General features: G+C 72.3%; 51 protein-coding genes and 1 riboswitch (2 of these 52 running past the window's edge). Of the genes, 13 read left to right on the top strand and 38 right to left on the bottom strand.

Features of this window, described 5'->3' with window-relative positions:
• From ACWCPF_RS13535 to ACWCPF_RS13510, 6 genes are all read right to left on the bottom strand, one after another.
• A protein-coding gene (locus ACWCPF_RS13535; protein WP_451045145.1) for a GAF domain-containing protein crosses the window boundary here: on the bottom strand, positions 1-252 show its 5' portion. Its footprint begins 318 nt before the window's first position; 252 of the gene's 570 nt are visible here — the first part of the coding sequence; it begins with the start codon at positions 250-252; the stop codon falls past the left edge of the window.
• A 62-nt stretch (positions 253-314) separates the two neighbouring features.
• Positions 315-989 (bottom strand): GTP-binding protein, encoded by a 675-nt coding sequence (locus tag ACWCPF_RS13530; RefSeq protein ID WP_451045144.1) that lies wholly within the window; start codon positions 987-989, stop codon positions 315-317.
• The gene (locus ACWCPF_RS13525; protein ID WP_363166511.1) at positions 967-1,338 is read right to left on the bottom strand and encodes a DUF742 domain-containing protein; all 372 of its coding nucleotides are present in this window, start codon (positions 1,336-1,338) and stop codon (positions 967-969) included. Before ACWCPF_RS13525 ends, ACWCPF_RS13530 begins: the two co-directional genes overlap by 23 nt.
• Before the next feature lie 2 nt (positions 1,339-1,340).
• Complete coding sequence (locus tag ACWCPF_RS13520) at positions 1,341-1,775, bottom strand: roadblock/LC7 domain-containing protein (RefSeq protein WP_451045143.1); 435 nt, start codon at positions 1,773-1,775, stop codon at positions 1,341-1,343.
• An 83-nt stretch (positions 1,776-1,858) separates the two neighbouring features.
• Complete coding sequence (locus ACWCPF_RS13515) at positions 1,859-4,819, bottom strand: ATP-binding protein (RefSeq protein WP_451045142.1); 2,961 nt, start codon at positions 4,817-4,819, stop codon at positions 1,859-1,861.
• Between the two features lie 311 nt (positions 4,820-5,130).
• Positions 5,131-6,360 (bottom strand): MBL fold metallo-hydrolase, encoded by a 1,230-nt coding sequence (locus ACWCPF_RS13510; protein ID WP_451045141.1) that lies wholly within the window; start codon positions 6,358-6,360, stop codon positions 5,131-5,133.
• Positions 6,361-6,497: 137 nt separating this feature from the next.
• On the opposite strand from ACWCPF_RS13510, the gene ACWCPF_RS13505 reads away from it, so the two are divergent.
• Positions 6,498-7,679 (top strand): Glu/Leu/Phe/Val dehydrogenase dimerization domain-containing protein, encoded by a 1,182-nt coding sequence (locus ACWCPF_RS13505; RefSeq protein WP_451045140.1) that lies wholly within the window; start codon positions 6,498-6,500, stop codon positions 7,677-7,679.
• Positions 7,680-7,732: 53 nt separating this feature from the next.
• A complete protein-coding gene (locus ACWCPF_RS13500; protein ID WP_451045139.1) occupies positions 7,733-8,362 on the top strand; it encodes a TetR/AcrR family transcriptional regulator in 630 nt (209 codons plus the stop codon).
• Positions 8,363-8,436: 74 nt separating this feature from the next.
• Here the strand turns inward: ACWCPF_RS13500 and ACWCPF_RS13495 are convergent, their stop codons facing one another.
• The 6 genes from ACWCPF_RS13495 to ACWCPF_RS13470 all read right to left on the bottom strand — a co-directional run bounded on the left by ACWCPF_RS13495 (position 8,437) and on the right by ACWCPF_RS13470 (position 15,306).
• Positions 8,437-9,222: an SGNH/GDSL hydrolase family protein gene (locus ACWCPF_RS13495; protein WP_451045138.1), complete on the bottom strand. Its 786-nt coding sequence runs from the start codon at positions 9,220-9,222 to the stop codon at positions 8,437-8,439.
• A gap of 126 nt (positions 9,223-9,348) precedes the next feature.
• Entirely contained in the window at positions 9,349-10,062 is a 714-nt protein-coding gene (locus ACWCPF_RS13490) for a DUF6250 domain-containing protein (RefSeq protein WP_451045137.1), read from the bottom strand.
• Positions 10,046-10,345, bottom strand: coding sequence for a rhamnogalacturonan endolyase family protein (locus ACWCPF_RS13485; protein WP_451045136.1), 300 nt, complete (start codon positions 10,343-10,345; stop codon positions 10,046-10,048). Before ACWCPF_RS13485 ends, ACWCPF_RS13490 begins: the two co-directional genes overlap by 17 nt.
• Positions 10,342-11,439 carry a GDSL-type esterase/lipase family protein gene (locus tag ACWCPF_RS13480; RefSeq protein ID WP_451045135.1) on the bottom strand — a complete coding sequence of 366 codons (1,098 nt, stop codon included), beginning with the start codon at positions 11,437-11,439 and terminating at the stop codon, positions 10,342-10,344. Before ACWCPF_RS13480 ends, ACWCPF_RS13485 begins: the two co-directional genes overlap by 4 nt.
• 323 nt (positions 11,440-11,762) lie before the next feature.
• Positions 11,763-12,764: a M23 family metallopeptidase gene (locus ACWCPF_RS13475; RefSeq protein WP_451045134.1), complete on the bottom strand. Its 1,002-nt coding sequence runs from the start codon at positions 12,762-12,764 to the stop codon at positions 11,763-11,765.
• 4 nt (positions 12,765-12,768) lie between these two features.
• Positions 12,769-12,926, bottom strand: a riboswitch (cyclic di-AMP (ydaO/yuaA leader).
• 304 nt (positions 12,927-13,230) lie between these two features.
• Entirely contained in the window at positions 13,231-15,306 is a 2,076-nt protein-coding gene (locus tag ACWCPF_RS13470; RefSeq protein ID WP_451045133.1) for an alpha-galactosidase, read from the bottom strand.
• Positions 15,307-15,594: 288 nt separating this feature from the next.
• Between ACWCPF_RS13470 and ACWCPF_RS13465 the strand changes: the two genes are divergently transcribed.
• Complete coding sequence (locus ACWCPF_RS13465) at positions 15,595-16,392, top strand: tyrosine-protein phosphatase (protein WP_451045132.1); 798 nt, start codon at positions 15,595-15,597, stop codon at positions 16,390-16,392.
• Positions 16,393-16,453: 61 nt separating this feature from the next.
• Here the strand turns inward: ACWCPF_RS13465 and ACWCPF_RS13460 are convergent, their stop codons facing one another.
• From ACWCPF_RS13460 to ACWCPF_RS13365, 20 genes are all read right to left on the bottom strand, one after another.
• Complete coding sequence (locus tag ACWCPF_RS13460; RefSeq protein ID WP_451045131.1) at positions 16,454-16,576, bottom strand: DUF6126 family protein; 123 nt, start codon at positions 16,574-16,576, stop codon at positions 16,454-16,456.
• Positions 16,573-17,184, bottom strand: a complete 612-nt coding sequence (locus ACWCPF_RS13455; RefSeq protein WP_451045130.1) for a helix-turn-helix domain-containing protein — start codon at positions 17,182-17,184, stop codon at positions 16,573-16,575. Before ACWCPF_RS13455 ends, ACWCPF_RS13460 begins: the two co-directional genes overlap by 4 nt.
• An 86-nt stretch (positions 17,185-17,270) precedes the next feature.
• A complete protein-coding gene (locus ACWCPF_RS13450; RefSeq protein ID WP_451045129.1) occupies positions 17,271-18,656 on the bottom strand; it encodes an aspartate aminotransferase family protein in 1,386 nt (461 codons plus the stop codon).
• Positions 18,653-20,542 (bottom strand): 1-deoxy-D-xylulose-5-phosphate synthase, encoded by a 1,890-nt coding sequence (gene dxs / locus ACWCPF_RS13445; RefSeq protein ID WP_451045128.1) that lies wholly within the window; start codon positions 20,540-20,542, stop codon positions 18,653-18,655. Before dxs ends, ACWCPF_RS13450 begins: the two co-directional genes overlap by 4 nt.
• Before the next feature lie 26 nt (positions 20,543-20,568).
• Positions 20,569-21,726, bottom strand: coding sequence for a flavodoxin-dependent (E)-4-hydroxy-3-methylbut-2-enyl-diphosphate synthase (ispG, locus tag ACWCPF_RS13440; protein ID WP_451045127.1), 1,158 nt, complete (start codon positions 21,724-21,726; stop codon positions 20,569-20,571).
• A 5-nt stretch (positions 21,727-21,731) separates the two neighbouring features.
• Positions 21,732-22,754, bottom strand: coding sequence for an adenosyl-hopene transferase HpnH (gene hpnH, locus ACWCPF_RS13435; RefSeq protein WP_451045126.1), 1,023 nt, complete (start codon positions 22,752-22,754; stop codon positions 21,732-21,734).
• 5 nt (positions 22,755-22,759) lie between these two features.
• Entirely contained in the window at positions 22,760-23,401 is a 642-nt protein-coding gene (locus ACWCPF_RS13430; RefSeq protein ID WP_451045125.1) for a phosphorylase family protein, read from the bottom strand.
• A complete protein-coding gene (gene shc, locus ACWCPF_RS13425) occupies positions 23,401-25,422 on the bottom strand; it encodes a squalene--hopene cyclase (protein ID WP_451045124.1) in 2,022 nt (673 codons plus the stop codon). Before shc ends, ACWCPF_RS13430 begins: the two co-directional genes overlap by 1 nt.
• A gap of 119 nt (positions 25,423-25,541) precedes the next feature.
• Positions 25,542-26,681: a polyprenyl synthetase family protein gene (locus tag ACWCPF_RS13420; protein ID WP_451045123.1), complete on the bottom strand. Its 1,140-nt coding sequence runs from the start codon at positions 26,679-26,681 to the stop codon at positions 25,542-25,544.
• Positions 26,681-28,102, bottom strand: coding sequence for a hydroxysqualene dehydroxylase HpnE (gene hpnE, locus ACWCPF_RS13415; protein WP_451045122.1), 1,422 nt, complete (start codon positions 28,100-28,102; stop codon positions 26,681-26,683). Before hpnE ends, ACWCPF_RS13420 begins: the two co-directional genes overlap by 1 nt.
• A complete protein-coding gene (locus tag ACWCPF_RS13410) occupies positions 28,099-28,251 on the bottom strand; it encodes a DUF6380 family protein (protein ID WP_451045121.1) in 153 nt (50 codons plus the stop codon). The genes hpnE and ACWCPF_RS13410 overlap by 4 nt, the downstream gene beginning before the upstream one ends.
• On the bottom strand, positions 28,251-29,201 hold the full coding sequence (hpnD, locus tag ACWCPF_RS13405; protein WP_451045120.1) for a presqualene diphosphate synthase HpnD: 951 nt from the start codon (positions 29,199-29,201) through the stop codon (positions 28,251-28,253). The genes ACWCPF_RS13410 and hpnD overlap by 1 nt, the downstream gene beginning before the upstream one ends.
• Positions 29,198-30,109, bottom strand: a complete 912-nt coding sequence (gene hpnC / locus ACWCPF_RS13400; RefSeq protein WP_451045119.1) for a squalene synthase HpnC — start codon at positions 30,107-30,109, stop codon at positions 29,198-29,200. The genes hpnD and hpnC overlap by 4 nt, the downstream gene beginning before the upstream one ends.
• A 378-nt stretch (positions 30,110-30,487) precedes the next feature.
• Positions 30,488-31,288 carry an ABC transporter ATP-binding protein gene (locus tag ACWCPF_RS13395; RefSeq protein WP_451045118.1) on the bottom strand — a complete coding sequence of 267 codons (801 nt, stop codon included), beginning with the start codon at positions 31,286-31,288 and terminating at the stop codon, positions 30,488-30,490.
• The gene (locus tag ACWCPF_RS13390; RefSeq protein WP_451045117.1) at positions 31,281-32,210 is read right to left on the bottom strand and encodes an ABC transporter permease; all 930 of its coding nucleotides are present in this window, start codon (positions 32,208-32,210) and stop codon (positions 31,281-31,283) included. Before ACWCPF_RS13390 ends, ACWCPF_RS13395 begins: the two co-directional genes overlap by 8 nt.
• Before the next feature lie 99 nt (positions 32,211-32,309).
• Entirely contained in the window at positions 32,310-33,194 is an 885-nt protein-coding gene (locus tag ACWCPF_RS13385; RefSeq protein WP_451045116.1) for a glycosyltransferase family 2 protein, read from the bottom strand.
• The gene (locus ACWCPF_RS13380) at positions 33,191-33,970 is read right to left on the bottom strand and encodes a CDP-alcohol phosphatidyltransferase family protein (protein ID WP_451045115.1); all 780 of its coding nucleotides are present in this window, start codon (positions 33,968-33,970) and stop codon (positions 33,191-33,193) included. The genes ACWCPF_RS13385 and ACWCPF_RS13380 overlap by 4 nt, the downstream gene beginning before the upstream one ends.
• A complete protein-coding gene (locus ACWCPF_RS13375; protein ID WP_451045114.1) occupies positions 33,948-35,009 on the bottom strand; it encodes an iron-containing alcohol dehydrogenase family protein in 1,062 nt (353 codons plus the stop codon). Before ACWCPF_RS13375 ends, ACWCPF_RS13380 begins: the two co-directional genes overlap by 23 nt.
• On the bottom strand, positions 34,997-35,749 hold the full coding sequence (locus tag ACWCPF_RS13370; protein WP_451045113.1) for a phosphocholine cytidylyltransferase family protein: 753 nt from the start codon (positions 35,747-35,749) through the stop codon (positions 34,997-34,999). Before ACWCPF_RS13370 ends, ACWCPF_RS13375 begins: the two co-directional genes overlap by 13 nt.
• Positions 35,746-37,575 carry a DUF5941 domain-containing protein gene (locus ACWCPF_RS13365; protein ID WP_451045112.1) on the bottom strand — a complete coding sequence of 610 codons (1,830 nt, stop codon included), beginning with the start codon at positions 37,573-37,575 and terminating at the stop codon, positions 35,746-35,748. The genes ACWCPF_RS13370 and ACWCPF_RS13365 overlap by 4 nt, the downstream gene beginning before the upstream one ends.
• 332 nt (positions 37,576-37,907) lie before the next feature.
• Between ACWCPF_RS13365 and galE the strand changes: the two genes are divergently transcribed.
• The 3 genes from galE to idi all read left to right on the top strand — a co-directional run bounded on the left by galE (position 37,908) and on the right by idi (position 40,819).
• Positions 37,908-38,876: a UDP-glucose 4-epimerase GalE gene (gene galE, locus ACWCPF_RS13360; protein WP_451045111.1), complete on the top strand. Its 969-nt coding sequence runs from the start codon at positions 37,908-37,910 to the stop codon at positions 38,874-38,876.
• A gap of 161 nt (positions 38,877-39,037) precedes the next feature.
• Positions 39,038-39,979 carry a cation diffusion facilitator family transporter gene (locus ACWCPF_RS13355; protein WP_451045110.1) on the top strand — a complete coding sequence of 314 codons (942 nt, stop codon included), beginning with the start codon at positions 39,038-39,040 and terminating at the stop codon, positions 39,977-39,979.
• A gap of 246 nt (positions 39,980-40,225) precedes the next feature.
• Positions 40,226-40,819: an isopentenyl-diphosphate Delta-isomerase gene (gene idi, locus ACWCPF_RS13350; protein WP_451045109.1), complete on the top strand. Its 594-nt coding sequence runs from the start codon at positions 40,226-40,228 to the stop codon at positions 40,817-40,819.
• 19 nt (positions 40,820-40,838) lie between these two features.
• On the opposite strand, the gene ACWCPF_RS13345 is transcribed toward idi, so the two are convergent.
• Positions 40,839-41,363 carry an ATP-binding protein gene (locus ACWCPF_RS13345; RefSeq protein WP_451045172.1) on the bottom strand — a complete coding sequence of 175 codons (525 nt, stop codon included), beginning with the start codon at positions 41,361-41,363 and terminating at the stop codon, positions 40,839-40,841.
• 311 nt (positions 41,364-41,674) lie between these two features.
• On the opposite strand from ACWCPF_RS13345, the gene ACWCPF_RS13340 reads away from it, so the two are divergent.
• The 3 genes from ACWCPF_RS13340 to ACWCPF_RS13330 all read left to right on the top strand — a co-directional run bounded on the left by ACWCPF_RS13340 (position 41,675) and on the right by ACWCPF_RS13330 (position 45,614).
• Entirely contained in the window at positions 41,675-42,424 is a 750-nt protein-coding gene (locus ACWCPF_RS13340; RefSeq protein ID WP_451045108.1) for an enoyl-CoA hydratase/isomerase family protein, read from the top strand.
• A 148-nt stretch (positions 42,425-42,572) separates the two neighbouring features.
• Positions 42,573-44,990, top strand: a complete 2,418-nt coding sequence (locus ACWCPF_RS13335; RefSeq protein ID WP_451045107.1) for a Tex family protein — start codon at positions 42,573-42,575, stop codon at positions 44,988-44,990.
• A 60-nt stretch (positions 44,991-45,050) separates the two neighbouring features.
• Complete coding sequence (locus ACWCPF_RS13330; protein WP_451045106.1) at positions 45,051-45,614, top strand: putative glycolipid-binding domain-containing protein; 564 nt, start codon at positions 45,051-45,053, stop codon at positions 45,612-45,614.
• A gap of 24 nt (positions 45,615-45,638) precedes the next feature.
• Here ACWCPF_RS13330 and ACWCPF_RS13325 read toward each other — a convergent pair whose 3' ends face one another.
• On the bottom strand, positions 45,639-47,279 hold the full coding sequence (locus ACWCPF_RS13325) for an ABC-F family ATP-binding cassette domain-containing protein (protein WP_451045105.1): 1,641 nt from the start codon (positions 47,277-47,279) through the stop codon (positions 45,639-45,641).
• 94 nt (positions 47,280-47,373) lie between these two features.
• On the opposite strand from ACWCPF_RS13325, the gene ACWCPF_RS13320 reads away from it, so the two are divergent.
• Positions 47,374-48,351, top strand: coding sequence for an NAD(P)/FAD-dependent oxidoreductase (locus ACWCPF_RS13320; RefSeq protein WP_451045104.1), 978 nt, complete (start codon positions 47,374-47,376; stop codon positions 48,349-48,351).
• A gap of 282 nt (positions 48,352-48,633) precedes the next feature.
• On the opposite strand, the gene ACWCPF_RS13315 is transcribed toward ACWCPF_RS13320, so the two are convergent.
• On the bottom strand, positions 48,634-50,586 hold the full coding sequence (locus ACWCPF_RS13315) for a Xaa-Pro dipeptidyl-peptidase (protein ID WP_451045103.1): 1,953 nt from the start codon (positions 50,584-50,586) through the stop codon (positions 48,634-48,636).
• Positions 50,587-50,788: 202 nt separating this feature from the next.
• Here ACWCPF_RS13315 and ACWCPF_RS13310 point away from each other — a divergent pair, with 202 nt between their 5' ends.
• Both ACWCPF_RS13310 and ACWCPF_RS13305 read left to right on the top strand, forming a co-directional pair.
• A complete protein-coding gene (locus tag ACWCPF_RS13310; RefSeq protein WP_451045102.1) occupies positions 50,789-52,303 on the top strand; it encodes a M1 family metallopeptidase in 1,515 nt (504 codons plus the stop codon).
• Between the two features lie 76 nt (positions 52,304-52,379).
• On the top strand, positions 52,380-52,547 hold the full coding sequence (locus tag ACWCPF_RS13305) for a hypothetical protein (RefSeq protein WP_451045101.1): 168 nt from the start codon (positions 52,380-52,382) through the stop codon (positions 52,545-52,547).
• A 30-nt stretch (positions 52,548-52,577) separates the two neighbouring features.
• On the opposite strand, the gene ACWCPF_RS13300 is transcribed toward ACWCPF_RS13305, so the two are convergent.
• Together ACWCPF_RS13300 and ACWCPF_RS13295 are read right to left on the bottom strand one after the other, a co-directional pair.
• Positions 52,578-53,525, bottom strand: coding sequence for an adenosine kinase (locus tag ACWCPF_RS13300; RefSeq protein ID WP_451045100.1), 948 nt, complete (start codon positions 53,523-53,525; stop codon positions 52,578-52,580).
• A gap of 5 nt (positions 53,526-53,530) precedes the next feature.
• Positions 53,531-54,013, bottom strand: a complete 483-nt coding sequence (locus ACWCPF_RS13295; protein WP_451045099.1) for a macro domain-containing protein — start codon at positions 54,011-54,013, stop codon at positions 53,531-53,533.
• Between the two features lie 77 nt (positions 54,014-54,090).
• On the opposite strand from ACWCPF_RS13295, the gene ACWCPF_RS13290 reads away from it, so the two are divergent.
• The gene (locus ACWCPF_RS13290) at positions 54,091-54,825 is read left to right on the top strand and encodes a MerR family transcriptional regulator (protein WP_451045098.1); all 735 of its coding nucleotides are present in this window, start codon (positions 54,091-54,093) and stop codon (positions 54,823-54,825) included.
• Between the two features lie 18 nt (positions 54,826-54,843).
• Here the strand turns inward: ACWCPF_RS13290 and ACWCPF_RS13285 are convergent, their stop codons facing one another.
• A protein-coding gene (locus ACWCPF_RS13285) for a 3-hydroxyacyl-CoA dehydrogenase NAD-binding domain-containing protein (protein ID WP_451045097.1) crosses the window boundary here: on the bottom strand, positions 54,844-56,426 show its 3' portion. Its footprint extends 595 nt past the window's final position; 1,583 of the gene's 2,178 nt are visible here — the last part of the coding sequence; the start codon falls outside the window, past its right edge — the gene reads right to left on this strand; its stop codon occupies positions 54,844-54,846.

The following is a 56,426-nucleotide window of genomic DNA, read 5'->3' as shown; positions in this document are numbered from 1 at the left end:
GCCGCCGCGGGCGGCGCGGCCGCCGTGCGGGGTGTGCAGCCCGGCGAAGAACTGGCGTTCCTCGTCAAGGAAGTTGACCATGGCGTACGGGGCCCCGATCACCTCGGCGAGTCGGTGCGCGAAGGCGTCCAGGGCGGGCTCCGGCTGTTCCCCGAGGCCGAGTCGGCGCAGCCTCAGGGCACGGGCGGGGGCTTCCTTGTCCTGCGGGGTGAGCAGCAGACGACCGGTCGGGTGCGACGGGTCGTAGCTCATGTCCGGGTTCCGTCGCTGTGGGCGTATGTCATGTGCGGCTCCGGGGTGTTGGGTGCGGGCGTCTACATGTGGGCGCCGCGGCTCGGCTGGGGTGCGGCCGGTGCGTGGGCGATGAGGTGTCTGACGAGGGTGAGCAGGGTCTGGACCCCGGAGGCGGAGATCCGGGCGTCGCAGCGCACGATGGGGACCTCCGGGTCGAGGTCGATGGCGGTGCGCACCTCCTCGGGGTCGTAGCGGTGGGAGCCGTCGAACTCGTTGACGGCGATGATGAAGGCGAGTCCGCGTTCCTCGAAGAAGTCGACGGCCGCGAAGCACTCCTCCAGACGGCGGGTGTCGGCGAGGATGACCGCGCCGAGGGCGCCCTCGGACAGCTCGTCCCACATGAACCAGAACCGTTCCTGGCCCGGGGTGCCGAACAGGTAGAGGACGTGCTGCGGGTCGAGGGTGATCCGGCCGAAGTCCATGGCGACGGTCGTCTCGACCTTGTTCTCGATGCCGTCGAGGTTGTCGGTCGCGGCGCTGACGGTGGTGAGCAGCTCCTCCGTGCTGAGCGGCGCGATCTCGCTGACGGCGCCGACGAAGGTCGTCTTGCCGACCCCGAAGCCGCCCGCGACCAGGATCTTCAGGGCGGTGGGGAAGGGGTCGGGGCCGGTGCCGGTGCCGTCGGGAGCGCCGCGGTCACGGTGATCGCGGTACGTGTGGTGATCGTCGCAGTCAGAGCTGTCGTCGTAGTCCATCGAGCACTGCCTCCAGTAGGGCCCGGTCGGTGGGGTTGTTTTGGAACTCGGGGGGTTTGGTGGTCAGCGCCCCGCAGTCGAGAAGGTCCGACAGCAGCACCTTGGTGACCGCTGCCGGCAGCTTCAGATGGGCCGCGATCTCGGCGACCGACACGGGTGCGCGGGTCAGGTGGAGCGCGGTCGCGTGTTCCGGGCCGAGGTAGCCGAGGGGGGTCGCCCCGGTGGCCATCACCTGGGACATGAGGTCGAGGGCGACGCTGGGCTTGGTCCGGCCGTTGCTGACCGTGAAAGGGCGCACCAGCCGTCCGGCCGCGTCATCGAGCCAGGGCCCGTCGCCGGCCGCCGCCACGCTCAAGGCCCCATCACCGACGGTTCGACGGCGTGCTGCCGGGGCGCGGTCATCAGATACGGCCGGACGCTCTTGACCAGCATCGCCATCTCGTAGCCGAGCACGGCCGCGTCGGCCTCCCGCCCGGCCAGCACCGCGAGACACGCGCCGGAACCGGCCGTGGTGACGAACAGCAGCGTCGAGTCGAGTTCGACGACGACCTGCCGTACGTCCCCGCCGTCGCCGAACCGGACGCCGGCGCTGCGGCCGAGGGAGTACAGGCCGGAGGCCAGGGCGGCCATGTGGTCGGCGCTGTCGGGGTCGAGGCCGTGGACCGACTTCACGAGCCCGTCGCAGGAGAGCAGCACCGCGCTCGTGGTGTGCGGCACGCGCTGCACGAGGCCGCTCATCAGCCAGTCGAGATCGGATACCTGGCCGGTCGGCGCATCGCTCGCCATGGTGGATCGACTCCTTGGGGTACGAAGGTCTGCGGGAGCGCTGGGGGTGGGGATGGGGGGCGTGGGGGTCGGGGTGGGGGTGCTCATCCGGCTGGTGCGCTCCCGTCGTGCCGGGCGGTGGACAGGTCGGTGCGCGCCTCGGCTGCCGGGGAGGACACCTCCATGAAGTCCGCCTCCAGGCTCTGCTGGGCCTCGGCGAGGCCGACGCCCCGCTGGAAGGAGGCCATCAGGCCGGGGTCGTGCCCGGCGGGCTCCTCGGTGCTGTCCTGGCGGGGGGCCGGCCCGCCGCGCAGCTGGGGCACGATGTGCTCCTGGGCGCGGCGGCGCGGCAGTTGGGGTTTGCCCATGGTGCCGCGCACCGTGCCGACGCGCGGGGTGGGCGCGAGCCCCGCGTGCTCCTCGACGACGGCCCGGTCGCCGGGCCGGATCCCCGGCACGGCCTCGGCCGGATTGGCCCGCGCCTCCCGGGCCCCCCGCACCGGCAACGGCGCAGGCCGCCGCCCACCCGCCCGCGCCCCATCGGCCGCCTGCGGGACACGCTGCGGCTGCGGCTGCGCACCGCGCTGCGGGTCAGCGACCGGCCCGGCAAACCGACGGCCGCCGGACGGCTGCGGAACCGACTCGACGGGCCACGGCTGCGGGACCGACTCGGCAGACCGCGCGTGCGGGTCGGGCTCGGCGGGCCCCGGGTGCGATGCCGACTCGGCGGGCCGCTGAGGCAGGGTCGCCTCGGCGGCAGACCCCGGGCCGTCGGACGGCGGCGGGGCGGGCTGCGGATGCTGGGGCGGCTCGGCATGCTGCGGGTACGGCACCGGTTCGGCGGACCGCAGGTGCGGGGCCGACTCGGCAGACCGCCAAGGCAGGGGCGGCTCGGCAGACCCCGGGCCGTCGGACGGCTGCGGGGCGGGCTGCGGATGCTGGGCCGACTCGGCGGGCTGCGGGTACGAGGCCGACTCGGCAGACCGCAGGTGCGGCATCGGTTCGGCGGACCGCAGGTGCGGGGCCTGCTCGTCAGAGCGCAGGTGTGAGGCCGGCTCGGCGGAGCGCCGAGGCAAGGGCGGCTCGGCAGACCCCGGGCCGTCGGACGGCTGCGGGGCGGGCTGCGGATGCTGGGCCGACTCGGCGGGCCACAGGTGCACGGCTGGCTCGGCAGACCCCAGGCCATCGGACGACTGCCGGGCGGGCTGCGGATGCTGGGGAGGCTCGGCACGCTGCGGGTACGGCACCGGCTCGGCGGACCGCAGGTGCGGGGCCGGCTCGGCGGAGCGCCGAGGCAGGGGCGGCTCGGCAGACCCCGGAGCGTCCGACGGCTGCCGGGAGGGCTGCGGATGCCGGGCCGACTCGGCGGGCTGCGGGTACGAGGCCGACTCGGTAGAGCGCCGAGGCAGGGGCGGGTCGGTAGGCCTCGGGCCGTCGGGCGGCTGCCGGTGTGGGGTCGGCTCGGCGGGACGCGGGGGCTGGGGGGCGGCCGAGCGGGTGGGGCCCGGCGTGGGCTGCGGTCGGGCGGAGATCTGGGGTACGCCGGAGGCGGGAGTGTGCTGCGGCTGGGAGGGATCCGGTGACCGGCCCGCGCCGGGGCCGGTCACGGCGTCCCACGCCTGCGACGAGCCGACGGGCGTCGCCCCCGGCGTCTGCAGCGAGCCCGCCGACCATCCCGCGCCGCCGGCCGCCAGCGGCGTGGGGCCCGTGTCGCCGACGCCCTGGCCCCGGGCCGGTGGGGCCGGCGGCAGGGGCGGACGGGCCGCGGCGGTCGGGGCAGGCGTCGTCGTGGGTACGAGGGGCAGGCCGGCGCCGTCCATGTCCGGTCCCTGCGTCACGGCTCCGGCGACGCCGGGCGCGGAGCCCAGCAGCGCCTGCGGGACGACGAGGACGGCCTGGACGCCGCCGTAGATGTTGCTCTGCAGGCGGACCCGGATGCCGTGCCGTCGGGCCAGCTGGGAGACGACGAACAGGCCGATCCGCCCGTCGGCGAGCAGCCGGCCGACGTTGACCTGGTCGGGGTCGGCGAGCAGGGCGTTCATCCGGCTCTGCTCCTCGACGGGCAGACCGAGCCCGCGGTCCTCGACCTCCACGGCGAGCCCGGAGGTGACGAGGGTGGCGCGCAGCAGCACCTGGGTGTGCGGGGCGGAGAACACCGTGGCGTTCTCGACGAGTTCGGCGAGCAGGTGGATGACGTCCGCGACGGCGTGCCCGCGCAGCTCGCCGTCGATGGGCGGGACGAGTTTGACCCGCGAGTACTGCTCGACCTCGGCGATGGCGGAGCGCAGCACCTCCGTCATGCAGACGGGGTTGCTCCACTGCCGCCGGGAGACGGCCCCGCCGAGGACGGCGAGGTTCTCGGCGTGGCGGCGGATGCGGGTGGCGAGGTGGTCGACGTGGAAGAGGCCCTTGAGCAGGTCGGGATCCTCGATCTCGTTCTCGAGCTCGTCGAGGATGGAGATCTCGCGGTGCACCAGGGACTGAAGCCGCCGCGCCAGGTTGACGAAGACCTCCAGCTTCTGTTCGCTGCCGGCCTGACTGGACAGCTGTGCGGCCTGCACGACGGCGGTGACGGCCCCGTCGTGGGCCCGGGCCAGGTCGGCGGCGAGCAGCTCGAAGTCGTCGGCGTCCGCGCCGGGCGGGCCGCCGCGCGACCTGCGCTGGGGCGGCGTCTCACCGCGGCGCAGCGCCTCGACGACCGTGCGCAGGTCGGCCTCGCCGCGTGCGCTGCCCCGGCGCAGGGCCGCGATGCGGTCGCTGACCGAGCGGGCGGCGCGGTCCGCGGCCACGGCGGCGATCACGATGCCGGCGCCGGTGACCGCGACCGCCCCGGCCAGCACCGCCCACAGGGTGACGCCGGGCCGGACGCCGGTGGAGCGCACGGTGAACAGGACGACCGCGCAGGCGCTGAGCGCGACCGCGGTCGGGGGGAGCACGGCGAGCCGCAGCAGCTGGGGCCGTATGTGTGTCTCGGTCGACGCTGGTGCGGTGCGGGCGACCGGCCGCCCGTGCCGCCCGCCCTCACGGCGGTCTGCGCGTGCGGCGGGTGCGCGGAGGTGAGACATCGGTGTCCTCGTACTGGTCCGTCGAGCCGGGTCGTCGGTCGGAGAGCCGAAGAATTCGGCCCGGTGTCGCCCGACGGCCACTCACAGTAGTCGGCAACGCATCAGGTGCGGTGGGCAGTTGACAAAGTCCCGCAGCGAGCGTCCCGCTCTGGTATGAGGCTTCGCACGGCAGACCGAATACGGCGTGCGATCGGAGGAACAGTACGGAAAGAGTTCGATCAGACCTGGTCAGAGGTGGTCCGAAAACGGCTGTGCGGGTCGGGGAGCCTTTCGCCCCCCGACCCGCACAGCCGAGCGTTCGCGTGCCCCGGTCAGCCCGCCGGTATCGCCTCCGGCGCCTCGCCGCCCTCGGTGGCGCCCTTCGGAATCTCACTCTCGGTATCGGCTTTGGCCTTGGCTGCCGTCTCGCTCGGGAGCGGCCAGCCGCCGGCCGGAGTGCGCGCCGCACCGCGCCACCAGGGCTCGCCGGGAACGGTCTGCGCGGTGGGCTCGAAGGGCTCGCCGGGACGGGGCAGGGCGACGCGCGCCCCGACCGCCCCTGCAGCGGACAGCGTGCCCTCCCCCGGCTCGGCCCACGCGTGCGTGGCGAGGTTGAAGGTGGCCCAGTGGATGGGCATCATCACCCCGCCGGTCCCGCCCTGGAGGTCGAGGTGGGCGCGCATGCCCTCCTCGGGCGTCATGTGGATGTCGGGCCAGAAGTCCGAGTACGCGCCGATCTGGATCATCGTCGCGTCGAACGGGCCGTGATCGGCGCCGATGTCCTTGAAGCCCTCGAAGTAGCCGGTGTCGCCGCTGTGGTAGATCCGGTGCTCCTCGCCGGCGACGACCCAGGAGGCCCACAGGGTGTGCTGGGTGTTGCGCAGGCCCCGGCCGCAGAAGTGGCGGGCCGGGGTGGCGGTCAGCGTGAGCCCGCCGACCTTGGTCGCCTCGTGCCAGTCCAGCTCGCGCAGCCGGTCGGCCGAGACGCCCCACTGCTCCAGGTGGGCGCCGACGCCGAGCGGCACCGCGAACAGCGTGTCGGTCCCGGCCAGCGCCTTGATCGAGGGCAGGTCCAGGTGGTCGTAGTGGTCGTGCGAGATGACGACGACGTCGACCGGGCCCAGCGCGGCCAGCGGCAGCGGGACCGGGTGCAGCCGCTTGGGGCCCGCGAAGGCGAACGGGGAGCAGCGCTCGCCCCAGACGGGGTCGAACAGAACGCGCTGCCCGTCGATCTCCGCGAGCACGCTGGAGTGCCCCATCCAGGTCACCCTGAGGCCCGTGGCGGGCGGCTTGGCGAGGTCGGCGAGGGTGGTGGCGTGCACCGGCACGGTCCCCGAGGGGGCACGGCGGGGGCGCTGCTCCTTGTCGAAGAAGACTTTGGCGAAGTCGACCATCGAGCCCGAGGGGCGGGTCCGCGCCGGACCGCCGGGGTTCTGGAAGACCCCGTCCTTGAAGTGGGGCGATCTGCGGATGCGCGCCATGCGCTCACCACTCGGATCCGCGCCGAATGCCTCGGGCTGCAGAGCGCGGAGCCCGGAGCGCAGGGAACGGAAACCGGACACGGTACCTCCAGGTGGAGTCGCTGAGGCATTCCATTATGGTCGCCCCCTCCGACATCCCGTTGACAGCCCTCGCCCCGCCTTCCGATACTGACCCACTGTTCAGTAACGATCCCTGCCGACGATGTCGAGGAGCCCGTATGGCCACCGCCCCCTTGTTGTCCCTCACCTGGACGGACGACGTCACGGGCCGCCAGGGGTTCCTCGTCGTCGACCGGCTGGTGCGCGGGGTGTGCAGCGGCGGTCTGCGGATGCGGGCGGGCTGCACCCTGGAGGAGGTGACCGGCCTCGCGCGCGGGATGAGCCTCAAGGAGGCGCTGCACTACGACCCCGAGGCCCGCTATGTGCCGCTGGGCGGGGCCAAGGGCGGCATCGACTGCGATCCCCGGGACCCGGCGGCGTACGGGCTGCTGGTGCGGTACCTGCGGGCGGTGCGGCCCTATGTGGAGAGCTGCTGGACCACCGGCGAGGACCTGGGCCTGACCCAGGACCTGGTGGACCGGGCGGTCGCCGAGGTGGGGCTGGTGTCGTCCGTGCAGGCGGTCCACCCGCTGCTCGACGACGAGAGCGCGGCCCGCGCGCGACTGGCGGCCGCCTTCGCCGTCGAGGTCGACGGCATCGGACTGGACGAGCTGGTCGGCGGCTGCGGGGTCGCCGAGTCGGTGCTGACGGCCCTGGACCGGGCCGGGGTCGCGTACGCGGGGACGCGGGTCGCCCTGCAGGGGCTGGGCACCATGGGCGGGGCCACGGCGCGCTTCCTCACGCGCGCGGGGCTGACGGTCGTGGCCGTCGCCGACGTCAAGGGCACGATCGCCAACCCGGCCGGCCTGGACGTGGAGGCGCTGCTGGCCGCGCGGGACGGCCACGGCACGGTGGACCGCGCGGCGCTGCGCCCCGGCGACCGCGAACTGCCGGGCGAGGCCTGGCTGACGACGCAGGCGGAGGTCCTCGTACCGGCCGCCGTGTCGTACGCGATCGGGGCCGAGGAGGCGGAGCGGATCGGCGCCCGGTGGATCGCCGAGGCGGCCAACATGCCCGTCCTGCCCGAGGCGGAGGAACTGCTGCACGCGCGCGGGGCGATCGTGCTGCCGGACGTCGTCGTCAACTCCGGGACGAACGCCTGGTGGTGGTGGACGCTCTTCGGCGACATCGGCGCGGACCCGGACGAGGCGTTCGCGTACACGCGCCGCTCGATGCGCACCCTGATGGAACTGGTGCTGACCCGCGCGCAGGCCGACGGCACCACGCCCCGGGCCGCCGCGCACGCGCTCGCGGCGGAGCGGCTCCCGGTGATCACCGAGCGGTTCGGCAGCCTGCGATAAGGGCGTCGCCGAGGTCATCCGCGCAGGTCGGGGCGGCTGTGTAGGGTGACGGCGTGGCGAGGGTCCGGTTGAGCGTGGCCGAGCGGCGCGAGGAGCTGCTGCGGTCGGCCATCCAGCAGATCGAGGCGCGGGGCGTGGCGGCGGTCAGGATCGCCGACGTCGCCGCGGCCCTCGGCGTGAGCAACGCGCTGGTGCTCTACCACTTCTCGACTAAGGAGAAGCTGGTCGCCGACGCGTTCGCCTACGCGGCAAAGGACGACCTGGCGCACCTGCGCAAGCTGCTCGGCCGCCGCACCACGGCGCTGCGCCGACTGCGGTCGGCCGTGCGCTGGTACGCGCCCACGGGCCAGGCCAAGGGCTGGCGGCTGTGGATCGAGGGCTGGGCGGTGTCGCTGCGCGAGCCCGCGCTGCGGGAGGTCGCCCGGGATCTCGACCAGGAGTGGAAGGCGGCGCTCGCCGAGGTGATCGCGGAGGGCGTGGCCGCGGGCGAGTTCACCTGCCCCGACCCGCCCGCCACGGCCCTGCGCCTCACAGCGCTCCTGGACGGCCTCGCCGTACAACTGACGTCGTACGGCGGCACGGTGTCCCGGGCCAGGGCACACGAGTGGGTGGAAGAAACGCTGACGGCAGAACTCGGGCTGAGCGATGCAGCCCCGCGCGGCCTCCAGGGACGGGACGGGTAGGGGCGGTGCGGCGGGGGCGGAGGCAGGGGCGAAAAACTCCCGCCGCACACCACCACCTCACCACCCCACCCCCCTCACGCCAGCGCGGCGAGCCGCGTCCTGATGTCCTCCGGGGACAGCGTGCCCTTGGCGGTCACATGGTCGCCGGACGACTCCCCGCGCAGCCGGCGCCCGATCCACGGCACCAGGTACTCGCGCGCCCAGTGGACGTCGTCGCGCCGCACGTCGAGGGTGCCGCGCGGCGGGAGCGGCGGCCAGGGCTGCTCCGGGTCGGCCGGTACCTCCAGGTCGAGGACCTGCCCGGCGCGCAGCGCCACGCGCGTGTGGCCCTCCGGGGAGAGATGGAGCCGGTCGCCGTCCCAGGCCCTGCGGTCCTGCACGGACTTCAGGGACCACAGGTCGAGCACCGGGCAGCCGTACCGGTCGGCGACGGCGCGCACATGTCCGTTGTAGGTGGCGATCTTGCCGCGCAGATGCTTGAGCACGGGGACGCCTCGGGTGTCGAAGCCGGTGGTCACCAGGACCGCGCCGGCCACGGCGGTCAGGGCCGAGATCGCGCGCTCGAAACGCTCGGCGACCTCGTCCGGGTCGGTGCCCGGACGGATGATGTCGTTGCCGCCCGCGCAGAAGGAGACCAGGTCCGGGGCGAGTTCCACCGCCCTGGGGAGTTGGTCCTCCATGATCTGGTCGAGCAGCTTTCCGCGGACCGCGAGGTTGGTGTACTTGAAGTCGCCTTCGGGCTGCCGGTCCGCGAGGAGTACCGCGAACCGGTCGGCCCAGCCGACGAACGCCCCGTCGGGGCCGGGGTCGCCGACGCCCTCGGTGAAGCTGTCCCCCACCGCCACGTACGACCCGATCACTGATCTGTTGTCATTCTTCGAATCGTCTGCCACAGCGGTTCATCATTCACCCTCGAATGTGACCTACGCGATCGTAGGAAAGGATTGACGAACGGTGAGATAAGACACTCTTAAAGAATTTGCAAGTCAGGGAATAAGGGACCAGGCCCGGAAGTCCTTGATCCGGAAGTGACTCCAGGTGGTACGGAAGGCGAAGTGCCCGCTCGGGTACGGCTCGGGGTCGGTGTAGTCGAACACCAGCCGCCCGTTGTTCCACCAGCGGACCGTCGAACCGTCGGAGACGATACGGACGCGGTTCGGCTCGTTCGCCACGAGCAGCGGCTCGGTGTAGTCGTAGATCAGCGGACGCACCCCCGCCTCGCCGACATAGCGGCGCAGCCGGGTCGTGGTGTTGGTGTTGGCGCCGTAGCCGACGTAGTACGTCTTCAGATAGTCGTACTCGGCGAGGGCGCCGCCGCGCGGGGTGGCGAAGAGGTCCTGCGGGGAGCGGACGTCGACGGCGTTCCAGAAGTTGTTGAGGTCGGAGACCCGGTCGTTGACCCCGCCCGCGGAGACGGGCGTGGCGACGTACTCGATGACGTACGGCCCGGCGAACGGCCGCTTGAACCAGATCGTCGCCCCGGCGGGCACGTCGACCTCCAGGGTGCCGCGGGAGGCGGTGACGGTCCCGCCCTTCTCCAGTTCCACGGCCCACTGCCGCAGCCCGTGGCGGAAGTCGTCGTGCGCCAGGAGACGGCGATGGCGGCGGGGTGCGGCGGCGCTCGCGGTGGCGGCGGGCGCGAGGGCGGCCAGGGCGGCGCCGGCGGCGAGGGCTCCGAATGCTCTACGCGTGGTCGTCACGTCGGTCTGCTCCTTCGGGGTGGGTGATGGTGCAGGACCGCAGGGCCTGCAGGTCAAAGGCGATCGCGTCGCCGTGCCTCGCGTGCTCGGTGCCGAGGAGCCGCCAGCTGAGGAACGTCCCCTGCCCGGACGGCACGGCGACCAGACCGCGGTCGAGGTTCTCCACGATCCGGCGCGGGGCGTCGGCGGCGGCGTGCCCGGCGGGCGCGGAGCAGAGCCCGGCCAGCAGGGCGGCGGAGACGGCCGAGACGGCGACGGTTCTTCGACGGCGGGTGGCGATCACTGGTGCTCCTTCACGAGCTTCTCGGGCGTTGCGAGCTTTTCGGGCGTTCCGAGTTCTGCGAGCTTTGCGATGAGGGGGATCAGGCGGTCGGCCGCCTTGCGGTGGCCCTGGACGTTCGGGTGGACGGTGTCCTGGAAGTCGCCGTCCGCCGCCGAGAGCCAGCCGGCGGTGTCCACGAACTCCGTGTGCGGGTCGGCGAGTTCGGCGACGACGTCGGCGATGTCGGCGGCGTGCGCCCCGCCGAAGGGACGCAGGGCGAGAATGCGGGCGTGCGGCGCGGCCGCCCGCAGCCGTTCGAGGTACGCGCGGTAGGCGGTGCGGAACTCGGCCGAGCCGAACGCGGTGTCGTTGGTGCCCTGGTTGACGACGATCACGTCGGCGTCGCGGTCCGGCCGGGCCGGGGAGCCCGCGTGGTTCCAGCCGTACGCGTCGCCGGCGGCCGGCACTCCCCCGTTGCCGGTCCGGAGCACGCCCTGGCGGCCGAAACCGACCTGGGTGAGCGAGGCGTGCAGGGCGTCGGCGACCAGGGTGGGGTAGGCGGCCGTCCCGTCGGCGCAGTCGGAGGTGTTGACCGCGCAGAGCGCCAGCACGCCCTGGGTGACGGAGTCGCCGTAGAAGACCAACTCCGGTGCCTTCGGCGCATGTTGAGCCAGCAGTCGGCCCCGGATGCCGGTCAGCACGACGCCCGACTCCAGCGGCGGGGTCCACCGGTTCACCCGGGAGAAGACGTCCTTCACGGACAGCTCGGCCGTGTGCGGTCCCCGCCCGGTCGCCGTGATCGCGAGGTCGCCGCGGTCGACGGCGTACTGCCGGCCGGGTCCGCCGTCGACGGACACGTAGACCTGCGCGGGCACGGTGACCGACGAGACGTCGAACAGGGCGTGGACGGTGCTCCCGACGAACCGGAACCGCAGCCGCGAACCGGAGTTGACGGTGACGGCGGCCTCGGCGGAACGCCCCCAGTGGCCCTCGTAGACGATCCGCCGGTCGTCGGGTCGAACGACGCTCGCGTCACCGACGGCGGAGGCAGACGCGGAGGCGGGCGAGGAGGCGGAGGCGGGCGGAGCGGCCACCGCCGTCGTCAGGAGCGTCACGACCGCCGCCGTCGCGGCGCACCTGACGACGGCGGTGCATCGGTGGACGACGCCGGGCACGGGACCTCCGAAGAGCGGTAGAAAGCGCTTGCTCGCTGACGGAGATCACTGTGTCCCCACTCTGACCCGGCTGTCGAGAGGGCGAAAGGGGATGCCATGCCGCTGCCACAGACATGCCACACGGCGGCAATGAAACGATCAAGAAAACGGACGCGGACACACCGAAGGCCGGACCCGGGGATCGGGATCCGGCCTTCGGCTGCGTGTCAGGCGGTGACGTGTCAGGCGGTGGCGTGTCAGGCGCCGAGTCGTCCGCGGAGGTCCTAGACGGAGACTCCGTGCGAGCGGAGGTAGGCGATCGGGTCCACGTCCGAGCCGTAGTCCGGCGTGGTGCGGATCTCGAAGTGCAGGTGCGGGCCGGTCACATTGCCGGTCGCGCCGGAGAGGCCGACCTGCTGGCCCGCGGTCACGGTCTGGCCGGCCGAGACCGACAGCTGGGACAGGTGGGCGTACTGGGCGTAGTAGCCGTCGGCGAGCTTGATGACGACCTGGTTGCCGTACGCGCCGCCCCAGCCCGCGGAGACGACGGTGCCCGCGCCCACGGCCTTGAGGGAGGTGCCGGTCGGCACGACGAAGTCGACGCCGGTGTGGTAGCCGCTGGACCACATGCTGCCGGCCACGTGGTACGCGGTGCCGACGGAGGCGCCGGCGACGGGGAGCGCGTAACCACTGGCCGAGCCGGTGTTGCTCTCGGCGGCCTGAGTGGCCGTCTTCGAGGAAGACGCCGAGGACGAGGTGGAGGCCTTGGAGTCGGAGGACTTCGCCGACTCGGAGGACTTGGAGGACTTCGGGGACTTCGACGCCGAACTCCCGGAGGAGGAGGCCGTGGAGGACGAGCCGGACGACTCGGCGGCGCCGGTCGCGGCCTGCTTGCCGATCGACAGCTTCAGTCCGGGGTGGATCAGCGAGGGGTCCTCGCCGACGGCCGCGCGGTTGTCCTGGTACAGCTTCTTCCAGCCGCCGCTGACGTCCTGCTCGTCGGCGATCTTCGAGAGGTAGTCCCCGGGCCGCACGGTGTAGGTCTTCGCGGCGGCGGTCTTCTGCGACACCGGAGCGGCCTGCACGACGTTTTCCGAAACCGTCTGCGCGACCGACTGGGACGCGGACTGCGAAACGGACTGCGAAACGGACTGGGCGGGGGCCGCGTGTGCGCCGGCGGCGCCCATGAGCGGAAGGGCGAGCGCTGCCCCGCCGGTTCCGGCGACGGCTATCGAACGAGTGAAACGCTGGGTCTTCGAACGGCGGTGCTTACCCTTCGCGGGCATGGCGAATTCCTCTCCGGCGCCTGCGAGGTGAGCTGTCGGGTGCGAGCTGGAGATGCCCGGCCGCGCCGAGGCGCGGCTTTACCCCAAGCCTGTTCCGGGACCGGAACAGGCGGTTGTGCCTGTGGGTCCCCCGCTCCTGCCGTGGACGGGTGGGTGTGCGGACTCCGGGCGGCGGCAGGATTAGGCATCCGTCCGGATTGGTGTGGAACGTAAGCGACCGAGACGCACGGGGACAAACAGAGGTTGCGCGGTCAATGCATTTCTCTTGATCCGCTGTGAGAATTCCCGGTCACACTCCGTGAATCCAAACACCCGCCATTCATCGAATGCCCTTGAAAAGCGCATGAATTACGTGAACATGACGTACGACGCACGGTCACGGATATGACGCTGCTCACGTGACAGCCCTCCAGGATCCTTTATTCCAGAGCGAGTTGGAATTAAGGATCCATTTCGGACAGAAAGCTCAGATGCGACGGAGTCGGATAACCGTCGCATCAAGGTCACCCTTGAGCCCGGTGCGCAGCCCGTGGTGCAGCAGCACCGCACCCCGGTGAACTTCGCCCGTTTCACGGCATTCATACGACTGTGTCGGGTCGAGTCCGCGCAGCCGGAGCGCCGGCACGGGCTCCCCGTACCGCTGGGCCTGGAGCCAGGCGAGGACGACGCTCTCGTCTCCGCGCACATACTGGACGGCGCTCAGCCCGCCCGCCGGGGGACGCAGTCGGTAGAGGTCGCCGTGCTGCACGAGCGGGCGGATCTCCTTGTAGAGGTCCACCCACTCCCGCGCCTCCTCGATCTCCTCCTCGCTCCACTGCGAGAGGTCGCCGCCGACGCCGAGCACCCCGGCCATGGCGCTGACGAACCGGAAGCGCAGCGAGCTGACCCGGCCGTTGAGCTGGGCGTTGGGGCTGTCGGTGACCCATGCGGCCATGACCCGGGCGGGGTGGAGCTGGCTGAAGCCGTGCTGGATGTCGAGCCGGTCGAGCGGGTCGGTGTTGTCGGAGGTCCACACCTGGTCGGTACGGCTCATGATCCCGAGGTCGATGCGTCCGCCGCCGCCCGAGCAGGACTCGAAGGCGACGCCCGGGTGGGCGGCCCGCAGTCGGTCCAGGAGGCCGTACAGGGCGCGCACATGGTCGACCCAGAGGCGCTGCGGGTAGGGGTCGTCCGGCCAGCCGGCGTCGGTGAAGCAGCGGTTGAAGTCCCACTTGACGTAGTCGACGGGGGCGCTGGAGAGCAGCCCGTGGAGCTGCTCCCAGAGGTACTCCTGAACGTCCTCGCGCGCGAGGTTGAGCACAAGCTGATTGCGGAACTCCGTCCGCTTTCGTCCCGGTTGGAACTGCACCCAGTCGGGGTGGGCCCGGTACAGCTCGCTGTCGGGGTTGACCATCTCGGGCTCGACCCAGATGCCGAACTGCATGCCGAGGGCGTGCACCTGGTCCGCGAGGGGCTTCAGGCCGTTCGGGAAGCGGTCGGGGTTGGGCCGCCAGTCGCCGAGCCCGGCGTGGTCGCCGGTGCGCGCCCCGAACCAGCCGTCGTCGACGACGAACAGCTCGACCCCGATCGCCGCGGCGCGCCGGGCCAGGGTCGCCTGCTGCTCCTCGGAGATGTCGAAGTAGGTGGCCTCCCAGGAGTTGAACAGCACCGGCCGGTCCTGCTCGGCGTCCGGGATCACGTACGCGCGCTGGTAGGCGTGCCAGGCGCGGCTCGCGCCGCCGAAGCCGGCGTCGCTCCACAGGCCGGCGAAGACGGGGGTGGTGAAGGACTCGCCGGTCGCCAGCCGCAGCAGGCCCGAGTCGTCGTAGCCGGCGCCGCCGGTGATCTGCACGCGCGCGTCGGGGAGTTGCGCGACGGCGATCCGCCAGGAGCCCGACCAGCCGAGGGCACAGCCGTAGACCTCGCCGCGCTCCTCGGTCGCGTCGGTGTCCAGCGCGACCCAGGGCAGATGCTGGTGGCCGGTGTGGCCGCGGCGGCTGCCGATGACCTTCTCACCGTAGGTGAGGGGGGAGCGGGTGAGCCGCGACTCGGCGGCCCAGCGGCCGTGCAGCTGCGAGAGCCGCCAGTCGTCGCGCTCGGGCAGGGTCCAGACGGCGGAGTCGGCGCGCAGCAGCTCCAGCGGCGGCTCGCCGTCGTTGCGCAGGGTCGTCCAGCGTTCGACGACGTCGCCGCGCATCCGGTAGTGCAGGGTGACGGTGAGCCCGGCGTCCCGGAAGCGCAGCCTGAGCTCGTCGCCGTCGCTCTCGTGGGCCTCGAAGGTCCACTCGGTGCCGCGCCGCTCGTCGGTGCGCACGGACAGGGCGGGCCGCACGAAGCGGGGGCCGCCCTCGACCGGGTACTCCTCGCGGCCGTCGAGCGGGGACTCGAAGGACGCCCCGCGCTGCGGCGGCGGCAGCTGGGCGAGCGCCTCGGCGTCCGCGAGCGCGATGCCCGGACCCCAGTGCAGATGGATCAGCTCGTCGGCCTCGGTGAGATGGAGGGCGTAGCTGCTCGTCGGCCCCGAAAGGAGCCAGGTACGGCCATTGTCGGCGATCTCGGGCATCAAACCCCCACTAATTCGAACAGGTGCGATCAAGCACCAACATCATCGATTGCCGTCGGCCCCCCGGGCAACTCTCGGCCGCCGAGAGTCCGCCCACTCCGCCGGGAGCCGGCCGGGAGTCCGCGGAGCGTCCGCCGGGTCCACGGGACAAGGCTTCACCTGGGCGGACGTCCGGTCGGCCGGCCTGTGGACAACCCGTTGCCCGGGGAATCCATGTCGTATCGTCCTAGGAGGTGTCCCGTCGGCCACCCGAGCCGCGCCGACGGAGACCGACAGGAAGGGGCACCCGTGACGCAGCAGATCCCGTCGACCGAGCCCGAGCTGGCCGGCGTGCGCAACTTCCGGGACGTGGGCGGTCTGCCGACCGTCGACGGCCGGCGCGTACGGCACGGCGTCCTGTTCCGCAGCGGGCATCTCGCGCACGCGACCGACGACGACGCCGCGTTCCTCTCCGGCCTCGGCCTGCACACGATCTTCGACTTCCGCAACGCCGCGGACCAGAAGCTGGAGGGCCCGGACGTCGCACTGCCGGGCGTGCGCAATGTGAACCTGCCCCTGTCGGACCCGGCGGACGGCGCCGAGTTCTGGAAGATGGTCCGGGACGGACACCTCGACCAGCTGCGCGAGATCCTCGCCGACGGCAAGGCCGCGGGCCGGATGATCGCCTCGTACCGCAGGATCGTCAAGGAGCGCACGGCCGAGCACGCGCGCGTGCTGGACTCGCTCGCCGAGGACAGCGTCCCGGCCCTGATGCACTGCGCGGCGGGCAAGGACCGCGCGGGCCTGTCCATCGCGGTGACGCTGCTCGCCCTGGGCGTGGAGCGCGAGGCGATCGTCGCCGACTATCTGGAGTCCAACGCCAAGCACCGCCGCTACAAGGTGCGGCGCAGCGCCGGCTCCGACGAGGCCTACTCCCCCGAGGTCATGGAACTGCTCAGCCCCCTGTTCGAGGCCCGCGCGGAGTACCTCACCGCGGCCTTCGACACCATGGAGGAGACCTGGGGCAGTGTCGACGCCTACCTGGAGCAGGGCCTCGGGCTCTCCCCCGAGACCCGCGAGCGGCTGCGGGAGCGACTGCTCGACTGAGCCGACCGGCCGACCGGCCGACCGACCGGCCGGCCGGATCCTCGTCGGCCTGCTGGTCGGCCTACTGGTTGGCGCCCGCCTCGAACAGCAGCCAGAGGAACGCCGCGAAGAGATGCCCGACCGCGATGTAGATGATCAGGCGGATCCAGAGGGCGCGCGGGAACTTGTCCTCGAGGTTGCTCATGACGTCACTCCGGTCCGGGACGGGTCGGGGCCCAGGCACAGGGTGGCCGTGGGGCTCTGCAGCAGGGTGTGCACGAAGAGGAGCTCGACGCCGTCGGCGTCCTGCGCGGCGAGGCGGTGCGGGGTCAGCGAGTCGAAGTGCGCGCTGTCCCCGGGCCCGAGCAGGTCGGCGGTGTCGCCGAGGCGCAGCCGCAGCCGCCCCCGCAGGACGTGCAGCCACTCCTCGCCGGGATGCACGCGCACGATGTCGCCCTGGGAGCCGTACGGCACATGGACGCGCAGGGCCTGCATCCCGCGCCCGGAGGCGCCGGCCTGCCAGTAGGTCCAGCCGCCCGCGTGGGTCGGCTCCATGGCGTCGGCGCGTACGATGGCGTCCCGGTCGGCGACGGTCTCGCCGAGCAGCTCCGAGACGGTCGTACCGTAGATGCGGGCGAGCGCGAGCAGCATCGGCAGCGAGGGCTGCCGCTGCCCGGTCTCCAGCCGGGACAGGTGCGCGGGCGACAGCCCGGCGACGGAGGCCGCGGCCTCCAGGGTGAGGGCGGCCCGGCGGCGCAGGGCGCGCAGCTGAGGGGCGACGACGGGAAGCGCCTCCGGTTCGGGCGAGTTCATGCCCTCATTGGACGCCGAAATTGCCTCTGCGGCAAATCTCTTGCCCCAGAGGCAAAATCCGCGGCCGGGCGGCGGCGCGGGCGCCGTCAGCGGTTGGCGACCGCCTGCTTGACCAGCGTCTTGCTGAAGTCCCACATCAGGCCGCCGCCGCTGTGCGCGTCGTCCATCACGGCCGTGAAGGCGTCGACGAACCGGTCGACCTCCCGCTCGCCGATGATCAACGGCGGGATCAGCTTGATCACCTCCAGGTGGTCGCCGGAGACCTGGGTGAGGATCCGGTGCCGTTGCAGCAGCGGTACGACCACCATCTGCGCGAACAGTCCCTTGCGGGCCGCCTGCAGCATGGTCCAACGGCTGCGCAGCTTCAGCGACCTGGGCCGGCCGAACTCGATGCCGATCATCAGGCCCCGGCCGCGGACGTCGGCCAGCAGCTCGTACTCGTCGGTCAGGGCGGCGAGCCGGGACCTGAGCAGTTCGCCGGTGGCGCGGGCGTTCGCGACGATCTGCTCGTTCTCCATGACGGACAGCACGGCGAGCCCGGCCGCCATGGCCTGGGCGTTGGAGCCGAAGCTCGCCGAGTGCACCAGCACCCGGTCCATCGACGAGTAGACCTTCTTGAAGATCCAGTCCTTGCCGAGGGTGGCCCCGACCGGCACATATCCCCCGGACAGCGCCTTGGCCACGCACACCAGGTCCGGTTCGACGCCGTCCTCGTGCTGGTAGGCGTAGAAGTCACCGGTGCGGCCGAGCCCGGTCTGGACCTCGTCGACGACGAGCAGCGCCTTGTGCCGGTGCAGCAGTTCCTGCGCGGCCCGCAGATAGCCGGGCGGCGCCTCCAGCACCCCCTTGCCCTGGATCGGCTCGACGATCAGGGCGGCGACGTCCCCCTTCTTCAACTCCCGGGCCAGGGCGTCGAGATCGCCGAGAGGGACGGCCGTGTCGGGCAGCAGGGGCGCGAACCCGTCCCGGAAGCCGGACTCGCCGTTGACCGACAGCGAACCCGTGGTGAGCCCGTGGAAGGCGTGGTCGCAGTACAGGACCCTCGGCCTGCCGGTGGCGTACCGGGCGAACTTCAGCGCGGTCTCCACGGCCTCGGTGCCGCTGTTGCCGAAGAACACCCGGTCCAAGTGCGGGCTGTGCGCGAGCAGCTTCTCGGCCAGCAGCCCGGGCAGCGGCTGGCAGTCGAAGCGGGTGAGGTCGGCGAGGGAGGCGTCGAGGACGTCGTGCAGCGCCTTGCGGACCACGGGGTGGTGGCGGCCCAGGCCCATCACCCCGAACCCGGCGAGCATGTCCAGGTAGTCGTCGCCGTCCGCGTCCCAGAAGTAGGCGCCCTCGCCGCGTTCGTAGACCTTGTCGAAGCCGATGGTGTGCAGCATGCGCGGCAGTTGGTGGTTGAGGTGTCTGGCGTGCAGCTCGTAGCGCTCGGCTCCGCGCTCGGCGAGGAGCGCGCCGAGGTCGAACTCCGTGGTCATTCCGCTTTCTCCTTGACGTCCTTGACGGCCAGGCTCGCGCCGATCCGGCCGGCGATCTCGACCGGCGTGAGGCCGATGTCGGCGAGCACCTCGGCGCGCTTGGCGTGCGCGAGGAACTGCTCCGGGATGCCGAACCGCCGTACGGGCACGTCGACTTCGGCGTCGCCCAGGGCCAGCGCGACCGCCGATCCGACGCCGGCGGCCCGGCTGTTGTCCTCGACCACGGCCACCAGAGCGTGCTCGGCGGCGAGGCCGGGCAGGGCGGGGTCGACGGGTTTGACCCAGCGGGGGTCGACGACCGTGCAGCCGATGCCCCGGGCGGCCAGCAGCTCGGCGGCCTGCAGACAGACCGGCGCCATCACGCCGACGGCCACCAGCAGCACGTCCGCCCGCTCTCCCCGGTGCAGCACGTCCATGCCGCCGACCCGGCCGACGGCCGGCACCTCCGGTCCGACCGACTCCTTCGGGAAGCGGACCAGGGTCGGCGCGTCGTCCACCGCGACGGCCTCGCGCAGTTGGGCGCGCAACTGCTCGGCGTCGCGCGGGGCGGCGATCCTGAGCCCTGGCACGACCTGGAGGACGGACAGGTCCCACATGCCGTTGTGGGACGCGCCGTCGACGCCGGTGACCCCGGCCCGGTCCAGCACGAACGTGACCCCGCAGCGGTGCAGGGCCACGTCCATCAGCAGCTGGTCGAAGGCGCGGTTGAGGAACGTGGCGTAGACGGCGACGACCGGGTGCAGGCCGCCGGTGGCCAGTCCCGCCGCGCTGACGGCCGCGTGCTGCTCGGCTATGCCGACGTCCCACACGCGGTCCGGGAAGCGTTCGGCGAACCTGCCGAGCCCCACCGGGTGCAGCATCGCGGCGGTGATCGCCACGACGTCGTCGCGTTCCTCGCCGATCGCCACGATCTCGTCGCCGAAGACGGACGTCCAGGACGGCCCGCCGGCCGGGCTGAGCGGCGCGCAGGTGAGGGGGTCCATCGCGCCGACGGTGTGGAAGTGGTCCTCCTCGTGCGCGAGGGCGGGCTCGTAGCCGCGCCCCTTCTCGGTCAGGCAGTGCACCAGCACCGGCCCGTGGAAGCGCTTGGCCCGGCGCAGCGCGGACTCGACGGCCTTGACGTCGTGGCCGTCGATCGGGCCGACGTACTTCAGGCCGAGGTCCTCGAACATGCCCTGCGGGGCGAACGCGTCCTTGAAGCCCTTCTTCGCGCCGTGCAGCGACTCGTACACGGTGTGGCCGACGACCGGGGTGCGCAGCAGTACGTCCTTCCCCCAGGCGAGCACCTTCTCGTAGCCGTCGGTGGTGCGCAGGGTCGCCAGGTGGTTGGCGAGGCCGCCGATGGTGGGCGCGTAGGAGCGCTCGTTGTCGTTGACGACGATGATCAGCGGCCGGTCCTTGGCGGCCGCGATGTTGTTCAGCGCCTCCCAGGCCATGCCCCCGGTGAGCGCGCCGTCGCCGATGACGGCGACCACATGGCCCTTCTCGCCGAGCACCTGGCGGGCCTTGGCGAGGCCGTCGGCCCAGCCGAGCGCGGTGGACGCGTGGCTGTTCTCGATGACGTCGTGCTCGGACTCCTCGCGGGAGGGATAGCCGGACAGGCCGCCCTTGCCGCGCAGCTTGGAGAAGTCCTGACGCCCTGTCAGGAGCTTGTGCACATAGCTCTGGTGGCCGGTGTCCCACAGGATGCGGTCGAGCGGCGACTCGAAGACCCGGTGGAGGGCGAGGCTCAGTTCCACCACGCCCAGGTTGGGCCCCAGATGCCCGCCGGTCCTGGCGACCGCGTGCACCAGGAACTCCCTTATCTCTTCGGACAGTTCGCCGAGCTCCGGCTCGGACAGCGCCTTCAGGTCGCGTGGTTGCCGGATGTTCTCCAGGATCGTCACGTCGGGCCCCCTTAGGTCCGTGCTGTTCAACTCACGGTGACGGCCGGCTCCCCCGCCGTGACGCCGTCCTGTTCCATCTGCTCGGCGATCTTCATCGCCTCTTCGATCAGGGTCTCCACGATCTTCGACTCGGGGACGGTCTTGACGACCTCGCCCTTCACGAAGATCTGCCCCTTGCCGTTGCCGGAGGCGACCCCCAGATCGGCCTCGCGCGCCTCGCCGGGGCCGTTGACCACACACCCCATGACGGCGACCCGCAACGGGACCTCCATGCCTTCCAGGCCGGCCGTGACCTCGTCGGCCAGCTTGTAGACGTCCACCTGGGCCCGCCCGCAGGACGGACAGGAGACGATCTCCAGCCGCCGTTCCTTGAGGTTCAGGGACTGCAGGATCTGGATGCCGACCTTGACCTCTTCCACCGGCGGCGCGGACAGCGACACCCGGATGGTGTCGCCGATGCCCTGCGAGAGCAGCGCGCCGAAGGCCACCGCCGACTTGATCGTGCCCTGGAACGCGGGGCCGGCCTCCGTGACGCCCAGGTGCAGCGGGTAGTCGCACTGGGCGGCGAGCTGGCGGTAGGCCTCGATCATCACGACCGGGTCGTTGTGCTTGACGGAGATCTTGATGTCCCGGAAGCCGTGCTCCTCGAAGAGCGACGCCTCCCACAGCGCGCTCTCCACCAGGGCTTCCGGCGTCGCCTTGCCGTACTTCTGCAGCAGCCGCCGGTCCAACGAGCCCGCGTTCACCCCGATCCGGATCGGGGTGCCGTGGTCCTTCGCCGCACGGGCGATCTCCCGCACCTTGTCGTCGAACTGCTTGATGTTGCCGGGATTCACCCGGACCGCCGCACAGCCCGCCTCGATCGCCGCGAACACGTACTTGGGCTGGAAGTGGATGTCGGCGATCACCGGGATCTGCGACTTGCGGGCGATGGTCGCCAGGGCGTCCGCGTCGTCCTGGGTGGGACAGGCGACGCGGACGATCTGGCAGCCGGAGGCGGTGAGTTCCGCGATCTGCTGCAGGGTCGCGCCGATGTCCGACGTACGCGTCGTCGTCATCGACTGCACCGACACCGGGGCGCCGCCCCCGACCGCCACCGGACCGACCTGGATGCGCCGCGACTCGCGTCGCGACGCCACCGGCCGCAGCGGCATCCCGGGGACGCCCAGGGAGACTGCGGTCACGGCCGTCACTCCCGGTTTCCGCTGATGGTCTCCCGCATGGCCCGCAGGGACTCCTTGAGCGAGCCCATGGTGGCGAGGACGGCGGTGGGCTCATAGCCGCAGTGCGCCATGCAGTTGGCGCAGCGCGGGTCCTTGCCACGGCCGTACTTGTCCCAGTCGGTGTCCTCGATCAGCTCCCGGTACGTCGGCACATACCCGTCGCTCATCAGGTAGCAGGGGCGCTGCCAGCCGAAGAGCGAGTAGTTCGGGATCGCCCAGGCGGTGCACGGGAAGTCGACCTTGCCCTCCAGGAAGTCCAGGAAGAGCGGGGAGTGGTTGAGCCGCCACTTGCGCCGATTGCCGCCCGCGAAGGCCTTCTTGAACAGCTCGCGGGTCTGCTCCACGCCCAGGAAGTGCTCCTGGTCGGGCGCCTTCTCGTAGGCGTAGGCGGGCGAGATCATCATCTCGTCGACCTTGAGGTCGTCGTTGAGGAAGTTGAGGACCTCGATGATGGTCTGCGGGGTGTCGGTGTTGAAGAAGGTCGAGTTGGTGGTGACCCGGAAGCCGCGCCGCTTGGCCTCCTTGATCGCCTCCACGGCCTCGTCGAACACGCCCTCCTTGGCCACCGACTCGTCGTGCCGCTCGCGCAGCCCGTCGATGTGCACGGCGAACGCGAAGTACGGGGACGGAGTGAACTTCTCCATCTTCTTGCGCAGCAGCATGGCGTTGGTGCAGAGGAAGACGTACTTGCGCTTCGCCACCAACTGCCGGACGATCTCGTCGATCTGAGGGTGCATCAGGGGCTCACCGCCCGCGATGGACACCATCGGCGCACCGGACTCCAGCACCGCGCCCACGGCCTGGGCGACCGGCATGCGCTGCTTGAGCACCCCGGCCGGGTGCTGGATCTTGCCGCAGCCCTCGCACTTGAGGTTGCAGGCGAAGAGGGGTTCCAGTTCGACGATGAGCGGGAACTTGTCCCGCTTGCGGAGCTTCTGTTCGGCCAGATATGTAGCGACCTTGATGGACTGGCGCAGCGGCATGGCCATGTGGCTCACCTCCGGGGGAGCAGAACATTACGGTGCCATTCGAAAAAAGCAGGCAGGACGGAACGAAGAACATGGAAAGCCGATATTCCACCGCGCACCGTGCCGATCCGGACGAGTTCATGTTCTGGAGCGTCCACGACCACCCGGACGGCCGCAACCGGGCGCAGTTCGGTGCGCACGGCGCTCAGGAGCGTGGCCGCGGACTCCATGTCGACCGCGATTGCGCCGGTCGCGAGCAGGTCCGCCCGCTCAGCGCCGCGCACGACGTGGTCGGAGCCGGTCAGGGGCCCGGTGTGGACGGTCCGTCCGGGCAGGGTGCGCACGAGCTCCTTGACGAGCAGTTCGGTGCCGACGCAGGGGACACTGCCGCGCGGGTCGCGGGTCTCCTCGGCGACGACCAGGTCGCCGGGGTGCATGCCGGGGGCGAGCCCGGCGCAGAACCCGGTGGCCAGCACGGCCGCACCGGCCAGCACCGGGTCGGCCAGGACCCCGGTGACGGAGCGCTCCGCCGCCTTCGGTCCCATGCCCGTCCGCAGGACGGTGACCGGCCCGTCCGCCCCGCTGCGGTCGCCCATGCGCAGGGCGAGCTGCTCGATGCCGAGCGCGCAGGCGATCAGCAGCGGGGCCGGGACGGGCTGTGTGCTCATCAGCTCCCCTTGGCCTCGGCGGAAGCCGCGTGCGATGCGGGCTTCTTGGTGAACGGTTCCCCGTGCACATACCGGCCGAGCGCGGTCAGCGGGAAGACCTGCCGGTAGAGGTGGTAGTTGATCGAGAAGTCCCACGGGAAGCCGGTGCCGGTGAAGTAGGGCTCGTCCCAGGAGCCGTCCTCCCGCTGGGTCTGCGCCAGCCATGCGATGCCCCGCTCGACGGTCTTGGAGTCCTGCTCGCCGGCCGCCAGCAGCGCCATGAGCGCCCAGGCCGTCTGGGAGGCCGTCGAGGCGCCGCGGGCGCTGAAGCGGGCGGCGTCCTGGTAGGAGCGCAGGTCCTCGCCCCAGCCGCCGTCGTCGTTCTGCATCCGCTCCAGCCAGCCGACGGCCGCCCTGATCGCGGGGTGCCGGGCGGGCAGGCCGGCCGCGACGAGGGCCGGCACCACCGAGCCGGTGCCGTAGACGTAGTTGACGCCCCAGCGCCCGAACCACGAGCCGTCCGGCTCCTGTTCGGCCAGCAGCCACTCGATGCCGCGCCGGGTGCGCGGATCGTGCGAGAGGCCCTCGACCGCCAGCATCTCCACGACGTGCGCGGTGACGTCGGCCGAGGGCGGGTCGATGACCTCGCCGAAGTCGCAGAACGGCAGCCGGTTGGGGAACGGGCTGGTGTTGTCGACGTCGAAGGCGCCCCACCCGCCGTTCCTGGACTGCATCCCGAGGTTCCAGCGCACCCCGCGCGCGATGGCCCGCTCCATCCGCTCCGGGTCGTGGTGCTCGACCCGGCGCAGCGCGAGGACCACCTCGGCGGTGTCGTCGATGTCGGGGTAGTTGTCGTTGTGGAACTCGAACGCCCAGCCGCCGGGCGGCAGTCCGGGCCGGCGCACCGACCAGTCGCCGGGGCGCACGACCTGCTCGCCGAGCATCCAGTCGGCGGCCTTGACCAGTTGCGGATGGTCGGCGGGGAGCCCCGCGTCGGCGAGCGCGATGGTCGCCAGGCAGGTGTCCCACACCGGCGACTGGCAGGCCTCGATCATCCGGGCGCCGTCCTCGCGCCGCACGGCGTACCGGTCGAGGGACTCCAGCCCGGCCCGCATCACCGGGTGCTGAAGGTCGTAGCCGAGCAGATGCAGGGCGATCACCGAGTACACGGCGGGCGGCTGGATCCCGCCCCAGCAGCCGTCGTTCTCCTGGCGCTCGATGATCCAGCGGGCGGCGGAGTTCAGGGCCGCCTTGCGCAGCCGGCGCACCGCGACCGACCGGTAGCCGCGCACCACCTTGTCGAGCCGCTGGAAGAGCCCGTCCCAGGTGTTCACCGGCGCGAGCGGCCTGGGCGGATTGGGGTGCGCGGGGTCGGTGTGCAGCTCGTCGAGCGGGAACGGCGCCGGGCGCACCGGGCGCTTCGCCGACACGACGGTGAGCGGCACGATCGTCTGGCGGGCCCAGCAGCCGAAGTTGTAGATGCTGAGCGGGAACCAGCGGGGGAAGTACAGGAGTTCCGGCGGGAGTTCGGGCAGGTCCTCCCACTTCCACCAGCCGAACAGGGCCAGCCAGATCCGGGTGAAGACCCGGGCGCCGGCGATGCCTCCCCGGTCGCGGATCCAGGCGGCGGCCTTCTCCATGTGCGGGGCGTCGGGGGCGTCGCCGTCCAGGCGGAGGGCGACGTACGCCTCGATGGTGGCGGAGAGGTCGGGCGGGCCGCCGTAGAAGGTGGCCCAGGTGCCGTCCTCGCGCTGCTCGCCGCGGACGAAGAGGGCGGTGGCCCGGGTGGTCTCCTCGTCCCGGATGCCCAGGAACTGGCGCAGCAGCAGGTCCTCGGCGTCCATGGTGACGTTCGTCTCGAGGTCGCCCTTCCACCAGCCTTCGGCGTCCTGTCGGGCGAGCAGGAAGTCGGTGGCGCGTTGCATGGCGCGGGCGGCGGCTTCTTGTACCCCGGCCGCCACGGGGATGGTGATGTCGGTTTCGCTGGCCGCGGCAGCGCGGGGCGGCAGTGCCCCGGTGCTTCCGTCGGTCGTCGCTGTCATGGCTTCCCCTTCGTGCAGTGTGCATGGCGTTGCGTCTGCTGTGGGTCCGCCGTCGGCCGGTGCCGTCTCTCCTCGCACACCGGCCGGCGACTACGCGAGGGCTATTCGACCGATAGTGATCATCTCTTTCGTACGACGACGAAGTCGGCGAGCGCCGTGAACTCGGCCCGCACCTGCTCGGGCATGTCGACGGCGTTCAGGGCGTCGAGGGCGACGGTGTGCTGGCGGCGGGCCTCCTCGGCGGTCCACTCACGGCCGCCCGCCGCCTCGATCAGCGCGGCGCGGGCCGCGAACTCCTCCTCGGAGAAGGTGTCGAAGTCGCTGCTCTTGGCGTCCGCGGCGAGCATCTCGCCGAGCCGTTCGGAGGCGGAGCCGCCCGCCGCGAGCGCGGCCACCACGGGCAGGGACTTCTTGCGCTGGCGCAGGTCGCTCCAGGTCTGCTTGCCGGTGGCGACCGGGTCGCCCCAGATGCCGAGGAGGTCGTCGACGGCCTGGAAGGCCAGGCCGAGGTGGTAGCCGTACTTCTCCAGCGCGTCGGCGGCGGCCTCGTCCGCGCCGCCGAGCACGGCGCCGATGGAGCTGGCGCAGGCCAGCAGGGCGCCGGTCTTGTTGCCCTCCATCTCCAGGCACTCCTCGACGCTGACGCGGTCGCGGTGCTCGTAGGAGATGTCCTGGGCCTGGCCGTCGATGAGGGCGCGGGTGGCGGTGGTCAGGCGCCGGGTCGCGCGGCCCGCCTCGACCGTGCCGAGTTCGAGGAGGATCTCGTTGGCGAGGGCGAACAGGGCGTCGCCGACCAGGATGGCCTGGGCGGGGCCGTGCACCTTCCAGACGGTGTCGCGGTGCCGGCGCTGCTCGTCGCCGTCCATCAGGTCGTCGTGCAGGAGCGAGAAGTTGTGCACCAGTTCCACGGCGACCGCGCCGGGGATGCCGACCTCGGGGGCGGCGCCGGCGACCTCGGCGGAGAGCACGGCGAGCGCCGGGCGCACCGCCTTGCCGCCGTCGCCGTCCGTCGGCCTGCCCTGGGCGTCGATCCAGCCGAAGTGGTAGGCGGCGACCGTGTCCATGGGCGGCGCCAGACGGTCGACCGCCGCCCGCAGCACCGGTGTGGCCAGGGTGCGGCCGCGCTCCAGGAGCGCGGTCACGTCCACCGCCGTCCTCCGAGCGGCCGGCATGGCCGGGGGCACAGTGGGCACAGTTTCTCCTCTTGTTGCGGTACCGGAGGGGGTGCGGGGGTGTGCCGAGCCGTGCTGATCGAGCATCACGCCGCCTCCTCGAATGCGAAGAGTCGGCTGGGTCGGGGCCGGCCGAGGGCGCTCAGCGCGGCGTCGGCCGCACTCACGCCGCTGCGGACCGCACTCTCCATGGTCGCGGGCCACCCCGTGGCGGTCCACGCTCCGGCCAGGTACAGGCCGGGGGCTTTGGTGCGGGCGCCGGGCCGCAGACGCCCGACGCCGGGAGCGGGCGCGAACGTCGCCGTGCGCTCCCGGGTCACGAAGAAGTCCCGCACCTCGGCGCCGCGGGTGCCCGGCAGCAGCCTCTCCAGCTCGGGCAGGTAGCGCTCGCGCAGTTCGGCGACGGGTGTGTCGATCTCGTCCTGCGCGGCGGACTGGGACAGCGCGAGGTACTGGCCGCTGCGCAGCCCGGAGGCGTGGGTGCGGTCGAAGACCCACTGCACGGGGGTGCCGAGGGCCGCGAAGAAGGGCTTGTCGAGCACCTTGCGGTCGTAGACGACATGGACGTTGAGGATGGGCGCGACGCCGATCTCCAGCAGCCGCGGCGCGTCGTCCAGGGCCCCGTCGGGGAGCAGGTCGTAGGTCTCGCGCTGGGGCACGGCGAGCACGACCGTGTCGGCGCGGAGCGTCTCGCCGGGAACCTGAACGCGCCAAGTCCCGTTTCCGTCAGTAGAGATGGAGGTGACGCGTGAACGGACCTCGGTGCGCACGCCCGCGGAGTCGAGCGCCTTGCGGGCGAGCCGGTCGTGCAGTTCGCCCAGCGGGACATGCGCCCAGCCGATGTCGGCGGCGCCCGGGTCGGACAGCAGACCGGTCTTGAACACCATCGCGGCGAGAGCGAGCGAGGAGTCGCCCGCGACCGCGTTGAGGGTGGCGACCCCCACCAGGTCCCACAGGGCTTCGACGGCGCGCGCCGACTGGCCGTGCGCGGTCAGCCAGCTGCCGAAGTCGGTTGCGTCCAGGGCCGGATCGGCGAGGTCGAGCCCCTTGAGCGCGAGCGCGGCCCGGCCCACCCTGGCGCGTTCGGCGAGGGAGAGATGCGGATAGGCGGCGAGGCTGCGCCCCAGATGCAGGGGCACGGGCAGCGGGTCGCGCCGCAGTCTGCCGAGCCGGCGCCCCGCGGGTTTGGCGAGGTCGACGACGGGCACGTCGAGCCGCTTCTGCAGCGGCGCCAGCGCGGCGCCCTCGATCCGGTCGAGGAACCAGCGGTAGGCGGTGCAGCAGCGCAGGTAGACGTGCTGTCCGTTGTCGACGGTGAGTTCGCCGCGCTGAAAGGAGAAGGCCAGGCCGCCCAGCCGGGGCCGGCCTTCGAGCAGCGTCACGCGGACGCCCGCGTCCGCGAGCGCGAGCGCGGCGGTCACGCCGGCGAGCCCGCCCCCGACGACGACCGCGCTTCGTCCTGCGGGACCGGACGCCCCCTCGGCGTCCGCGAGCTGCTCGTCGTTCATCGTGCACCCTCCCGTGCGGGCCGGCCATGGTGCTTGAACTCTGCACCGCTGGCCGTCGCAGTCAGGGACGCCGCGCCGCACCGGAGGGTTGCGCGCCGCTTTTCGCCGGTGGAATCACCTTGGCCCAGTTTGTCGCCCGACGCGTCCATCAGGGGTGCCTCCTGACGGTCCGCCGTGACACATGCCGGGCGTCCAGCCCCGACAGGCCGCGCACGGCGACATAGGCCTTCTCCCGGCCGGGCAGCGAGACCCGGCCGCGCAGCACCGCCTCGGGGTCGCGCTCGATGCGGTCGAGGAGCCGGCGGTAGATGCCGGCCATGGCGGCGACACAGGCGCCGCTGCGCCGGTCGAGCAGGGGGAGCAGCCGGTAGCCCTCGGCGAACAGGGTGCGGGCCCGGCGCACCTCGAAGTGGACGAGGCCCGCGAAGTCGGAGCCCTCCGGCGGCTTCGGTCCGTCGAACCCGGCCGAGCAGCCGAACTTGGCGAGGTCGTCGGCGGGCAGATAGGTCCGGCCGCCCGCCGCGTCCTCGCGGACGTCTCTGAGGATGTTCGTGAGCTGGAGCGCGAGCCCGAGGGTGTCGGCGTACTCCGGCGCGCGCTCGACGCCGCGCGCCCCGGGCTCGGCGCCGAACACCCCGAGCGAGAGCCGCCCGATGGCGCCCGCCACACAGCGGCAGTACGCCTTCAGGTCGTCCCAGGTCTCGTAGGTCTCGCCGCGCACGTCCATCAGCACGCCGTCGATCAGCTCGTCCAGCCCGCCCAGCGGGACCGGGAAGACCCGGGCCGTGTGCGCGAGGGCGACCGCGACGGGGTCGGTGTCGTCCTCCTCGACCTCGCCCGCGCGCAGCCGGGTGAGCAGCGCGCGGGTGTCCTCGAGCCTGGCGATCTTGACGTCGGCGTCCAGCGCGCCGTCGCCGATGTCGTCGACGCGGCGCGAGAGCGCGTACAGGGCCGACATCGCGCGGCGCTTGGGCGTGGGCAGCAGTCTGATGCCGTACGCGAAGTTACGCGCCTGCTGTCCGGTGACGGCCTCGCAGTAGCCGTAGGCGGCGAGTACCGGTGCGGACACGTGCGGTGACGACTCCACGGTCCGGATCACCCCTCTCCTCGCAGGGTCACGCCCACCTCGCGCAGCAACTTCAGCTTGCCGGGCTTGGGCGGGCCGGGAAGTACGTCGTATTCGGCGGCGGCGATCGCGTCGATCGCCGCCCGTCCCCCCGCCACGAACCCGGCGAGCAGCAGCCTCAGCCTGCCGTGGACGCTACCCACCAGGGGGGCGCCTTCATTCAGGAGATCGCGGGCGCGTTGCGCTTCGTACGCGACCAGCGCGCGCACCGACGCGCCCGCGGTTCCCGTGGCGAGATCGGCTTCCTGGACGTGGAAGCGCTTCATGTCCGCGGCGGGCAGATAGACGCGGTCCCGGCCGAGGTCCTCGGTCACGTCCTGCAGATGTTCGACGATCTGCAGTGCGGTGCAGATCGCGTCGGAGAGCCGGATCCGCTCGGGGGTCGAGGTGCCGGTCACGGCGAGGACGAGGCGGCCGACGGGGTTGGCCGACAGTTCGCAGTAGGCGAGCAGGTCGTCGTAGGTCTCGTAGCGGGTGACGAGCTGGTCCTGCCGGTTGGCGGCGATCAGGCCGAGGAAGGGCTCGGGGGTGAGCGCGTGACGGCGCACGGTCGGCTGGAGGCGGCGCAGCAGGGGGTGGCGGGGGGTGCCGTCGAACACGCCGAAGACCCGGTTCAGATCGGCCTCGAAGGCGTCCAGCAGCACCAGGCGGTCCTCGGCCTCGGCGGCCGACACACCGAGCAGAGCGGCGTCGGCGCCGCCGGGCGCCAGGTCGCCGTCGCCGATGTCGTCGACGAGCCGGGCGAAGCCGTAGACGGCCGTCAAGTCGTCGCGCCAGGCCCTGGGCAGGAAGAACGGGGCCACGGGGAAGTTCTCGTGTGCGGCCTTGTCCAGCGTGCCGCGTTCCGGGTCGCCGGTGCGGGGTGCGGCCGGCGCCGTCATCGTCGACCGCCCGGGGCGGGGACGGCGCGGCCTGCGTCGAGCTGGGGAGTTTCCGTAGCCATTGCCGTCACATCTCCCGTTCTACACTGCGGACCTAATACGCACTATTTCGGACACGCCGCCCGGCGGCCCGCGCGGCGGCCCGGACCATGGGTGTCGCGCATTATCGCCCCACTTGATGCATTTGGGGACCGGTCCAGCTTACGTTGTACAACGGAGTGCGGTTCGCGGGGGTGTCCTGCGCATCACAACAACACACCGATTGGTGCCAAGATTCCTAAGGCGCACCGGAGTTGACGCTTCCTTTGCAGACGCAGGGCCTCGCCGGACAGTTCCGGCGAGGCCCTGGCCCGCATCACACCGCCTGCCCCGCTCGTCCTACTTGGCGGAGAACTTCTCGTACTCCCGCAGGACCTCTTCGGTCGGTCCGTCCAGGCGCAGTTCGCCGCGTTCCAGCCAGAGCACGCGGTCGCAGGTGTCCCTGATCGACTGGTTGCTGTGGCTGACCAGGAACACCGTGCCGGCCTGCTCGCGCAGCGCCCGCACCCGGGCCTCGGAGCGCCTGCGGAACTTCGCGTCGCCGGTGGCCAGCGCCTCGTCGATCATCAGGACGTCGTGGTCCTTCGCCGCGGCGATGGAGAAGCGCAGCCGGGCCTGCATGCCGGAGGAGTAGGTGCGCATCGGCAGGGTGATGAAGTCGCCCTTCTCGTTGATGCCCGAGAAGTCGACGATCTCCTGGTAGCGCTCCTTGATCTGCTCGCGGGACATGCCCATCGCCAGACCGCCCAGCGTCACGTTGCGCTCGCCCGTGAGGTCGTTCATCAGGGCCGCGTTGACACCGAGGAGGGAGGGCTGGCCGTCGGTGTAGACCTTGCCCTTCTCCGGCGGCAGCAGGCCGGCGATGGCCCGCAGCAGGGTGGACTTGCCCGAGCCGTTGGAGCCGATCAGGCCGATGGCCTCGCCGCGGTGGGCGACGAAGGACACGCCCCGCACGGCGTGCACCTTGCGCACGCCGCGCTGTGTGTCGTCGGAGCCGCGCCGGACGATCCGGCTGAGGGCGGCGGTGGCGCTGCCCTTGCCGGTCTTGGCGGCGTTGACGCGGTAGACGATGTGGACCTCGTCGGCGATGACGGTCGGGACGCGCTGTCCCGGCCGTTGCCCCGCGAGCGGCTCAGCCACGGCCGTACCTCTCCTCGGCCTTCCAGAAGTACACGAAACCGCCGATGGCGACCAGCGCCGCCCAGCCGCCCGCGACCGCCCAGACATGGTCGGGGAGGTTCTCGGCGCCGTACTCCTCTATGAGCGCGAAGCGCATCAGGTCCATGTAGATGGCGGCCGGGTTCCACTGCAGGACGTTCGCCACCCACTGCGGCTTGTCCGCGAGGAAGACGGGGATGGAGAACATCACGCCGGAGGCGTACATCCACGTCCGCATCACGAACGGCATCAGCTGCGCCAGGTCGGGGGTCTTCGCGCCGGCCCGGGCGAAGACCAGCGCCAGGCCGGTGTTGAAGCAGAACTGCAGGGCCAGCACCGGGAGGATCAGCGCCCAGGACGCGTCCGGGTAGCTGCCCATGCCGATCACCACGAGGAACAGCACCAGCATCGAGTACAGCAACTGCTGGAGCTGCTGCAGCGCGAAGGAGATCGGCAGCGAGGCGCGCGGGAAGTGCAGGGCGCGGACCAGGCCGAGGTTGCCGGAGATCGCGCGCACGCCGCTCATCACCGAGGTCTGCGTGAAGGTGAACACGAAGACGCCCGTGACCAGGAAGGGGATGTACACCTCCTTGGACATCCCCCTGCTGGCGTCGAGGAGCACACCGAAGATCATGAAGTAGACGAAGGCGTTCAGCAGCGGTGTGGCCACCTGCCACAGCTGACCGAGCTTCGCCTGGCTGTACTGGGCGGCCAGCTTCGCCTGGGAGAACGCCAGGATGAAGTGACGTCGCCCCCAGAGCTGGCGGACGTACTCGCGCAGCGGAGGCCGGGCGCCGCTGACGGCCAGCCCGTACTTGGCGGCCAGTTGCGCCGCCGTGAGGCCCTCGTCGGGCGACGGAGGCGCACTCACCACGACTCCGACGTCATGCGTTGTCTCACTCACAAGTAGGAAACTTTCGTCTTCGGGATGCGCAGCCTTGACGAGGCTGGCATGAGCCGGGGAGCCCGCGGTACGGCCCGGGGGCCCTCAGGGACGAGCTTGTCAGATCACCGGCGGCCGGCCCAGCCGGGTCAGCCGCCATACCGTACGCCACTTGATGGGCCTGCGCGGCCCGCACGGGGTGCTCCAGCCTTCCCGGAAACCGCCGAACCACGCCTTGAGCGCGGCCCCCGAGGGGCGGCGCGCCAGCGTGAGCAGCATCCAGACCCCGAGATAGACCGGGATCAGCGGGGCGGGAAGGTTTCGGCGGGCCAGCCAGACGCGGTTGCGGGCGACCATGCGGTGGTACACCGCATGCCGCGACGGCGCGGTCGTCGGGTGGTACAGCACCATGTCGGACCGGTAGTCGAGCATCCAGCCCGCGTCGAGCGCCCGCCATGCCAGGTCGGTCTCCTCATGGGCGTAGAAGAACTCGTCCGGAAGTCCGCCGACTTCTGCGAAGACCTTCGTACGGACGGCGTTGGCGCCGCCGAGGAAGGTGGTGACCCGGGAGGAGCGCATCGGGTCCGCGGCGCGCAGCCGGGGCACGTGCCGGCGCTGGGTGACGCCGGTGTCCGGGTCGGCGATGCGGAAGCTGACGATGCCCAGCTTCGGATCGGCGTCGAAGGCCCCCCGGCACAGCTCGGCCGTGTCGTGCCGGGCGAGCAGGCCGTCGTCGTCGAGGAACAGCAGGACGTCGACGTCCCGGCCGCTGGGGCCGAAGGCGTCGATGCCCACGTTGCGGCCGCCGGGGATGCCGAGGTTCTCGGGCAGCTCGACCGTCCGGACGCCCTCGGGGACGTCCGGGACGGGCGAGCCGTTGCCGACCACGACGACCTCGACCGGGTCGCCGTCCTGCTTGGCCACCGAGTCGAGCAGCGCCCTGAGCTCCTCGGGGCGGTTGCCCATGGTGATGACGACCGCGCCGACCTTGAGGGGCGCGCTCACTTCAGCCTGCTCGACACGAGGATGGACACCAGGTGCAGCAGGGTCTGCAGCAGCGCGATGCCGGCCAGTACGGCGACGCCGAGCCGGGTGAAGAAAAGGTCGCCGCGCACCTGGTCGAGCACGGCCAGGAGCAGGATCAGCAGCGACGCCTCGATGCCGAGGACCAGCCGGTGGAACTTGAGGGCGGCGGCGGCCCGGCGGGCCAGCGCCATGCCCGAGGAGCGCGGCTCGGACGCCGACTCCTTGACCGGCGGCAGTCCGCCCTGGTGCCGGGCGACGCCGACGAGGTCGGTCTCGGCCTTGATCAGGATCGCGCCGAGCGCGGCCAGCGTGCCGAGGAAGGCCCACAGCCAGTCGATCCGGCCGCTGCCCCACAGGTCGGCGGCGCGCAGTCCGAAGCCGACCAGCACGGCCGCATCGGTCAGATAGGCGCCGACCCGGTCCAGGTAGACGCCGGCGAGCGAGTACTGCTTCTTCCAGCGGGCGATCTCGCCGTCCACGCAGTCCAGCAGCAGATACAGCTGGACGCACACGACGCCGAGCACCGCGCCCGTGATCCCGGGCACCAGCAGGGCCGGGGCCGCGAGCACGCCGAAGACGGTCATCAGATACGTGAGCTGGTTGGGCGTGACCCTGGTGTTCACCAGGTAGCGGTCGACCCGCAGGGACACCTCACGCATGTAGAGGCGTCCCATCCAGTGCTCACCGCTGCGCCGGTCCTTCACCCCCGGGGGGTGCACGACCGGTCTGAGTTCAGCTACCGATGGCCTTGACATAGTCGGCGTAGATGTCCTTGATCTGTTCGGTCTTGAGGTCGAGGTGTTCGAGGATCGTGTAGCGGCCGGGCCGGGTCTCGGGGGCGAACTCCACGGCGCGGACGAATTCGTCCACCGTGAAGCCGATCTCCTCCGGCAGGACCGGCAGTCCGTGCCGGCGCAGCACCTGGGCCATGTAGGCCGACTCCTCGACGGCGCCGCGCAGATACATCGCGAAGGCCGCGCCGAGTCCGCACTGCTCTCCGTGGGCGGCCGCCCGCTTGGGGAAGAGCAGGTCGAAGGCGTGGTTGATCTCGTGGCAGGCGCCGGAGGACGGGCGGGAGTCGCCCGACACCGACATGGCGATGCCGCTGAGCACCAGTGCCTCGGCCAGCACCTGGAGGAAGTCGGTGTCCCCGATGCCGCCGGGGTGCCGCAGGACCGCCTCGCCGGCCTGGCGGGCGATCGCGGCGGCGAGGCCGTCGATCTTCTCGCCCTTGACCCGGTTGGCGAGCTCCCAGTCCGCGATGGCCGAGATGTTCGACACCGCGTCGCCGATGCCGGCCCGCACGTAACGGACCGGGGCCTCGCGGATGACGTCCAGGTCGATCACCACGGCGATCGGGTTCGGGACGCCGTAGGAGCCGCGGCCGGCGTCGTTGTCGAGGGTGGCGACCGGCGAGCACAGGCCGTCGTGCGCGAGGTTCGTCGGCACGGCGACCAGCGGGAGGCCGACGCGGGCCGCGGCGAACTTGGCGCAGTCGATGATCTTCCCGCCGCCGAGCCCGACGACGGCGTCGTAGCGGCCGGCCTTTATGTCGCCGGCCAGCCGGACGGCGTCGTCGAGGGTGCCGCCGCCGACCTCGTACCAGGTGGCTCCGGGCAGGGCGGGGGTGAGGCGCTCGCGCAGCCGGGCGCCCGAGCCGCCGCTGACGGCGATCGCGAGCTTGCCGGAGTGCGAGATGCGCTCGTCGGCGAGCACCCCGACCAGGTCGTCCAGGGCACCCGGGCGGATGTCCACGACGACCGGCGAGGGGATCAGCCGGGTCAGTACTGGCACGCGATCTCCCGTCCACGGGCGAGGTCGTCGTGGTTGTCGATCTCCACCCACGCGACGTCGCCGATCGGCGCCACGTCGATGCGGAAGCCGCGGTCGACCAGCTCCTGGTACCCGTGCTCGTAGAACTGCTGCGGGTCGGTCTCCCACACGGTCTTCAGCGCGTCGGCCAGTTCGAGCGCGGCGTCGCCCTCGATGAGGGTGACGCCGATGTACTCGCCGGTGGCCTCGGCCGGGTCCATCAGCTTGGTGATCTTCGTCATGCCCTTCTCGGGGTCGACGACGACCTTCATCTCCTCCTCCGCGAGCGGCTTCACGGCGTCGAGGGCGAGGATGATCTTCTTGCCGTCGCCGCGGGCCGCGAGCAGCGTCCGCTCGACGGAGACCGGGTGCACGGTGTCGCCGTTGGCGAGGATCACGCCGTCCTTGAGGGCGTCACGGCCGCACCACAGGGAGTAGGCGTTGTTCCACTCCTCGGCCTTGTCGTTGTCGATCAGGGTGAGCTTGAGGCCGTACTTCGCCTCCAGCGCCGCCTGCCGCTCGTACACGGCCTCCTTGCGGTAGCCGACGATGATCCCGACCTCGGTCAGGCCGATCTCGGCGAAGTTGGCGAGGGTGAGGTCGAGAACCGTCGGTTCGCCCTCTATGCCCGCGGGCCCCACCGGCACCAGTGCCTTGGGCAGGCTGTCGGTGTAGGGGCGCAGACGCCGTCCGGCGCCGGCCGCCAGCACGAGGCCGATCATGCGGGTTCTCCTTCATCGTGTACGGCTGGGGCCCCTGCGGAGACCCAGAAGCGGGTGCTCTCGACGAGCACCACGAGCGCGACGGCCACGGCGAGCACCGTGAGGGCGACGGCGAACTGCTCGCCGGTCAGCACCCACACCAGAACGGCGACCAGCAGCGTCCGTCCGTCATGCCCCCCGATCACGCGCACCAGCCAGGCCGGCGGCGCTCCGGCGTTGCCGCGGATGCGGTACACCGTGTCGTAGTGATGGTAGGCGACGGCGGACACGAGTCCGAAAGCCGCCGGAAGCGCTCCGTTCACATCGCTGTGCGCGGCCAGGATCAGCACGGTGCCGTACTCGGCGGCCCGGAAGACCGGGGGGACCAGCCAGTCGAGGCTGCCCTTGAGGGGGCGGGACACGGCGTCGGCGGACAGCAGCACGTAGACCACGGCGGCGATGACGACCGACGGGCCCGGCCCGTCGATCCAGGCCGCGAGCAGCAGCAGGACGGCGCCGACGACGGCACAGACGGGGGCCGGGACGCGGTGCTTGTTCGGCAGCGCGCGGGCGACGAACTCGGCGGCCGGGCCGCTGTCCGCGAGGTCCGCGAGCGCCTGCGCCGCCCGGTCGGTGCGGCTGGCCTTGCGGGTCAGGGAGCGCAGCACGCGCCCGGCCGTGGTGTAGACGGCCGCGAAGGAGCAGCCGATCAGCAGCGCGTAGAAGGTGATGCGGGGGGTGGTGGCCGCGGTCAGGACGGCGATCATGGCCCATCGTTCGCCGATGGGCAGGACTATCATCCGCCGCACCCAGACCGTCCAGCCGACGCTGTCGAGCTTGTCGGAGAGGGCGGCGGTGGGGCTGGTGTTGGCGGTGGCGTCGTGGTTGGCCTCGTTGAAGGAGAAGTCCACGACGTGCCGGCAGGTCTGCAGGACCATGGCGGCCAGGGCGAGGGCCCACACGTCGTCGCCGCCGCGGGCCGCGCCGAGCGCGAGGCCCGCGTAGTAGGCGTACTCCTTGGCCCGGTCGAAGGTGGCGTCGAGCCAGGCGCCGAGCGTGGAGTACTGCAGCGAGTAGCGGGCCAGCTGGCCGTCGGTGCAGTCCAGCACGAAGGACGCTATGAGCAGGACGCCGGCGGCGACGAAGCCGCCGCGGGTGCCGGTGGCCGCGCAGCCCGCCGCGATGAGCGCGGTGATCAGCGAGGCGGTGGTGACCTGGTTGGGGGTGAGGCCGCGGCGGGCGCACCAGCGGGCGATGTAGCGGGAGTACGGGCTGATGCAGTACGTGGTGAAGAAGCCGTCGCGGGCCTTGACGGCCGACTTCAGGCGGACGGCCTCGTCGTCGACGGCGGCGACGGCCTGCCGTGCCTCGTTGCGGGCCTGCGGGTCGGCGGGGACCTCCGCGACCAGGCTGCCCAGCTCGGGGCGGTGCACGTCGGCGCCGTCGGAGTCCAGGGCGGTGATCACGCGGTCGGCGAGGCTGTCGATGTCCGCGACGCTCGACGCGGCTCGCGCGGGGGCGCCCTCGGGCACGGTGGCGTCGCTCGCGGAGTTCTCCCGGGCCAGCGCGCGGGTGAGGGCCTGGCGGCCGGCCGGCTGGGCGGTCACCGCGCCCGGGATCGCGGCGAGCGGGAAGCGCGGATCGGTGAGGGCGAGGCGCAGCGCGTGCTCGTGGCCCACGAAGCGGGCGTCCACGACGGCGACGCGCCGGTCCGCGGGGACGGCGGCGAGGAGGGTCTCGGCCTCGGCGGCGTCGGAGGCGGCCCGGATCTCGAAGCCGAGGGACCGCAGATCGCCCTCGATCGACGATCCGGGAACCGGCGAGCCGGTGAGGATGGCGGTCGACAACCGAACTCACTCCCTGGGTCCGGCGCGTCACACGCCGGTCATGTACACGGTAGGGGCGCCCCTTGGCCGCACCGGCGACTTCACCGGTGACTGCTCCAGGCGGGCGGCATTCGGCAGAGGCTATCGGATGCCGGGAAGGCCGTGTTCACCGCCCGTTCAGGCATGATCGACCCGGCCCCGCAGCGCGGCTTGAACTCCGTTTGAACCGCCCTTTGCCGAGATCATCATCGGTGATCGGCACCCCGGCCGACAAACCGCGCCCCCCAGACCTGACATCCGGGACATTGCCCCGGGCGGGGGTTTCCGCTCCGGTCGACATAGGGTTTGGAGCCATGACGTGGCTGATCACCGGCGGAGCCGGCTACATAGGGGCGCACGCGGCGCGGGCCATGACCGCGGCCGGGGAGCGCGTCGTCGTCCTGGACGATCTCTCCACCGGCGCCGCCGCGCGCCTCGGGGCGGACGTGCCGCTCGTGAAGGGCTCGGCCCTCGACCTCGACCTGGTCGGGCGGGTCCTCGCCGAGCACGAGGTGACGGGCGTGGTGCACCTGGCCGCGCACAAGCAGGTCGCCCAGTCCGTGGCCCAGCCCGCCCGCTACTACCGGGAGAACGTGGGCGGTCTGGCGGGCCTCCTAGAAGCGGTCGCCGAGGCCGGGATCCGCCGGTTCCTGTTCTCCTCGTCCGCGGCCGTCTACGGCAACCCGGACGTGGACCTCATCACCGAGGACACCCCGTGCGCCCCGGTGAACCCGTACGGCGAGACCAAGCTGGCCGGCGAGTGGCTGGTGCGGGCGGCGGGACAGGCGCACGGCATCGCGACGACGTGCCTGCGCTACTTCAACGTGGCCGGGGCGGTGGCGCCGGAACTGGCCGACACCGGCGTCTTCAACGTCGTCCCGATGGTCTTCGACCGGCTCACCCGGGGCGAGGCGCCGAGGATCTTCGGGGCCGACTACCCGACGCCGGACGGCACCTGCGTGCGCGACTACATCCATGTGGCGGATCTGGCCGAGGCGCATCTCGCGGCGGCCCGCCGGCTGACCGCGCCGGACGCGGCGGGCGATCTGACGGTGAACATCGGCCGCGGCGAGGGCGTCTCGGTGCGCGAGCTGATCACCCTCATCGGCGAGATCACCGGCGACACCCGGCCGGCGGTCGTCGAGGGGCGCCGGCCCGGGGACGCGCCGCGCGCGGTGGCCTCGGCGGAGCTGGCGGCCCGGGAACTGGGGTGGACGGCCCGGCGCGGAGTGCGCGAGATGGTCGACTCGGCCTGGCGGGGCTGGCGGCTGCACCACTCCTGAACCCGTGGTGAGGGTGCCCTGACCTGCGATTCGTTTCCGCAGGTCAGGGCACATGACAACGGTGTTCAGTGCCGCGTTGCCGGATACCCCCCACCCGTAGTTCACTGTGATCCCGGGGCAGCACACCACGGCCCGCGACGGACCACAGAAGGGCTTTTCCCATGGGGGCTGGGCATGACCACGGCCATGCGCACGGGCACGCGCCGGCCACCGGTACGGCCGCGGCGGCCTACCGCGGCAGACTGCGCGTCGCCCTGGCGATCACGCTCGGCGTCATGGTGGTCGAGATCGTCGGCGGGCTGCTCGCGGACTCCCTGGCGCTGATCGCGGACGCGGCGCACATGGCGACGGACGCGCTGGGACTGGGCATGGCGCTGCTGGCGATCCACTTCGCGAGCCGGCCGCCGAGCGTCAAGCGCACCTTCGGGCTCGCCCGGGCCGAGATCCTGGCCGCCCTCGCCAACTGTCTGCTGCTGCTCGGGGTGGGCGGCTACGTCCTGTACGAGGCGGTCGAGCGGTTCTTCACGCCGGCCGCCACCGAGGGCGGCCTGATGATCTGGTTCGGCGCGATCGGCCTGGTCGCGAACATGGTCTCGCTCTCGCTGCTGATGCGCGGCCAGGCGGAGAGCCTCAACGTGCGCGGGGCGTTCCTGGAGGTGGCCGCGGACGCGCTGGGCTCGGTGGCGGTGCTGATCTCGGCGGTGGTGATCCTGACCACCGGCTGGCAGACCGCCGACCCGATCGCCTCGCTGGTCATCGGCCTGATGATCGTGCCGCGGACGGTGAAGCTGCTGCGCGAGACGCTCGACGTGCTGCTGGAGTCGGCCCCCAAGGACGTCGACATGGAGGAGGTGCGCACCCACATCCTCGCCCTCGACGGGGTGGAGGACATCCACGATCTGCACGCCTGGACGATCACCTCCGGGATGCCGGTGCTGTCGGCGCACGTGGTGGTGCGCTCGGACGCGCTGAACGCCATAGGGCACGAGAAGATGCTGCACGAGCTCCAGAACTGCCTCGGGGACCACTTCGACGTGGAGCACTGCACCTTCCAGCTGGAGCCGAGCGGACACGCGGAGCACGAGGCGCGGCTCTGCCACTGAGCGGGCGCGGGTGAACGGGCGCAGGCGGGCGGGCGCGGGTGAGCGGGCGCGGGCCCGGTCCTCGCGGCGGCGTCCGCACACGCGTTCCGGGCGATTCCGGGCCCGCCCCGCCGGGCAAGATCGCCTACGGGCTCCCTCTGCGCACCCTCTCCGCACCCGGGACATGCGCGCTTTCGCGCGAAGTGCCGGGAGTGCCGGGCGCGTGCGGCAGACTTGGGAGCGCGAGGACCGATGCTAAGGATGGGTATGCCGATCACACCTGCCACCGCGACACACAACTCTTCGAACAGCACCGCGGACGCGATCTTGCTGGAGCTGGTCGACGAGAACGGCGTCACGATCGGCACCGCGGAGAAGCTCGCCGCCCATCAGCCGCCGGGGCAGCTGCACCGCGCGTTCTCGGTGTTCCTCTTCGACGAGCGGGGCCGGCTGCTGCTCCAGCAGCGGGCGCTGGGCAAGTACCACTCCCCCGGCGTGTGGTCCAACACCTGCTGCGGTCATCCCTACCCGGGCGAGGCGCCGTTCGCGGCGGCCGCCCGGCGCACCTTCGAGGAGCTGGGCGTCTCCCCGTCCCTGCTCGCGGAGGCGGGCACGGTCCGCTACAACCACCCGGACCCGGACTCGGGCCTGGTGGAGCAGGAGTACAACCACCTGTTCGTCGGGCTGGTGCAGGCGCCGCTGCGGCCGGACGCGGCGGAGGTCGGCGACACGGCCTATGTGACGCCCGCCGAGCTGGCGGAGCGGCACGCGAAGGACGCCTTCTCCTCCTGGTTCATGACGGTGCTGGACGCGGCGCGGCCGGCGGTCAGGGAGCTGACGGGTCCCTCGGCCGGCTGGTGACCCCGGGGCGGGCCGGCCCTCAGAGCATGCGCACCGGCTTGAGCGGCAGGGCGGCCCAGATCACCTTGCCGCCGTCGGCCGTGTGCTCGACGTCGCAGACCCCGCCGGCCTCTCTGGCGATCTCCCGCACCAGGAGCAGCCCCCGGCCTCCCGTCCGCCCGTGGTCGGCCTCCAGGGCGGTCGGGCGGTAGGGGTGGCCGTCCTCCACGGACACCCGCACCCACTCGGCTCCGACGGCGATCTCCACCGCGAGCATCGGCGACAGCACCGCCGCGTGCCGGACGGCGTTGGTCACCAGCTCGGAGACGATCAGCAGGATCCCCTGGGCCAGATCGTCCGAGACCGGCACGCCCTGGCGGTACAGCAGGTCCCGGACGGCGTGCCGGGCCTGCGGGACCGAGACGTCCACGGCGGCCGCGGTGAACCGCCAGACGCCTTCGTAGGGCAGCGGTCGCGGCACGCCGTCCGCGAGGGATTCGGGCGGTGTGCCCGAGCCCGGGCCGCCCTCTGGGCGTGGGTCGGGCCCGCGCCCTTGATCGTCCATCGTCCGGTCGCCACCCTCGCGCTCGATTGTCACCACACGTCGAGTGTTGGGAACGAGACGCTTCCGACCGCATGACTGAACAGAAGTCAGCAGTTATCGAGCGCTTCCGACCGCCCATGGCGGCCACGGTCGACTGCAGGACCGTTTCTGTCCTCTCCGCGCCGCCTTCGCGCACTCTTCGGGTTGTACGGGTTCGACGACGCCGCTCTTCCCTTTCGCCCCCTTTGTCACCCGTGTCGCCGCTCTCACATGGGCTGACTCACATCGGGCGTCCTCGATCATGGAAGCCGCCGGGTGATTAGATCCCGAGCATGGAGCCCGAACTGCTGCACGGCGTCACCGACGCGGTCGCCACCGTCGTCCTGCACCACCCGGCGAAGCGCAACGCCATGACGGCCGCGATGTGGGCGGCGCTGCCCCCGCTGCTGGACGCTCTGGCCGCGGACCCCGAGGTGCGGGCGCTGGTGCTGACCGGCGCGGGCGGCACCTTCTGCGCGGGGGCCGACATCTCCACGCTCCAGGGGTCCCCGGAGGAGGCACAGGAGCTGTCGGTGCGGGCCGAGGAGGCCCTGGCCGCCTTCCCCAAGCCGACGCTCGCGGCGGTCCGGGGCCACTGCGTGGGCGGCGGCGCCCAGCTCGCCGCGGCCTGCGACCTGCGGTTCGCCGAGGAGGGCGCGCTGTTCGGGGTGACCCCGGCGAAGCTCGGGATCGTCTACGCGTCGTCCGCCACCCGGCGGCTGGTGTCCCTGGTGGGCCCGGCCGCCGCCAAGTACCTGCTGTTCTCGGGCGAGCTGATCGACGCGGAGCGGGCGCTGCGCACCGGGCTGGTCGACGAGGTGCTGCCCGCCGACGAACTCGACGAGCGCGTCGCGGAGTTCACGCGCGTGCTGGCGTCCCGCTCGCAGCTGACGCAGGCCGCCGCGAAGGAATTCGCGAACGGACGTACGGACCGCGACGCCCACTGGCACGCGCAGGCGCGCGCGGCCGACGACACCGCGGAGGGCGTCGCCGCGTTCCTGGAGCGCAGGGAGCCCCGCTTCACCTGGACGACGTCGGGCTGACCCGGCACCGGGTCGTGCCCGCCGGCCGCCGCGGCGCCGCCGCCGTCCCGGGCCCGGAGCCCCGCCCAGGATGCGCCCTGCCGCCCGGGTGTCGGTGTCACCTGCCACAATTGCCGCGCAACCTCAGTGGAGAAGGCGGTACGGGATCGTGACGACACCCGGGTCCATCGAAGTAGGGTCCATCGAAGGCAGGATCGCCGAGGAGCTCGGCGTACGGGAGCGGCAGGTGAGGTCCGCCGTGGAGCTGCTCGACGGCGGCTCGACGGTGCCCTTCATCGCCCGCTACCGCAAGGAAGCGACCGAGATGCTCGACGACGCGCAGCTGCGCACGATCGAGGAGCGGCTGCGCTATCTGCGGGAGCTGGAGGAGCGGCGGGCGGCGATCCTGGAGTCGGTGCGCGAGCAGGGCAAGCTGACCGAGGCGATCGAGGCGCAGATCCGCGGGGCCGAGACCAAGGCGCGCCTCGAGGACATCTACCTGCCGTTCAAGCCGAAGCGGCGCACCAAGGCGCAGATCGCGCGCGAGGCGGGCCTCGAGCCGCTCGCCGAGGGGCTGCTCGGCGACCCGTCGGTCGATCCGCTCGCGGCGGCCGCCGCGTTCGTCGACGCCGACAAGGGCGTCGCCGATCCGCAGGCCGCGCTGGACGGCGCGCGGGCGATCCTCACCGAGCGGTTCTCGGAGGACGCCGACCTGATCGGCGAGCTGCGCGAGCGCATGTGGGGGCGCGGGCGGCTCGCGGCCAAGGTGCGCGAGGGCAAGGAGGAGGCGGGCGCGAAGTTCGCCGACTACTTCGACTTCGCGGAGCCGTTCACCGCGCTGCCCTCGCACCGGATCCTGGCGATGCTGCGCGGCGAGAAGGAGGACGTCCTCGACCTCGACCTGGAGCCGGAGGAGCCCTCCGAGCAGCCCGGTCCGTCGTCGTACGAGCCCATCGTGGCGTCGCGGTTCAACATCGCCGACCGCGGCCGCCCGGGCGACAAGTGGCTGACGGACACGGTCCGCTGGGCGTGGCGCACCCGGATCCTCGTCCACCTCGGGATCGACCTGCGGCTGCGGCTGAGGACGGCCGCCGAGGACGAGGCGGTGAACGTGTTCGCCGCGAACCTGCGCGACCTGCTGCTCGCCGCCCCGGCCGGCACGCGCGCGACGCTCGGCCTGGACCCCGGTTTCCGTACCGGCGTGAAGGTGGCCGTCGTGGACGCGACCGGCAAGGTCGTCGCGACCGACGTGATCTACCCGCACGTCCCGGCGAACAAGTGGGACGAGGCGATCGCCAAGCTCGCGCGGCTCGCCAAGAGCCATGCGGTCGACCTGGTCGCCATCGGCAACGGCACGGCCTCCCGCGAGACCGACAAGCTGGCCGGCGAACTCATCGACAAGCACCCGGAGTTGAAGCTCACCAAGGTGATGGTGTCCGAGGCCGGCGCGTCCGTGTACTCGGCCTCCGCGTTCGCCTCGCAGGAGCTGCCGGAGATGGACGTGTCGCTGCGCGGCGCCGTGTCGATCGCGCGCCGGCTCCAGGACCCGCTGGCCGAGTTGGTGAAGATCGACCCGAAGTCGATCGGCGTCGGCCAGTACCAGCACGACCTGTCCGAGGTGAAGCTGTCGCGTTCGCTGGACGCGGTGGTGGAGGACTGTGTGAACGGCGTGGGCGTGGACGTCAACACGGCCTCGGCGCCGCTTCTGTCGCGCGTGTCCGGGATCTCCTCGGGCCTCGCCGAGAACATCGTGTCGCACCGGGACGCCAACGGGCCGTTCACCTCCCGCTCCGAGCTGAAGAAGGTGGCCCGGCTCGGCCCGAAGGCCTACGAGCAGTGCGCGGGCTTCCTGCGCATCCGCGGCGGCAGCGACCCGCTGGACGCCTCCAGCGTGCACCCGGAGGCGTACCCGGTGGTGCGGCGCCTGGTGAAGGCCTCCGGCCAGCAGGTGGCGTCCCTGATCGGCAACACGGGCGTCCTGCGCTCGCTGCGGCCGAACGAGTTCGTGGACGAGACGTTCGGTCTGCCGACCGTCAGCGACATCCTCAAGGAGCTGGAGAAGCCGGGGCGCGACCCGCGGCCCGCCTTCAAGACGGCCACCTTCAAGGAGGGCGTGGAGAAGATCTCCGACCTGTCCTCCGGGATGGTCCTGGAGGGGGTCGTGACGAACGTGGCGGCCTTCGGGGCGTTCATCGACGTCGGCGTCCACCAGGACGGTCTGGCGCATGTCTCCGCGTTGTCCAAGACCTTCGTCAAGGACCCTCGGGACGTCGTCAAGCCCGGTGACATCGTCAAGGTGAAGGTCCTCGACGTCGACATCCCGCGCAAGCGGATCTCGCTGACGCTCCGCCTGGACGACGAGGCGGCCCCGCAGGGCGGCCAGGGCGAGCCGTCCGGCGGCCGCCAGCAGCGCGGCGGCGGCCGTCCGCCGCAGCAACGCCGGCAGGGCGGCCAGCGCGGCGCAGGCGGGGGCGGGGGCGCGGGCGGTGCCGGTGCGCGCCAGGCTGCCCCGCCGCCGGCCAACAGCGCGATGGCCGACGCCCTGCGCCGGGCAGGGCTGGTCGACCCGAAGAAGGGCAAGCGCTGAGCCTCGTGTGAGCGTCGCCGCGACCGGGTGGCGTCGCCGGGCCGCTCGTACAGTGACGGTATGAGCACTTCCCGTGTCCTCAGTTGGAACGTCACCGCGAGCGGCGGGTACGAGACCGCCTGGGTCGAGGACGGCGACGGCGCGCTGCGGGCTCGGGGCCGGGCGGTCGGTACGACACCGGAGCCGTACTGGGTGTCGTACCGGCTCGACGCGGCCGACGGGTTCGTGACGCGGCGGTTGCGGGTGACGGTGGAGGGGGCCGAGCGGACGCGCTCCCTCGATCTGCGGCACGACGGCCGGGGCGGCTGGACGGCGGACGGCGAGCGGCTGCCCGGCTTCGGCGACGCGCTCGACTGCGACCTCGGCCTGTGCCCGCTCACCAACACCATGCCGGTGCTGCGCCACGCGCTGCACCGGCAGCCGGGCGAGCGCCGGCTGCTGATGGCGTGGGTGTCGGTGCCGGCGCTGACCGTGCGGCCGTCGTGGCAGACGTACACCCACCTCGGACCGGGCCGCAGGGGCGCCCGGGTCCGGTTCGCCTCGGGGACCTTCCGCAGCGACGTCGAGTTCGACGCGGACGGCTACGTCGTCGACTACCCGGGCCTGGCGACGCGCCTCGGCTGAAGCGCGTTGCCGGGCGCCCGGCGGTCAGCGTTCCGTGACCTTGCCGGCCGCGACCTCCAGCCGGCGCGTGACCTGGACCGCGTCCAGCATCCGCCGGTCGTGGGTGACCAGGAGCAGCGTGCCCTCGTAGGCGTCGAGGGCCGACTCCAGTTGCTCGATGGCCGGCAGGTCGAGATGGTTCGTCGGCTCGTCGAGGACGAGGAGGTTGACGCCCCGCCCCTGCAGCAGCGCGAGGGCGGCGCGGGTGCGTTCGCCGGGTGACAGGGTGGCCGCCGAGCGCACGACATGGTCCGACTTCAGACCGAACTTGGCCAGCAGGGTGCGCACCTCGACCGGTTCGGTGTCCGGGACGGCCGCGCGGAACGCGTCCAGCAGCGACTCGGAGCCGTGGAACAGCTGCCGCGCCTGGTCGACCTCGCCGACCAGGACGCCCGAGCCGAGGCCGGCCGTTCCGGCGTCCAGCGGGATCCGGCCGAGGAGCGCGCCGAGCAGGGTCGACTTGCCCGCGCCGTTCGCGCCGGTGACGGCGACCCGGTCGGCCCAGTCGATCTGCAGGGTCACCGGCCCGAAGGTGAAGTCGCCGCGCCGCACCTCGGCCTCGCGCAGGGTGGCGACGACCGCGCCGGAGCGCGGGGCGGCCGCGATCTCCAGCTGCAGCTCCCACTCCTTGCGGGGCTCCTCGACGACCTCCAGGCGTTCGATCATCCGCTGGGTCTGGCGGGCCTTCGCGGCCTGCTTCTCGCTGGCCTCGCTGCGGAACTTGCGGCCGATCTTGTCGTTGTCGTTGTTCGCCTTGCGACGGGCGTTCTTGACGCCCTTGTCCATCCAGCCGCGCTGCATCTGCGCCCGGTCCTGGAGGGCGGCCTTCTTGTCGGCGTACTCCTCGAAGTCGTCGCGCGCGTGCCGGCGGGCCACGTCCCGCTCCTCCAGGTAGGCGTCGTAGCCGCCGCCGTAGAGGTGGATCTGCTGCTGGGCGAGGTCGAGTTCGAGGACCTTGGTGACCGTGCGGGCGAGGAACTCGCGGTCATGGCTGACGACCACGGTGCCGGCCCGCAGGCCGGTCACGAAGCGTTCGAGGCGCTCCAGGCCGTCCAGGTCGAGGTCGTTGGTCGGCTCGTCGAGGAGGAAGACGTCGTAGCGGGAGAGGAGGAGGGAGGCGAGGCCCGCGCGGGCGGCCTGGCCGCCGGACAGGGCGGTCATCGGCTGGTCGAGGTCCACGCCGAGCCCCAGCGAGTCGGCGACCTCCGCGGCGCGCTCGTCGAGGTCGGCGCCGCCGAGATCGAGCCAGCGCTCCAGGCTCTCCGCGTACGCGTCGTCGGAGCCCGGCGCGCCGTCGACCAGGGCCTGGGTGGCCTCGTCCATCGCGCGCTGGGCCTCGGCGACGCCGGTGCGGCGGGCGAGGAACGCGCGCACGCTCTCCCCCTGGCGGCGCTCCGGTTCCTGGGGCAGGTGGCCGACGCTCGCGGTCGGCGGGGAGAGCCTGAGCTCGCCCTGCTCGGGTGTGCTGAGCCCGGCGAGCAGCTTCAGCAGGGTGGACTTGCCCGCGCCGTTGGCGCCGACCAGCCCGATCACGTCTCCGGGGGCGACGACGAGGTCGAGCCCGGAGAAGAGGGAGCGGTCGCCGTGCCCGGCGGCGAGGTTCTTGGCGACGAGAGTGGCAGTCATCAGGTCGTAGATCCTAGTCGCCGTGCGGAGTGCCCGGCTGCCGCGGTGCCCCGCGGTCTCGCCGTGCGGCCGCGCGGTCGGTTAACGTCCGCGCGTGGAGAGTCGATCGAGCGGCGATGTGGGCGATGTCATCGTGGTCGGCGGCGGGGTCATCGGGCTGGCGACGGCCGTGGTCCTCGCCGAGCGCGGCCTGCGGGTGCGGGTCTGGACGCGCGAACCGGCCGAGCGGACCACCTCGGCGGTCGCCGGTGGGCTGTGGTGGCCGTACCGCATCGAGCCGCTGGCGTCGGCGCGGGCGTGGGCGCTGCGGTCCCTGGAGATCTACGAGCGGCTCGCGGCGCGGCCCGGGGAGACCGGGGTGCGCCTGGTCGACGGGGTGATGGGCGGGACGGACCTGGCCGACGTCGAGAGCTGGGCGGTGGGCCGGCTGCCCGGGCTGCGCCGGGCCACGGCGCGCGAGTACGCCGCCGGGCGGGGCATCGCGACACGGCTGCCGCTGATCGACATGGCGACGCATCTGCCGTGGCTGCGGGAGCGGCTGCTGCGGGCGGGCGGCACGGTCGAGGAGCGCGCGGTGACCGACCTGGCCGAGGCCGAGGCGCCGGTGGTGGTCAACTGCACCGGGCTGGGCGCGCGGGAGCTGGCGGGGGACGCGTCGGTGCGGCCCGTGCGGGGGCAGCTCGTCGTCGTGGAGAACCCCGGCGTCGACACCTGGCTGGTCGCCACCGGCCCGGACGGCGAGACGGCCTACCTCTTCCCGCTGCCCGGGCGGCTGCTGCTGGGCGGCACCGCGGAGGACGACGCGTGGTCGCTGGAGCCGGACCCGGGGGCGGCCGAGGCGATCGTCCGGCGCTGTGCGGCCCTGCGGCCGGAGGTCGGCGGGGCGCGGATCCTGGGACACCTGGTGGGGCTGCGGCCGGCCCGGCCCACGGTGCGGCTGGAGCGGACCCGCCTGCCGGACGGCCGGACGGTGGTGCACCACTACGGACACGGCGGGGCAGGCGTGACGGTGGCCTGGGGCTGCGCCGAGAAGGCAGCAGACCTGGCCACCTCCTCAACGCCGAGGCCCTGAAGGAGCGCGGTGCCGCGCGGCGGACCGAAGCCAAACGCAGCCGCCGCTGAGACGCCGACGCCCTCAAGGGGCGCGGGGAACTGCGCGACCAACCACCGCGCAGCCGCGGACGGACGACGGCAGCCGCTACGGAACCCGATACATGCCGCGCGATACGCCAGGGCTGCGCCGAGGAGGCGACAGACCTGGCCACCCCCTCGACACCCACGCCCTGAAGGGGCGCGGGGAACTGCGCGACCAGCCACCGCGCAGCCGCGGACGGGCGACGGCAGCACGCAGCCGCTACGGAACCCGATACGTGCCGCCCGGTGCGCCTACGCCGTCCAGCGGACCGGAGCCATGCCCACCCGCCGTTGATCCCCTCGTGGCCGCGGCAAACGCGGCGCTGCCGCCGACGAACGGCACCCGGGCAGACGTGCGGCCCAGATCCAGCGTCAGCGAACCCCTGTCGGCGGGCGGGTCGATGAGGTTCCGGTCGGTGCCCGCGACGATCAGCGCGAGGCGGTGCCCGGCCGGCACGACGTGGTCGGTGGCGGCCAGGTCGAGGGTGATCGTGTACGCCTTGCCCGGGGTGAGCGGAACGCCCTTGCCCGGGTCGGCGTAGGTGCCCAGGTCGGCCCAGCCGCGGCTGACGACCGTCTGGCCGACGTCGGCCGTCCGCGCCGTCGTCTCCCTGAAGCAGGCGCTGTCGCCCGCGGTGCTCGCGCCCCAGCAGGTGCGCTCGGCGAGGGTGGTGATGCCCTCGCCGCTCGCCGCGTAGTCGCGGATGGTGTCGGGGCCGACGTCGACGAGGACGGCGGTCAGATGCGCCGTCGCGGTGCTGGGCGTGGCGGTGACCGTCACCTTCGAGGAGCCGGACAGCCGCAGATCACGGGTGAGGGCTCCGGTGACGAACCCGGCCTTCTCCGGGGTCGACGCGTCGATCCGCGCGGCCCAGTCGGTCTCGCCGAGCCCCGGGTCGTCGGTGAAGGCCGCGGCGCCGGCGCCCTTGCGCAGGCCGAGGGTTCCGACGCCGGACTCTGCGCCGGCGGCCGGGCGCAGGGTCGCGGTCCGGGTGCCCTGCGGCGGCCAGACCTTGGAGGTGACCCACTGGTCGGGGTGGCGTTCGATGTCGGCCATGGGTTCGCGGTGGACGCCGTTGTCGTAGCCGAGGAGCTCGTGGTCGAACCAGCGGTGCAGGGTGTCCACCCAGTCGGCGCGGCGGAAGTCGAAGGGGTCGACGTGGCCGGTCTGGGAGAGCCAGATCTTGCGCTCCACGCCGTTCCTCGCGAGGGCGTCCCACCACTGGCCGAGGTGCTTGGCGCGCACGTTGAGGTCCTGAAGGCCGTGCACGAGGAAGACGCTGGCCTTCACCCGGTGCGCGTTCTTGACGTAGTCGCGTTCGGCCCACAGCGAGGTCAGGTCGCCGGTGCGCGGGGCCTCGTCGACGAGTCGCTGCTGGACGGCCGTGCACTTGGCGTGGGACTCCGGGCTGTCGACGTAGTCGGCGAGCCTGTCGGGTCCCGAGCCGTAGAGGGGCGCGCCCTGGCTGAAGTAGTAGTCGTACCAGGAGGAGATGGCGCTGATCGGGACGATCGTCTTCAGGCCCCGCACGCCGGTGGCGGCGACGGCGTTGGCGATCGTGCCGTCCCAGCTCTTGCCGATCATGCCGGTCCTGCCGTTGGTCCAGTCCGCCTTCGCGGTCGCGCTGCCGGTGCGGGTGGTGTAGGCCTCGGCGCGGCCGTTCAGCCAGTCGATCACGGCCTTCGCCGACCGGACCTCGTTGCGGCCGCCGACGTCCTCGCAGCCGTCGGAGCGGCTGGTGCCGGCCAGGTCGACGCCGACGAACGCGTAGCCGCGCGGCACGAAGTAGTTGTCGTAGAAAAGCGGCATCCGGACGATGTTCCCGGCCGCGTCGTAGGTCTTGCGCTGGCTCTCGTTGCCGCGTCCGCAGCAGGAGTAGTAGGGGCTCGCGTCCATGATGACGGGCACCTTGCGGCCCTGGGCGGCGGGTTCGCGGGGGCGGACGACGTCGACGGCGACGCGGTCCGTGCGCCCGTCGCCGTCGCCGTCGAGTCCGGTGTCGACCCAGACGGCTTCGCGGACGGCGTTCTCGTAGGAGTAGACGGGCCTGCTCTCACGCGGGGCGCCCGAGGCGCCATGGGCGGCCGTCGGGGTGAGGAAGGCGGCCGTCAGAAGGGTGATGACGGCGGTCGCGAGCGGTCTCCAGATCGTGAAGCGCATGCGTGTCGACATGCGCGGGACGCTACCCCGGTCAACTCCCGTGCAGAAGAGGGCGACTGTGCGCCCGCTGTGGCCGGAACGCCTCCCTGGGAGGGGTGTGCGCCATGACGGCCGAATGGCGATCGTGTGACAGGCGCGGCGGTGGACACCTCTGCGCGCGCAGGGACTCAATAGGCTCCGAACAGAACTCCGTCCCCCACGACTTGGAGCTTTCGTGCACCGCAGACTCCTCGCGCCCGGCGCACTCGCCGCCGCGTCCGTGCTGCTGGCGATCCCCGCGTCCGCCGCGAGCCACTCCCCCGGCGCGCCGGGCATCGGCGACCCCTACTACCCGGCCTACGGCAACGGCGGCTACGACGTCTCCCACTACGACCTGCGGCTGACGTACCAGCCGGCCACGGACGAGCTGGCGGGGACGGCGACGATCCTCGCGCGCACCACCGAGGACCTGTCGAGCTTCGACCTGGACTTCCTGCTGGACGTCAGCGAGGTCCGGGTCAACGGCGCCACCGCCGCGTTCACCACCTCCGGCGAGCACGAGCTGGTGGTCACGCCGAAGAGCCCGCTGGCGAAGGGGACGTCCGTCACGGTCGTCGTCCGGTACAGCGGGGTGCCGTCGACGAAGAGCGCGTACGGCTTCTCCACCTGGCACCGCACCCCGGACGGCGCGGTCGCGGCGGACGAGCCCGAGTCGGCCTGGTGGTGGTTCCCGAGCAACGACCACCCGCTGGACAAGGCGACCTACGACGTGTCGGTGGCCGTGCCGGACGGCACCCAGGCCATCTCCAACGGCACCCTCCAGTCGACGACTTCACGCCTCGGCTGGACCCGCTACACCTGGCGTCAGAACAAGCCGCAGGCGACCTATCTCGCCACGCTGGCGCTCGGGAAGTTCGACGTCACGACGAGCACGTCCGAGGGCGGCGTGCCGGTGATCAACGCCTACAGCAGGAACCTCGGGGACAACGACGGGGCCGCGCGGGCGAGCGTGGAGCGCACCGGCGAGATCGTCGACTGGCTGACCGGTTACTTCGGGCCGTACCCGTTCAGCACGGCCGGCGGGTATGTCCCCGACACGACGACCGGGTTCGCGCTGGAGACGCAGAGCCGGGTGTACTACAGCCCTCGGCAGTTCGCGAGCGGCGCCAACACCACCCTGGTGGTGCATGAGTTGGCGCACCAGTGGTACGGCGACTCGGTGTCCGTGAAGGGCTGGAAGGACATCTGGCTCAATGAGGGCTTCGCGCGGTACGCGCAGTGGCTGTGGTCCGAGCACGAGGGCGAGGGCACAGCGCAGGAACTCGCGGACTACGTGTACGCCTCGCACCCGGCCGACGACGCGTTCTGGACGGTGAAGCCGGGCGACCCGGGCGCCGCGCACCAGTTCGACATCGCCGTCTACGACCGGGGGGCGCTGGCGGTGCAGGCGCTGCGGGGCGAGATCGGCGAGGACGCGTTCTTCGCCGTCCTGAAGGGCTGGCCGCAGCGGCACGCGTACGGCAACGCGACGATCGCCGAGTTCCGGGCGTACGCCGAGCAGGTCTCCGGGAAGCCGCTGGGCGCGCTGTTCGACACCTGGCTGTTCCAGCCGACGAAGCCGACCACGCCCACGACACCGGCTGCCGCCGACGCGCCGGCCGCGAAGGCGTCCGCCGCCGTTGGAGTCGCGCCCGTGCCGCCGAAGTCCTGGAAGAAGATCGCGGCGACCAACGACCTGCACGCACACTGACCCCGAACTCCCGTCTGATTCCGGCCGCGTATGGGTATCAAGGCGTGAAGGAATCGCGGACGAACCGGGGGATGTCATGGCGGGCGCGCAGAACGGCAACGAGGTCGCGTGGCGAACGACGGCGGGCATCGGGTCGCTGGGGGTCGGCATCGGGCTGATCGCCGGGATTCCCGTGCTGTCCCTGCTGGGGGCGGTCGTCGCCCTCGTCGGTCTGATCGGTTTCGCGGCGGCCAGGCGCAAGTAGGCGTGGCGCAAGTAGACCTGGCGCGCCCGCTCAGGATCCGGCTCCGGCTCCGGCTCCGGCGAGCAGCGCTTCGCGCGCGATCGCCGCGCTCTGCGTGGACGGCACCGTGCACGCGTACGCCCCGGCCAGTGCGCCGTACTCGGCGCAGCGGCGCGGCGGTTCGCCGCTGAGACGGCCGAAGAGGAAGCCGGACGCGAAGGCGTCGCCCGCGCCGTTGGAGTCCACCACCGGCGCGGGCGGGGTGACGGCCGGTACATGGGTCAGCTCGCCGTCGGAGAGCAGATACGCGCCCTGCGCGCCCGCCGTGGCGACGACGACCTCGGCGCGGCCGCGCTCGGCGATGCGGCGCATGGTCGCCTCCGGGTCGGTCAGCGCCGCCGTGGAGACGAAGACGACGTCCGCCGCGTGGGCGAAGGCCTCCTGGTAGGGGTTCTCGCCGTCCCAGTTGTGCAGGTCGGTGGAGATGCCGAGGCCGGCCTCGCGCAGCAGGGGCAGGGCGTCGGCGCACGGCTGGGTGATGGACACGTGCGCGTGGCGGCTCGCCGCGGCCAGCGCCCGCAGGGTGTCCTCGGGGAAGCGGTCGCCGGGGCGGCCGCGGCTGGTGTCGTACAGCGAGAGCCGCCGGCCGTCCGGGCTCACCAGGTTGACCGCGCGCTTGGTGCCGGCGGGCTGCGGGATCGCGGTGAGGGCGATGCCGTGCCGCTCGTGCAGGGCGCGGACCAGGTCGCCCTCCGGGTCGTCGCCGAGGAAGTCCAGGTGGTGGGTGCGCAGGCCGAGGGCGGCGAGGCCCAGGGCGACGAAGTCGCCGGTCTGTCCGGCGCGGGCCCGGATCCCGCTGTCGATCAGATAGCTGTCGGCGTACGGGAGCGGCAGCTCCGGCACGTGCACGATCGTGTCGACGCCGGCCCCGCCCAGGACCAGGACGTCGACGTCCCGGGCCGTGTCCCGGCTCCTGTCCCCCTGCGCGTTCTCGCGCATGCGCGCTACCCCTCCCCGTGGTCGTACACCGTCACCGCGACGCCCCGCCGCACCAGCCGCTCGGTGACGAGCGGCTCGACGCGGGACCACTTGCCGCCGGCCAGTCCGCAGCCTATCCGTGGCATGTGCACCGACGCGCCGAGTTCGAGCGCCCGGTCGGCCAGCCGGGACAGCGCGGCGTCGATCGCCTCGTAGCGCACCGGGACGCCCTTGCTGCCGGTCCGGGTGCCGCGCTGGCCGACCATGTTGGCGACCCATACGTACCGCTCCACCTGGACGAGTTGGAGCGCGCCCAGGCCGAAGTCGTTGGCGGCCCGCTCGCGGTGCCAGGCGCGGTAGGCGGCCTCCGGCTCCGGCCAGCGGCGGGACAGCGCCAGGACGAAGCCCTTTCCCCATCCCCCGATGTCGTTGCAGACATGGGCGATCACCTTGACGCCCTTCACCGACGGAACGGTGGCGTCACCCCGGACATAAGCGATCTGCGACATGACGCCACCGTAGGCGGTGCCACTGACAACGGCCCCGAGCCGCTGCGCCGCGATCCTGGGCAGCGATACTGCTGCGCATGACGAGCGAGACGGAGGAGCCGGCCCTCACGGTGGACGAGCTGGCCGCCCGGGCGGGGGTCACGGTGCGCACGGTGCGCTTCTACGGCACCAAGGGGCTGCTGCCCCCGCCGGTCATCGGCGCGCGCCGGGTGGGGCACTACGGCGGCGGGCATCTCGCCCGCCTCGCGCTGATCGAGGAGCTGCGGCGGCAGGGCCTGACGCTGGCGGCGATCGAGCGCTACCTGGACCGGCTGCCGCCCGGCCTCGACGCCCACGACCTCGCCGTGCACCGGGCCGTGGTGGCCTCCTGGGCGCCGGACGCCGTGCAGACCGTGACGGGTGAGGAGCTCCGGCGGCTGGCGGGGCGGACGCTCGGCGAGGAGGACGTGGCCCGGCTCATCGCGATGGGCGTGGTCGAGGCCCACGCCGGGGACCCGCTCGGCGCGGACGCGTACCGGGTCGATCCGGGGCTGCTCAGGCTGGGTGTGCGGCTGCTCGACGTGCCGCTGTCGCCGGAGTCGATCCGCGCGGCCCGGACCGTCCTCCTCGACCACGCGCGCGACGCCGCGCGCGCGTTGTCGCGGCTGCTGCGCGAGGAGGTGCCGGAGCGCGACGCGCAGGCGGTGCGGTCGCTCTCGGCGCATATGCAGCCCCTGGTCGTGCAGGCGCTGCTGACGGCCTTCCAGCGGTCGCTGACGGAGGAGCTGCGGGAGTGGCTCGGGGAGCCGCCGACGGACGACGGCTCCCCGTGACGGTGGCCGGCCGGTGGCTCAGCGGGCGTCCGTGAAGGTCTCGCCCCGCTCGGCCTTCGCGACCAGCAGCGCGGGCGGGGTGAAGCGGTCGCCGTAGCGCTCGGCGAGTTCACGCGCGCGTGCCACGAATCCGGGGAGTCCGCCCTCGTAGCCGTTGATGTACTGGAGCACGCCGCCGGTCCAGCCGGGGAAGCCGATGCCGAAGAGGGAGCCGATGTTGGCGTCGGCCACGGACGTCAGCACACCTTCCTCGACGAGTCTGACGGTGTCGAGGGCCTCGGCGAAGAGCATGCGCTCCTGCATGTCCTCGAACGGGATCTCGGCGCCCGCGCGCGTGAAGTGCTCGCGCAGGCCCGGCCACAGCGCGCCCCGCTTGCCGTCCGCCGCGTACTCGTAGAAGCCCGCGCCGCCGCTGCGGCCGGGGCGGTCGAACTCGTCGACCATCCGGTCGATGACGGCCTCCGCGGGGTGTCCGGGCCAGGTGCCGCCCGTCTCCTCCACCGCCCGCTTCGACTCCTTGCGGATCTTCTGCGGGAGGGTGAGCGTCAGGTCGTCCATCAGGGCCAGCACCTTGCCGGGGTAGCCCGCCTGGGCGGCCGCCTGCTCGACGGAGGCGGGCTCGATGCCCTCGGCGACCATGGCGACGCCCTCGTTGATGAAGTGGCCGATCACCCGCGAGGTGAAGAAGCCGCGCGAGTCGTTGACGACGATCGGCGTCTTCTTGATCTGCCGGACCAGGTCGAAGGCGCGCGCGAGCGCCTCGTCCCCGGTGCGCTCGCCCTTGATGATCTCGACGAGCGGCATCTTGTCGACGGGCGAGAAGAAGTGCAGCCCGATGAAGTCGTCCTGGCGTTCGACGCCTTCGGCGAGGACGGTGATGGGGAGGGTGGAGGTGTTGGAGCAGAGCAGGGCGTCGGGCTCGACGATGTGCTCGATCTCCTGGAACACCTTGTGCTTGAGGGAGGTGTCCTCGAACACGGCCTCGATGACGGCGTCGCAGCCCGCGAGGTCCTGCGGGTCCGCGGTGGGCGTGATGCGGGCGAGCAGCGCGTCCGCCCTCTCCTGGCTGGTGCGGCCCCGGGCGACGGCCTTGGCGCAGAGCTTCTCGGAGTAGGCCTTGCCCTTGGCGGCGGCTTCCGCGGAGACGTCCCGGAGCACGACGTCGATGCCCGCGCGGGCGCACGAGTAGGCGATGCCGGCGCCCATCATCCCGGCGCCCAGGACGGCGACCTTGCGGACCTGGCGGGACGGGACGCCCTGGGGGCGGTTGACGCCGGAGTTGACGGCCTGGAGGTCGAAGAAGAACGCCTGGATCATGTTCTTCGACGTCTGCCCGGCGGCCAGTTCCACGAAGTAGCGGGCCTCGATGACCTGGGCGGTCTCGAAGTCGACCTGGGCGCCCTCGACGGCGGCGGCGAGGATCCGGCTCGGCGCGGGGTAGGGGGCGCCGTTGGTCTCCTTGCGCAGGCTGGCCGGGAAGGCGGGCAGGTTGGCGGCGAACTTGGGGTGGGCGGGGGTGCCGCCGGGGATGCGGTGGCCCGGCTCGTCCCAGGGCTGCTGCGATGCGGGGTGGGCGTCGATGAAGGCGTGGGCTTTGGCGA

The sequence above is a fragment of the Streptomyces sp. NPDC001858 genome (genome assembly GCF_053594615.1).
Note: the sequence above shows the minus strand (reverse complement) of the source record. Positions and strands in the feature narration are given on the sequence as shown.

Excerpts from the sequence above, each read along its gene's own strand:
- ACWCPF_RS13530 (WP_451045144.1), bottom strand. The coding sequence starts at position 989 with ATGGACTACGACGACAGCTCTGACTGCGACGATCACCACACGTACCGC.
- ACWCPF_RS13520 (WP_451045143.1), bottom strand. The coding sequence starts at position 1,775 with ATGGCGAGCGATGCGCCGACCGGCCAGGTATCCGATCTCGACTGGCTG.
- ACWCPF_RS13515 (WP_451045142.1), bottom strand. The coding sequence starts at position 4,819 with ATGTCTCACCTCCGCGCACCCGCCGCACGCGCAGACCGCCGTGAGGGC.
- ACWCPF_RS13505 (WP_451045140.1), top strand. The coding sequence starts at position 6,498 with ATGGCCACCGCCCCCTTGTTGTCCCTCACCTGGACGGACGACGTCACG.
- ACWCPF_RS13475 (WP_451045134.1), bottom strand. The coding sequence starts at position 12,764 with ATGCCCGCGAAGGGTAAGCACCGCCGTTCGAAGACCCAGCGTTTCACT.
- ACWCPF_RS13470 (WP_451045133.1), bottom strand. The coding sequence starts at position 15,306 with ATGCCCGAGATCGCCGACAATGGCCGTACCTGGCTCCTTTCGGGGCCG.
- ACWCPF_RS13460 (WP_451045131.1), bottom strand. The coding sequence starts at position 16,576 with ATGAGCAACCTCGAGGACAAGTTCCCGCGCGCCCTCTGGATCCGCCTG.
- ACWCPF_RS13455 (WP_451045130.1), bottom strand. The coding sequence starts at position 17,184 with ATGAACTCGCCCGAACCGGAGGCGCTTCCCGTCGTCGCCCCTCAGCTG.
- ACWCPF_RS13450 (WP_451045129.1), bottom strand. The coding sequence starts at position 18,656 with ATGACCACGGAGTTCGACCTCGGCGCGCTCCTCGCCGAGCGCGGAGCC.
- hpnH (WP_451045126.1), bottom strand. The coding sequence starts at position 22,754 with ATGGCCATGCCGCTGCGCCAGTCCATCAAGGTCGCTACATATCTGGCC.
- ACWCPF_RS13430 (WP_451045125.1), bottom strand. The coding sequence starts at position 23,401 with ATGAGCACACAGCCCGTCCCGGCCCCGCTGCTGATCGCCTGCGCGCTC.
- shc (WP_451045124.1), bottom strand. The coding sequence starts at position 25,422 with ATGACAGCGACGACCGACGGAAGCACCGGGGCACTGCCGCCCCGCGCT.
- ACWCPF_RS13420 (WP_451045123.1), bottom strand. The coding sequence starts at position 26,681 with ATGCTCGATCAGCACGGCTCGGCACACCCCCGCACCCCCTCCGGTACC.
- hpnE (WP_451045122.1), bottom strand. The coding sequence starts at position 28,102 with ATGAACGACGAGCAGCTCGCGGACGCCGAGGGGGCGTCCGGTCCCGCA.
- ACWCPF_RS13410 (WP_451045121.1), bottom strand. The coding sequence starts at position 28,251 with ATGGACGCGTCGGGCGACAAACTGGGCCAAGGTGATTCCACCGGCGAA.
- hpnC (WP_451045119.1), bottom strand. The coding sequence starts at position 30,109 with ATGACGGCGCCGGCCGCACCCCGCACCGGCGACCCGGAACGCGGCACG.
- ACWCPF_RS13380 (WP_451045115.1), bottom strand. The coding sequence starts at position 33,970 with ATGTCAAGGCCATCGGTAGCTGAACTCAGACCGGTCGTGCACCCCCCG.
- ACWCPF_RS13370 (WP_451045113.1), bottom strand. The coding sequence starts at position 35,749 with ATGATCGGCCTCGTGCTGGCGGCCGGCGCCGGACGGCGTCTGCGCCCC.
- galE (WP_451045111.1), top strand. The coding sequence starts at position 37,908 with ATGACGTGGCTGATCACCGGCGGAGCCGGCTACATAGGGGCGCACGCG.
- ACWCPF_RS13355 (WP_451045110.1), top strand. The coding sequence starts at position 39,038 with ATGGGGGCTGGGCATGACCACGGCCATGCGCACGGGCACGCGCCGGCC.
- idi (WP_451045109.1), top strand. The coding sequence starts at position 40,226 with ATGCCGATCACACCTGCCACCGCGACACACAACTCTTCGAACAGCACC.
- ACWCPF_RS13345 (WP_451045172.1), bottom strand. The coding sequence starts at position 41,363 with ATGGACGATCAAGGGCGCGGGCCCGACCCACGCCCAGAGGGCGGCCCG.
- ACWCPF_RS13340 (WP_451045108.1), top strand. The coding sequence starts at position 41,675 with ATGGAGCCCGAACTGCTGCACGGCGTCACCGACGCGGTCGCCACCGTC.
- ACWCPF_RS13330 (WP_451045106.1), top strand. The coding sequence starts at position 45,051 with ATGAGCACTTCCCGTGTCCTCAGTTGGAACGTCACCGCGAGCGGCGGG.
- ACWCPF_RS13325 (WP_451045105.1), bottom strand. The coding sequence starts at position 47,279 with ATGACTGCCACTCTCGTCGCCAAGAACCTCGCCGCCGGGCACGGCGAC.
- ACWCPF_RS13315 (WP_451045103.1), bottom strand. The coding sequence starts at position 50,586 with ATGTCGACACGCATGCGCTTCACGATCTGGAGACCGCTCGCGACCGCC.
- ACWCPF_RS13305 (WP_451045101.1), top strand. The coding sequence starts at position 52,380 with ATGGCGGGCGCGCAGAACGGCAACGAGGTCGCGTGGCGAACGACGGCG.
- ACWCPF_RS13300 (WP_451045100.1), bottom strand. The coding sequence starts at position 53,525 with ATGCGCGAGAACGCGCAGGGGGACAGGAGCCGGGACACGGCCCGGGAC.
- ACWCPF_RS13295 (WP_451045099.1), bottom strand. The coding sequence starts at position 54,013 with ATGTCGCAGATCGCTTATGTCCGGGGTGACGCCACCGTTCCGTCGGTG.
- ACWCPF_RS13290 (WP_451045098.1), top strand. The coding sequence starts at position 54,091 with ATGACGAGCGAGACGGAGGAGCCGGCCCTCACGGTGGACGAGCTGGCC.